General features: G+C 70.0%; 37 protein-coding genes. 25 read left to right on the forward strand and 12 right to left on the reverse strand.

Annotated features, from left to right (window positions below):
- Nucleotides 1–442 precede the first annotated feature (442 nt).
- Nucleotides 443–1,045: a superoxide dismutase gene (locus tag HMPREF3121_RS07720; protein WP_070521827.1), complete on the reverse strand. Its 603-nt coding sequence runs from the start codon at nucleotides 1,043–1,045 to the stop codon at nucleotides 443–445.
- A gap of 323 nt (nucleotides 1,046–1,368) precedes the next feature.
- On the opposite strand from HMPREF3121_RS07720, the gene msrA reads away from it, so the two are divergent.
- Nucleotides 1,369–1,986, forward strand: a complete 618-nt coding sequence (msrA, locus tag HMPREF3121_RS07725) for a peptide-methionine (S)-S-oxide reductase MsrA (RefSeq protein ID WP_070521830.1) — start codon at nucleotides 1,369–1,371, stop codon at nucleotides 1,984–1,986.
- Between the two features lie 47 nt (nucleotides 1,987–2,033).
- On the opposite strand, the gene HMPREF3121_RS07730 is transcribed toward msrA, so the two are convergent.
- The 3 genes from HMPREF3121_RS07730 to HMPREF3121_RS07735 form a co-directional block, all read right to left on the reverse strand.
- On the reverse strand, nucleotides 2,034–2,237 hold the full coding sequence (locus tag HMPREF3121_RS07730; protein ID WP_070521833.1) for an antitoxin: 204 nt from the start codon (nucleotides 2,235–2,237) through the stop codon (nucleotides 2,034–2,036).
- 188 nt (nucleotides 2,238–2,425) lie between these two features.
- The gene (locus HMPREF3121_RS12220; protein ID WP_083291475.1) at nucleotides 2,426–2,596 is read right to left on the reverse strand and encodes an antitoxin; all 171 of its coding nucleotides are present in this window, start codon (nucleotides 2,594–2,596) and stop codon (nucleotides 2,426–2,428) included.
- 160 nt (nucleotides 2,597–2,756) lie between these two features.
- Entirely contained in the window at nucleotides 2,757–4,589 is a 1,833-nt protein-coding gene (locus tag HMPREF3121_RS07735) for an alpha/beta-hydrolase family protein (protein WP_224370765.1), read from the reverse strand.
- A 257-nt stretch (nucleotides 4,590–4,846) separates the two neighbouring features.
- Between HMPREF3121_RS07735 and HMPREF3121_RS07740 the strand changes: the two genes are divergently transcribed.
- Entirely contained in the window at nucleotides 4,847–5,815 is a 969-nt protein-coding gene (locus HMPREF3121_RS07740) for an L-lactate dehydrogenase (RefSeq protein ID WP_070521836.1), read from the forward strand.
- A 76-nt stretch (nucleotides 5,816–5,891) separates the two neighbouring features.
- Here the strand turns inward: HMPREF3121_RS07740 and HMPREF3121_RS12900 are convergent, their stop codons facing one another.
- Entirely contained in the window at nucleotides 5,892–6,668 is a 777-nt protein-coding gene (locus HMPREF3121_RS12900) for a 2'-5' RNA ligase family protein (RefSeq protein ID WP_070521838.1), read from the reverse strand.
- A gap of 209 nt (nucleotides 6,669–6,877) precedes the next feature.
- Between HMPREF3121_RS12900 and HMPREF3121_RS07750 the strand changes: the two genes are divergently transcribed.
- From HMPREF3121_RS07750 to HMPREF3121_RS07765, 4 genes are read left to right on the forward strand one after another with little or no spacing between them, the layout of a single operon-like run.
- Entirely contained in the window at nucleotides 6,878–8,872 is a 1,995-nt protein-coding gene (locus tag HMPREF3121_RS07750) for a pyruvate kinase (RefSeq protein ID WP_070521841.1), read from the forward strand.
- Nucleotides 8,869–9,972 (forward strand): hypothetical protein, encoded by a 1,104-nt coding sequence (locus HMPREF3121_RS07755; protein WP_070521844.1) that lies wholly within the window; start codon nucleotides 8,869–8,871, stop codon nucleotides 9,970–9,972. The genes HMPREF3121_RS07750 and HMPREF3121_RS07755 overlap by 4 nt, the downstream gene beginning before the upstream one ends.
- Nucleotides 9,972–11,003 (forward strand): glycerophosphodiester phosphodiesterase, encoded by a 1,032-nt coding sequence (locus tag HMPREF3121_RS07760; RefSeq protein ID WP_070521847.1) that lies wholly within the window; start codon nucleotides 9,972–9,974, stop codon nucleotides 11,001–11,003. The genes HMPREF3121_RS07755 and HMPREF3121_RS07760 overlap by 1 nt, the downstream gene beginning before the upstream one ends.
- 49 nt (nucleotides 11,004–11,052) lie before the next feature.
- Nucleotides 11,053–11,982 carry a DUF5926 family protein gene (locus tag HMPREF3121_RS07765; protein ID WP_070521850.1) on the forward strand — a complete coding sequence of 310 codons (930 nt, stop codon included), beginning with the start codon at nucleotides 11,053–11,055 and terminating at the stop codon, nucleotides 11,980–11,982.
- Between the two features lie 41 nt (nucleotides 11,983–12,023).
- Here the strand turns inward: HMPREF3121_RS07765 and HMPREF3121_RS12630 are convergent, their stop codons facing one another.
- Nucleotides 12,024–13,502, reverse strand: a complete 1,479-nt coding sequence (locus HMPREF3121_RS12630; RefSeq protein ID WP_168161388.1) for an LCP family protein — start codon at nucleotides 13,500–13,502, stop codon at nucleotides 12,024–12,026.
- Between the two features lie 68 nt (nucleotides 13,503–13,570).
- On the opposite strand from HMPREF3121_RS12630, the gene HMPREF3121_RS07775 reads away from it, so the two are divergent.
- The 3 genes from HMPREF3121_RS07775 to HMPREF3121_RS07785 all read left to right on the forward strand — a co-directional run bounded on the left by HMPREF3121_RS07775 (nucleotide 13,571) and on the right by HMPREF3121_RS07785 (nucleotide 16,806).
- A complete protein-coding gene (locus HMPREF3121_RS07775) occupies nucleotides 13,571–14,398 on the forward strand; it encodes a fructosamine kinase family protein (RefSeq protein WP_070521853.1) in 828 nt (275 codons plus the stop codon).
- A gap of 36 nt (nucleotides 14,399–14,434) precedes the next feature.
- On the forward strand, nucleotides 14,435–15,895 hold the full coding sequence (locus tag HMPREF3121_RS07780; protein WP_070521856.1) for a hypothetical protein: 1,461 nt from the start codon (nucleotides 14,435–14,437) through the stop codon (nucleotides 15,893–15,895).
- 320 nt (nucleotides 15,896–16,215) lie between these two features.
- The gene (locus HMPREF3121_RS07785; RefSeq protein ID WP_070521859.1) at nucleotides 16,216–16,806 is read left to right on the forward strand and encodes a M23 family metallopeptidase; all 591 of its coding nucleotides are present in this window, start codon (nucleotides 16,216–16,218) and stop codon (nucleotides 16,804–16,806) included.
- A gap of 65 nt (nucleotides 16,807–16,871) precedes the next feature.
- Here HMPREF3121_RS07785 and HMPREF3121_RS07790 read toward each other — a convergent pair whose 3' ends face one another.
- Together HMPREF3121_RS07790 and HMPREF3121_RS07795 are read right to left on the reverse strand one after the other, a co-directional pair.
- The gene (locus HMPREF3121_RS07790) at nucleotides 16,872–17,669 is read right to left on the reverse strand and encodes a CPBP family intramembrane glutamic endopeptidase (RefSeq protein ID WP_070521862.1); all 798 of its coding nucleotides are present in this window, start codon (nucleotides 17,667–17,669) and stop codon (nucleotides 16,872–16,874) included.
- Nucleotides 17,666–19,117 (reverse strand): amidase family protein, encoded by a 1,452-nt coding sequence (locus tag HMPREF3121_RS07795; protein ID WP_070521865.1) that lies wholly within the window; start codon nucleotides 19,115–19,117, stop codon nucleotides 17,666–17,668. The genes HMPREF3121_RS07790 and HMPREF3121_RS07795 overlap by 4 nt, the downstream gene beginning before the upstream one ends.
- Nucleotides 19,118–19,154: 37 nt before the next feature.
- Here HMPREF3121_RS07795 and pheA point away from each other — a divergent pair, with 37 nt between their 5' ends.
- Complete coding sequence (pheA, locus tag HMPREF3121_RS07800) at nucleotides 19,155–20,090, forward strand: prephenate dehydratase (protein WP_070521913.1); 936 nt, start codon at nucleotides 19,155–19,157, stop codon at nucleotides 20,088–20,090.
- Entirely contained in the window at nucleotides 20,087–20,863 is a 777-nt protein-coding gene (locus tag HMPREF3121_RS07805; RefSeq protein ID WP_141743038.1) for a histidine phosphatase family protein, read from the forward strand. Before pheA ends, HMPREF3121_RS07805 begins: the two co-directional genes overlap by 4 nt.
- 26 nt (nucleotides 20,864–20,889) lie before the next feature.
- Here HMPREF3121_RS07805 and HMPREF3121_RS07810 read toward each other — a convergent pair whose 3' ends face one another.
- The gene (locus HMPREF3121_RS07810; protein WP_070521868.1) at nucleotides 20,890–21,234 is read right to left on the reverse strand and encodes a metallopeptidase family protein; all 345 of its coding nucleotides are present in this window, start codon (nucleotides 21,232–21,234) and stop codon (nucleotides 20,890–20,892) included.
- 83 nt (nucleotides 21,235–21,317) lie between these two features.
- Entirely contained in the window at nucleotides 21,318–22,400 is a 1,083-nt protein-coding gene (locus HMPREF3121_RS07815; protein ID WP_070521871.1) for a septum formation family protein, read from the reverse strand.
- Nucleotides 22,401–22,589: 189 nt separating this feature from the next.
- Here HMPREF3121_RS07815 and HMPREF3121_RS07820 point away from each other — a divergent pair, with 189 nt between their 5' ends.
- The 4 genes from HMPREF3121_RS07820 to HMPREF3121_RS07835 all read left to right on the forward strand — a co-directional run bounded on the left by HMPREF3121_RS07820 (nucleotide 22,590) and on the right by HMPREF3121_RS07835 (nucleotide 26,453).
- Nucleotides 22,590–23,216, forward strand: a complete 627-nt coding sequence (locus tag HMPREF3121_RS07820) for a LysE family translocator (protein WP_246816106.1) — start codon at nucleotides 22,590–22,592, stop codon at nucleotides 23,214–23,216.
- A 126-nt stretch (nucleotides 23,217–23,342) separates the two neighbouring features.
- Nucleotides 23,343–24,620, forward strand: a complete 1,278-nt coding sequence (serS, locus tag HMPREF3121_RS07825) for a serine--tRNA ligase (protein WP_070521876.1) — start codon at nucleotides 23,343–23,345, stop codon at nucleotides 24,618–24,620.
- A 3-nt stretch (nucleotides 24,621–24,623) separates the two neighbouring features.
- The gene (locus HMPREF3121_RS07830; protein WP_070521879.1) at nucleotides 24,624–25,547 is read left to right on the forward strand and encodes a lysophospholipid acyltransferase family protein; all 924 of its coding nucleotides are present in this window, start codon (nucleotides 24,624–24,626) and stop codon (nucleotides 25,545–25,547) included.
- A gap of 84 nt (nucleotides 25,548–25,631) precedes the next feature.
- Nucleotides 25,632–26,453, forward strand: coding sequence for a Cof-type HAD-IIB family hydrolase (locus tag HMPREF3121_RS07835; protein WP_070521919.1), 822 nt, complete (start codon nucleotides 25,632–25,634; stop codon nucleotides 26,451–26,453).
- Nucleotides 26,454–26,546: 93 nt separating this feature from the next.
- On the opposite strand, the gene HMPREF3121_RS07840 is transcribed toward HMPREF3121_RS07835, so the two are convergent.
- Nucleotides 26,547–28,814, reverse strand: a complete 2,268-nt coding sequence (locus tag HMPREF3121_RS07840) for an N-acetylmuramoyl-L-alanine amidase (RefSeq protein ID WP_246816107.1) — start codon at nucleotides 28,812–28,814, stop codon at nucleotides 26,547–26,549.
- Nucleotides 28,815–29,181: 367 nt separating this feature from the next.
- Here HMPREF3121_RS07840 and glf point away from each other — a divergent pair, with 367 nt between their 5' ends.
- Entirely contained in the window at nucleotides 29,182–30,384 is a 1,203-nt protein-coding gene (glf, locus tag HMPREF3121_RS07845) for a UDP-galactopyranose mutase (protein WP_070521885.1), read from the forward strand.
- A gap of 135 nt (nucleotides 30,385–30,519) precedes the next feature.
- Here glf and HMPREF3121_RS07850 read toward each other — a convergent pair whose 3' ends face one another.
- Complete coding sequence (locus HMPREF3121_RS07850) at nucleotides 30,520–32,523, reverse strand: N-acetylmuramoyl-L-alanine amidase (protein ID WP_070521888.1); 2,004 nt, start codon at nucleotides 32,521–32,523, stop codon at nucleotides 30,520–30,522.
- Between the two features lie 354 nt (nucleotides 32,524–32,877).
- On the opposite strand from HMPREF3121_RS07850, the gene HMPREF3121_RS07855 reads away from it, so the two are divergent.
- From HMPREF3121_RS07855 to HMPREF3121_RS07895, 9 genes are all read left to right on the forward strand, one after another.
- A complete protein-coding gene (locus HMPREF3121_RS07855; protein WP_070521890.1) occupies nucleotides 32,878–34,884 on the forward strand; it encodes a glycosyltransferase in 2,007 nt (668 codons plus the stop codon).
- 61 nt (nucleotides 34,885–34,945) lie between these two features.
- Nucleotides 34,946–35,527: a phosphatase PAP2 family protein gene (locus tag HMPREF3121_RS07860; RefSeq protein WP_224370741.1), complete on the forward strand. Its 582-nt coding sequence runs from the start codon at nucleotides 34,946–34,948 to the stop codon at nucleotides 35,525–35,527.
- An 89-nt stretch (nucleotides 35,528–35,616) separates the two neighbouring features.
- Nucleotides 35,617–36,585, forward strand: a complete 969-nt coding sequence (locus HMPREF3121_RS07865; RefSeq protein WP_070521925.1) for a decaprenyl-phosphate phosphoribosyltransferase — start codon at nucleotides 35,617–35,619, stop codon at nucleotides 36,583–36,585.
- 382 nt (nucleotides 36,586–36,967) lie between these two features.
- Entirely contained in the window at nucleotides 36,968–38,002 is a 1,035-nt protein-coding gene (locus HMPREF3121_RS07870) for an alpha/beta hydrolase (protein WP_070521893.1), read from the forward strand.
- A 518-nt stretch (nucleotides 38,003–38,520) separates the two neighbouring features.
- Nucleotides 38,521–40,590, forward strand: coding sequence for an alpha/beta hydrolase-fold protein (locus tag HMPREF3121_RS07875; protein WP_070521896.1), 2,070 nt, complete (start codon nucleotides 38,521–38,523; stop codon nucleotides 40,588–40,590).
- Nucleotides 40,587–41,150 (forward strand): DUF732 domain-containing protein, encoded by a 564-nt coding sequence (locus HMPREF3121_RS07880; RefSeq protein ID WP_083291482.1) that lies wholly within the window; start codon nucleotides 40,587–40,589, stop codon nucleotides 41,148–41,150. Before HMPREF3121_RS07875 ends, HMPREF3121_RS07880 begins: the two co-directional genes overlap by 4 nt.
- A 5-nt stretch (nucleotides 41,151–41,155) precedes the next feature.
- Nucleotides 41,156–42,076 carry a cutinase family protein gene (locus HMPREF3121_RS07885; protein ID WP_070521899.1) on the forward strand — a complete coding sequence of 307 codons (921 nt, stop codon included), beginning with the start codon at nucleotides 41,156–41,158 and terminating at the stop codon, nucleotides 42,074–42,076.
- A gap of 480 nt (nucleotides 42,077–42,556) precedes the next feature.
- On the forward strand, nucleotides 42,557–44,392 hold the full coding sequence (locus HMPREF3121_RS07890; RefSeq protein ID WP_070521902.1) for a FadD32-like long-chain-fatty-acid--AMP ligase: 1,836 nt from the start codon (nucleotides 42,557–42,559) through the stop codon (nucleotides 44,390–44,392).
- A 33-nt stretch (nucleotides 44,393–44,425) separates the two neighbouring features.
- Nucleotides 44,426–47,859: type I polyketide synthase (locus HMPREF3121_RS07895; protein ID WP_070521905.1), on the forward strand; the 3,434-nt coding region annotated here is incomplete at its 3' end.

The raw sequence follows: 47,859 nt of genomic DNA on the forward strand, positions 1-47,859 counted from the left end.
GTGTGGGGCGCCCGGGTGGGGGTGCGTCGGCTCTCGTCTGCCCGTGACGACGTGAAACCAGCGCCTGTGGAGGGGCGAATTCGACAAATGCAGCCTCACGTCGAGTGAACGGTGGTAAAAGCCCAGGAAGGGAAATCCCGTGGCTGCATTTGTCGGATAACTCCCGCAGTGAGGGGTGTTACGGCGATGGGGGTGCGGCGTGGCGGAGGAGAGTCGGCGGGGCGGGGGTTGGGTTCGGCGGGGCGGCGGGGAGCCTGACCGCGGAAACACGAAACCCGCCCCGCCGACCGCAACGAGCGGACGGAGGGACGGGCTGCATCACCAGACGACCGACTTCTGCAGCCGACCGCCGGGGAGTACGAAGAGGCCGACCCGCGACGCGATGAACGTCGTCAAGCAACCTCCCGCCCAAGCCCGGAAAACCCCGGGCCCGGCGTGAAACTTAGGCCGAAGCCTTGGCGAAACGCTCCGCGACGTCATCCCAGTTGAAGACGTTCCAGACGGCCTTGACGTAGTCCGCCTTCACGTTCTTGTACTGCAGGTAGAAGGCGTGCTCCCACATGTCGAGCATCAGCAGCGGGGTCAGGTTCGCGGAGATGTTGCCCTGCTGGTCGGTCAGCTGCTCGACGACGAGGCGGCCGGCGACGTGGTCGTAACCCAGCACGGCCCAGCCGGAGCCCTGCAGGCCCAGCGCGGCGGCGGAGAAGTGATCCTTGAACTTCTCGAAGGAACCGAAGTCGCGGTTGATGGCCTCGGCGAGGTCACCGGTCGGCTCGCCGCCACCGTTCGGGGAAACGTTCTTCCAGAAGATGGAGTGGTTGGTGTGGCCACCCAGGTTGAACGCGAGGTCCTTGGAAAGCGCGGTGACGACGCCGGCGATGGAGCCGTCGTTGCGCGCGGCCTCCAGCTTCTCCAGGGCGGCGTTGGCGCCGTTGACGTAGTTCTGGTGGTGCTTGCTGTGGTGCAGCTCCATGATCTCGGCGGCGATGTGCGGCTCGAGGGCGTCGTAGGCGTAGTCCAGTTCCGGCAGCTCGTAAACGGCCATGGGTGAGTCCTCCTTGGAAAGTCGATTTAGCTTGTGACACCCGATGGTACCCATCCCGCCGAATTACGCAAGGAAAGTTATGCGTAATTCGCCGTGGGCGATAGGCGAACCATGTGATTCGGGCTTCGCGGCCGGGGCTGGCCGCCCGCGAGTGGCCCACGTCACCGGGCGCTCGTAAGCGACGGTACCCGCGTTCGCGGATTCGGGTCGGCCCGACCGTTCGAACATCCCCGTCGAGCGGCCATTTTCGGGCGTGCGCCACGTCGAACATCCCCGTCGCACGGCCCTTCCCGACGCGCGGGCCACCGAGTATCCTCGCGCCCATGACTGCATTCACGCCGACCGGCATCCTCGACGACGGCGGCCACGTCGTCGGCGAGCACCTGGTTTTGGGCACCCCGTACGGCGGGCCGTGGCCGGATGGGCATCAGGCGATGGTGGTGGCGGCCGGCTGTTTCTGGGGCGTCGAAAAGCTGCTGTGGAACGCGCCGGGCGTGTGGACGACCCTGCCGGGCTACGCGGGCGGGGCGACGATGCGGCCGTCGTACCGCGAGGTGTGCGGCGCGCGGACGGGGCACACGGAGTCGGTGCTGGCGGTGTTCGACCCGGAGCGGACGAGTTTCGCGCAGCTGCTGCGGCTGGTCCTGGAAAATCACGACCCCACCCAGGGCGACCGCCAGGGCAACGACATCGGCCCGCAGTACCGGTCGGCGGTGTTCCCGCTGAACGAGGAGCAGGCGCGCATCACGGCCGACACCCTCGAGGCCTACGCGCCGCGGCTGGCGCGGGCCGGGTTCGGGCCGATCACCACGGAGGTGACGCCGCTGGATCAGACGCCGACGGGCCGTTTTTGGGTCGCCGAGCCCTTCCATCGCGGCTATTTGGAGGCGAATCCCAACGGGTACTGCCCGGTCCATGCCACGGGCGTGACCTGCGGCTGAGCGGGCCCGGGGTTGCTCGTGCTTGACGACGGCCCGTCGTAACGCACTTACTTCGCGGGCTCGTCCCGCGGCGGGGTGGCGGAGGCGTCATCGCCGAGGCGCTTGGCGGCCTCATCCTGCACGCGGTCGATCTTGTCGGCGTACTTGCCGCCGGTGCGCTTGTCGATCTCGTCGCCGACCTTCTCGATGCCCTCGCGAATCTTGTCGGGGTTGTCGTCGATGAACTTCTTGGCCTTGTCGATGAGGCTCATGGTGGGTACCTTTCGTGGTCGTGCGCGGCCCGGGATCGCGGCGCCGTCGCGGATGCCCACATTGTCTCATGTACGCGACTTGTCTCTTGTATGCGGCGACGCCCGTCGCCCGGCCAATCGCCGGGAAACGGGCGTCTTTTCTGATGTGCGGCGTCGACCGCCGCCGGGCGTTCGGCCCGGAAGTTTTGCTACTCGTCGCCGCCGAGGTGCTTGCGGGCGGCGTCCTGGGCCTTGTCCACCTGCTCGGAGTGCTTGCCGCCGGTGCGCTCGTCGACGATGTCGCCGGCCTTGTCGATGCCCTGGTTCACCTTGTCCGGGTTGTCGTCGGCGAACTGCTTGGCCTTGTCGAAGATTCCCATGTGTCGCTTCCTTTCGTGGTCGTGGTGACCGCACGAGCTCGCAGGCCCGTCCAGCCCTCTGGACGTGAACCACGTTACGTACGCGGTAGCGTCAGCGCAGCCGTCGTAACCGGATTGTTGCCGAGGCGTGTCCTGCCCGTCGGGTCCCGTGATCCGGCCGTCACGCCTTCGGCGGGAGATTGCGCCGACCCCACTTCGCGATCCTCTTGAATCGCACGCCGCCCGCTCCCGCGCGGTCGTCGTCAAGCTCGAGGCCCAGGATCGCCGCCCACGCCGGCAACGCCTCCGCCTCATACCGGTGCCCGTGCCCGTCGCCCACGTCGACGCTGACCAGGCCATCGATGAGCACCTGCAGGAACGTCACCACCGGGAACCACCGCACCGCCGACAACACGTCCCGGCCCAGGCGCTCCCGCAGCCAATCCGGCCGCCGCCACGCCAGCGGATAATCCCACCACACGATCGGGTCCGACGCGTGCTGCAGATACGCCACCCGCGGATGCTCCCACTCGCCCAGCGGTTCGCCGCCGAACGTCTCCCACAGTTCCTGCGGGCGCGTGGCGAAGCGGATGTGCCGCCCGCCGTCGATGACCGGCGCAATCTCCGGCGAACCCGCGTCGCGCGTGTGGGTGAGCTCCTTCCACATCGGCGTGAACTGCGGCGTCCCCGTCCACAGGGCGCCGTCCACCGACGCGAGCATGTCCTCTGCGTCGTCGAACGCCCCGTTGCCGCCGAAACCGCCGAGCGACTCGCCCGCGATGAGCAGCTTCGGCCGGTCCCCCTCCGGCAGGCGCTCCCACTCCTCGCGGATGCGGCGGAACATCGCCCGACCGGCGGCCGGCGGCGTCTCGTGGTCGGCCAGCCACGCCACCGGCGACGGCAGATCCGAATACTGCAGCCCGATCTGCGCGCAGTTGCCGCCGGTGAAGAACTCCACCGCCATCAGGCTCCACGGCGGAATCCAGCCGGTGCCGGTGGTCACGTGCACCACCACGTGATCCCGTCGGAACGCCCCCGTGCGGTGCATCTCGCGGATGATGAGCTCCGTCTGCGACTTCAGCGACCGCCCGCGCACCTTGCCCGCGTAGATGCGGATCGGTTCCGTCACCTCGTGCGGCGCGCGTTTGGTCACCGCCGCGATGTCGCGTGCGCGCGGCCCGTCCGACACCATCGCCCGGCCCTGCGCGCCCAGCGCGTGCCACGGTTCCAGCGACCACGGGCTGCCCGAGCGTTCCGGTTCCCACGGTTGCGCGCGGCCCGGCAGCACCCGCATGTTCACGCGGTGCGCGTTGCGGTAGACGCGCTCGATGGTCCGGCGCACGACGAGCTTGTCGACGGCCAGCCCCAGGCCTCCGCCGACGACGATGCCGGCGGTCACGGGCGCGACGCCGCGGGGAACCCACGGGCGGATGACCCGGCGGAGCTGGTCGAAGGCGAACTCGGCGGCGAACGTCAGGCCTTGGGTGGTCAGGTACGCCGCCGACGCCAGGACGGTGCCGCCGAATTGCGCGCGGGCCGACGACAGCGCGTCCATGCCCACCAGGCCGCCGATGGACCGCTGGTGTTGGATGGACCGCCACCACACCGCGGCCGTCACCGCGGTCATCGAGCCGTGCCAGGCCAGTGCGATGGCCCTCTCCGTGCCGACCGACGGCGCGAACCGGCCGAGCTGGGTCCGGCGGATCCGCGCGTCGGCCAGGCGGTACCCGTAGCCGACGGCGACGCCCACGACGTGGCCGGCGAGCTGCGCGCCGAAGGACACCATCGCCGTCGATCCCCAGGGGCGGGGCATGAGCGACGGGCTGAACGCCGCCCACGACGCGATCTCCGCGCCAACGAGGCCGGGATTCGACGGGATGCCCAGCCATGGACGTGCGCTTCGGCGGATGGGCAACCCCGCACTCGCCGCGCGGGCGGTTTCGCGGGCGGCCGCCTCGCGCATGCGCGCCTCGCGGAGCCGCGTCACCGGCTTGAGGGCGCGAAGGAAATCCATGCTCTTCATATTGTCAGACGGAACAATGAATTTCCGTCGGCTCGGGGGCGAATCGGCCGTCGCGGTCGCCGAGCGGGACCGTCGTGCAGCGGTTACCGTGCGTGTGTCCGGGGTCACCGGCCACGCCCCTGGTGAAACCGGTGCCCGAACGGGCATAATCGGACTTAGGTACACAACCGTTGGGGCGAGAACGGACTTTTCGTCGCAGTGCAACCGCTGCCGCACAGCCAGCCGACGCGCCCCGGAAGGACGAAACCATGAAGGTCTCCGCCGGAAACAAGGTCGTGCTCATCGGTGCCGGCGACGTCGGAGTCGCATACGCCTACGCACTGGTCAACCAGGGCATCGTCGACCACCTCGCCATCATCGACATCGACGAACGCAAGACCGAGGGCAACGTCATGGACCTCAACCACGGCGTCGTCTGGGCCCCCTCCCGCACCAAGGTCACCCGCGGCACCTACGCCGACTGCGAGGACGCCGCCCTCGTCGTCTTGTGCGCCGGCGCGGCGCAGAAGCCGGGCGAAACCCGCCTGCAGCTGGTGGACAAGAACATGCGCATCTTCAAGTCCATCGTCGACGAGGTGATGGCCAGCGGGTTCGACGGCATCTTCCTCGTCGCCACCAACCCGGTCGACATCCTCAGCTACGCCACCTGGAAGTTCTCCGGCCTGCCCGCCCACCGCGTCATCGGTTCGGGCACCGTGCTCGACACCGCCCGCTTCCGCTACATGCTCGGCGAGTACTTCGACGTGTCGCCCATGAGCGTCCACGCGTACATCGTCGGCGAGCACGGCGACTCCGAACTGCCGGTCCTGTCGTCGGCGAACATCGCCGGCGTCGGGCTGCGCAGCAAGCTGGAGAGGAATCCCGAGCTTCACGACGAACTCGAGGAGATCTTCATCCGCACCCGCGACGCGGCCTACGAGATCATCGACGCGAAGGGCTCGACCTCGTACGGCATCGGCATGGGTCTGGCGCGCATCACTCGCGCGATCTTCCAGAACCAGGAAGTCGCCCTCCCCGTGTCGGCGCTGCTGCGCGGCGAGTACGGGCACGAGGACATGTACATCGGTACGCCCGCGATCGTGAACCGCAAGGGCATCCGCCGCGTCGTCGAACTCGAGCTCGACGATTACGAGGCCGAGCAGTTCGACAAGTCCGTCGCCACCCTCCGCGAGATCCAGGACCCGTTCTGGGAGAACGGCGAGTACGTCCCGCAGTAGCGGGCATGCCCCGCAGCGGGGTGCGCCTCGGAGTGCGGGTGGGCCGGGATGAAGGGGCGCACCCGCGAGACGGAGATCAGCGGCCGGGGACGAAGGGGATGGTCGCGACCGTCTCGTGCAACGGTCCGCCGGAACGGCCCTCGCCGAGACGTGAGCTGACCAGCTCGATCTCCGTGGCCGACCACGTCGGGCCCGCGTACACGCTCAGGGCGTGGACGACGTCGTGAAGCAACGTCGCGCCATCATGCCGTGCGGGGCGGGCGAGGTCGCGACCCGCACGGTCGCCGAACCGGCCGCGACGGCGATCCCCGGCCCACGCGCTCCGTCGGTGAGACCGGCGGTCATCGCGACGCCCGCCCTGCTCGCGGGCACGCAGACGCGCCACGGTGAGGTGGGCGCGACGACGTTCCGTTTGGTCGTCGGCCCGCGAGCCGCGGGAACCGGAGCGACGGGAACCGGAGCCGCCCGAAAGAACGGCGGACGGATCATCGGGGTCGGGATCGTCGTCGGCGGCGAAGGGATCGTGGGCGCAGGCGGCCATCAGGTGACGCAACGGCGCGACGTCGCCGCCGACGCCGATCCACAGCGTCCGCCCCGAGAAGCTGCCCGCCCCGCGCAGATGCAGGTCCAGTTCGGGCGGGGTCGGCGTGGTCGCCACGGCGGCGGCGATGTGCTCGGCCAGTTCGTCGACCGAACCGTCCGGACGTTCGCCGTAGAACGCCACGGTGAGATGCCACTGGTCGGGATCGGTCCACCTCAGCAGCGGGCCATTGTCGTCTCGAATCGGGCGCAGCGCCGTGACGAGGTGCTCCCGGACCTCCTCCGGCGGACGAATCGACGCGAACAATCTCATGCCGTCACCGTAGCCGCAGTGAGCGGAAGGTGAATTCTCGGTGAAACCTTGAAAGAAACGCCGTTTGAGGTGTCGCTTTCCCGGCGGCGCGGTCATGATTGACGCATACCGATCCGCCAGGCGAATTCCCGCGTCCGCTGATCGGTCGTCGCATCGGGGGTTCGGCGCCCCGCCGACGGCCGCGGAGGTGGGGGAGGAGAACCAGACCCATGCACCACGATGTCCGGCCCTTGATCGAGCAGCTCGACGATCTGATCGGGCAGCTCGACCGCGTCAGCGCCGACGCGGCGGACACGTTGGCGGGCGTGCACCCGGAGCACCGCGCCGGCGCCGAGAACCTGCTGCAGTACGCGCACCTGCGCACCATCGACATCCGGGAGCTGCAGAACGGGTTGCACGACCTCGGCGTGACCAGCCTGACCACCGCCGAGTCCGGCGTGTACGGGCGCCTGGTCATCGCGCGGGCGGTGCTGCGGGCGCTGATCGGCGAGGAGCTGGACACCGACGTCGACGCGATCATCGCGCGCGACGACTCCGCCGACGTCGCGCTCGACGCCAACTCGGATCGCCTGTTCGGCATCGAGCGCGAGGGCGTGCCGGCCCGGATCATGGTGACCCTGCCGTCGGAGGCCGCGGACGACGCCGAGCTGGTGCTCGGTTTCGCCGAGGCCGGGATGGACGTCGCCCGCATCAACTGCGCGCACGACGGCCCGGAGGCGTGGCGGAAGATGATCGCCAACGTCAACGACGCCGCGCAGAAGGTCGGCCGGGACATCGAGGTGTCCATGGATTTGGCGGGCCCGAAGATCCGCACCGGCGCCGTCGCCGATGGCCCGAAGGTCGGTCGCGCCCGAACCACCCGTGATGATGCGGGGACGGTGCTCACCCCGGCGAAGCTGTGGCTGACGCCGCGCGTGGTCGACCTCGGCGGTCCCGGTGGTCCGGAGGATCCGGACGAGTCGCGCGACGGCGCGGTGGCGTCGCTGCCCGCCCCGGTGCCCGCCGGTCTGCCCGGCCGTCCGGCCCTGCCGCTGACCGTCGACGCCGGATGGCTGGCGAACCTGGAGGTCGGCAGCGAAATCACCCTGCACGACAACCGCTCGGCCAAGCGCCATTTCACCGTCACCCACGTTGAGGACGGCGGCGTGCTCGCCGAGGGCAACCGCAACGCCTACATCGCCGACGGCACCCTGCTGCGCCACGACTACGAGAAGACCCGCGCCACGGGCGTGCCGCCGGTGACCCGCAAGCTGCGGTTCGAGGTGGGCGACGAGATGATCATCACCTCCGAGACCGTCGAGTCGGTGCCGCGGCAGGAAAGCGGCGAGGTGCCGCGCCTGTCGTGCACCCTGCCCGAAGCCGTCGCCGCGCTGCAGGTCGGCCAGCCCGTGCTTTTCGACGACGGCGCCATCGCCGCCGAGGTCGTCTCCGTGGGCGCCGCCGATGGGTCGGCCGACGTGGAGTCGGCGGATGCCGGGGACGTGGACGTCGTCAAGCACCACGAAGCCCGCCTGAAGGTCACCCGGGCCAAGCCGGGCGGCCAGAACCTGGCCGGCCACAAGGGCATCAACCTGCCCACCACCGACCTGCCGGTGCCCGCGCTGACCGAGGAAGACGCCGAGAATCTGCGCTTCGTAGCGGAAAACGCCAACGTGGCGGCGGTGAGCTTCATCCGCACGCCCGAGGACGTCGCACACGTCCTCGAGGAGCTGGAGACCATCGCCGCCGAGTACGAGGCCGCGGGCAACGCCGAGCTGGCCGAACGCTCCCGCAACCTGGGCATCGTGCTGAAGATCGAGACCATCCCGGCCTTCGAGAACCTCCCCGAAATCCTCGTCGCCGGCATGCGCCACGCCAACATGGGCATCATGATCGCCCGGGGCGACCTCGCCGTGGAACTCGGCTTCCAGCGCATGGGCGAAGTGCCCGGCCAGATCCTCGCGCTCGCGCAGGCCGCCCGCGTGCCCACCATCCTGGGCACCCAGGTCCTCGAATCGCTGGCCAAGTCCGGCCTGCCCGCCCGCGCCGAAATCACCGATGCCGCGTTCGCGCTGCGCGCCGAGTGCGTCATGCTGAACAAGGGCCCGCACATCACCGAAGCCATCGTCATCCTGGACGATTTGGCCAAGAAGATGGGCCGCTCGCAGCGCAAGAACCGCATCATGCTGCGCCGCATCCGCTCCTGGGACGGTGAAACGCGATGACCGGCGCAGTGAAGGGACCGGGCCCGGACCAGCGGGGCCCGGCAGCGCCGGGGCCGGGCAACCCGGGTCTGCACCGCAACGGCGAATGGGCAGGCGATTGGGGCGTGCCGCGCACCCCTCCGCCGCCGCCTGCGTTCGGCCGCGGGTCCGTGACCGGTCACATCAACCACGACGTGCCGGGCGGCTACGGGCAGGGGCCGCGACCCATCAGCGGTTCGATTCACCCGCGCGGTCCGGTGCCGGGGCCCGTGCCGGCGCCGATCCCGATGAGCGGCTTCACCCCGTACCAGGTGCCGCCGAAGCCCGAGCCGCAGGAGGTCGCGCGCCGTCGTGCGGCGGCCGCCCGGGCGTGGGCGGTGGCAACGGCCGGGCTGTTCGGTCTCGGGACGTTCGCCACGTGGGGCAGCTATCAGTCGCCGGCCGGCAGCGCGGTGCCGTCGCTGCTGCTCGGGCCGGTGTCGTCGTTGTTGTTCGTCGCCGCCGTCGTGGCCGCCGGCGTGCTCGGCGCGTACGGCATCGCGACGTTGCGTGCGTTGGCGGAGCGGGCGCGGCAGTGGCGGCCGCCGCTGGCGCGCAGCCCGAAGACCATCACCGCCATGCACCTGTGGCCCGGGCGCAACATCACCGGCCCGGTGGTCATTCTCGCGGAGACGGGCGTGCGCGGGCCCGGCAAGTGGGCGTGGTTCGTCTCCTGCGTGTTGTGGCCGTTGACGCTGGTGTCGGCGTTTCTGAGCACCACGGCGCTGGACGTGTTCCGCAGCGGCGTGCTGGCCACCATCGCGGCCATCGCGTCGGCGGCGGCGGTCGGGGCGTTGGCGCGGGCGTTGGCCCCGCCGGATCCGCGGCGCCTGGTGCCCGGCGCAGATGATGCGCTGGCCGCGGCGCTTGACGACGACGCCGACGCGGACGACGAAGACGTCGACCCGGAGGTGGCCGCCGAGCGCGCCGAGCGGCGGGCCCGGGCTCGCGCGGCGGCGGAGCCGTTCTGGTCGCGCGGCCTGATCACCGCGCAACGTTCGCGCACCCCGAAGACCATCACCCCGCCCATCGACGACGCGATCACGTCCCTGTACCGGGATGTGCACGAGGAGAAGCCCTGATGGAGATCATCGCCCACCGCGGAGCCTCCGGCGCCCACCCCGAACACACCATCGGCGCCTATGAGGCGGCCGTCGCCGAAGGGGCCGACGGCGTCGAGTGCGACATCCGCCTCACCGCCGACGGTCACCTGATCTGCATGCACGACCGCACCCTGAACCGCACCACCGACGGTTCCGGCGCGGTCGGCGCGACGACGCTGGAGCAGATCCGCCGTCTCAACGCCGGCACGTGGGAGAAGCCGCAGCCGGTGCTGGAGTTCGACACGTTCCTCGAGTTCGCCGTTGCCAACCCGGAGATCGGACTGTTCATCGAGACCAAGCACCCCGTGTCCACCGGCCTGCGCACCGAGCGCGTGCTGCGGGAGCGTCTCCGCCACTTCGGCCTGGACCGCGACCCGCGGACCAGGATCATCAGCTTCGCGGCCCGGTCCATCAACGCCGTCGGCGAGATGCTGCCGGACCTGGAGCGCATCCAGCTGGTGAAGGCCCCGGGCGCCCGCACCGCCATGCAGCGCTACCTCGGCGGCCCCACCGCGATGGGCGTGGACATGTACGGCGCCCGCCGCGACCCGATGGGCATGATGTCGTGGAACCTGCCGCTGTACTGCTGGCTGGCCAAGACCGACGTCGACGTCACCTACGCCAAGGCGCGGGGCATCGACTGGCTGGCCACCGACTGGCCCGCCCGCGCCCGCAAGGCACTGGATTCCATGCCGCGCGTCGGCGGTTTCGACGCCGCCACCACCGCCGCGATGACCTCCGGCATGGGCGAACGCGAGGCCCGCGCCGCCCGGGCGGAACGCGCCCACCGGGCCGCCGACCTCATCGCCGCCCAGGACACCGCCACCGCCGAAGCGCAGGGCACCCCGCTCAGCGATTTCGGGGCGGACGACTCGTCGCCGGAGGTGCTGCTCGCCCAGCGCGACACCGGCCTGCGCCCCGAGGACGCCGTCGACTTCGACCGCGATTCCCTGCGGCCGGAGGACGTCACGCGGACCGTCGCAAAGCCGGGGACCGGAACCTCCCACTGACCCGGGCCCGCACCACCGCCCCGGCCGCCGCTGCAAGTATGTTGGGGCCGTGGGAAAAAAGTCTCGTAAGAACCGTGCCGCATCCGACGTCAACGTGCCCGAGGGGATGAGCCGCCGCCAGGCCAAGCTCGCCGCCCGTGCCGCCGAACGCGAACGCCTCGCCGGAAACCCCCGGCCGTTCGCCGGATTCGACGCCGAAGCCGATCTCGTCGCCCTGCGCGAGTTCGCCCCGTCGGCCACCGTGCCCGCCGAGGTCGCCGGCGCCAAGCGCCCGATCCACCTGTGCACCGTGCTTCCGGGCGGCATCGCCGCGCTGACCCGGGCCACCTCCGAGGGCGGCGCCGCCTACGTGGCCATGCAGACCCAGTCGCGTTCCAACGACGCCGCCGCCGACCTGGCCCGCGCCCTCGAATGGGCCCGCAACGCCGACGACGGGCAGCAGTTCGACAGCGCCGTCGACGGCACCGACGGCGGTGCGCTCGGCGACATCCTCACCGGCGTCACGCTCGACGAGCTCGAGGTGCACCAGGACTTCGAATGGTGGATCCCCGCCGGCGTCGAACGCACCCAGCTGGTGCAGCAGAACCTCGCCGTCGCCAACGACTCGATCATGCCGTCGCACCGCCTCGACCTCGACGTCCCCGGCGCCGTGTGGTGGATCGACCCGGGCGAGCGCGCGCACATCCGCTGGATTCGCCGCGAGGACGAGCGGCAGTTGCTCGACGCCCTGGCCCGCGTCCACGCCGCCGACCGGTTGAGCATGGGCGAGGGCACCAAGTTCGCCGGCGTGTTCCGCACCGACGGCGTCCTCGTGCCGGTCTGGGACCTGGACAACACCGTCGCCCACGACTCGTGGGGCGAGGTCATCGCCGACGCCGCCGCGCGGATCGAGAAGGCGCTGGCCTCCGACGCGCCGCTGACCGCCGACGAGCGGAAGTCCCGCGACACCATCGTGTCGCGTCAGGTCACCATCCGGTAGGCCACGTCGGGCCACGTCCGGCCGAACCGCTCCGCCCCCGCCTACTTCAATTCGTCGAAGAAGGCGGGGGCCGCCGCGTCATCCCACAGCAGGACGTTGCCGGCGTGCCCGGTGTCCATGGTCCCGGCGGTGGGGACGGTCTCGGATTCGGTGCCCAGCGCCATCCGCAGCATCAGCCATCCGAGGTGCCAGACGTGGTCGCCGGAGTCGACGGTGAGGGCCTTGGCGCCCGTGGAGCCGAGGCGATACCAGCGCCAGGGGTTGAGCCACACGGCGGGGGAGGAGACGCGGTCGACCATCGCACCCATGAATTCGCGCTGACGGGCGACGCGGTCGAGGTCGCCTTGGGCGGTGGCGCGGGTGCGGACGTAGCCGAGGCCGGTGGCGCCGTCGAATTTCTGGCAGCCGGCGTCGATGTCGAGGCCGGCGAGGGGGTCTTGGATGGCCTCGGTGGGGCACATTTCGATGCCGCCCATGGCGTCGACGATGGAGGCGAATCCGCCGAAGCCGATTTCGGCGTAGTGGTCGATGCGGATGCCGGTGTTGTGCTCGATGGTTTCGGCGAGGAGTCGGGCGCCGCCGAAGGAGTAGGCGGCGTTGATCTTGTTTTGCCCGTACCCGGGGATGTCGACGTAGGAGTCGCGGGGCAGCGACACCAGGCGGCCCTTTCCGACGAGGGGGAAGTGGGCGATCATGATGGTGTCGGTGCGTTGGCCGAAGTCGCCGGCGCCGGTGGCGAGGTTGGCGGCGTCTTCGTCGGTGAGTCCGTCGCGGGAGTCGGAGCCGACGATGAGCCAGTTGCTGGCCATGGTTCGTCCGGGGCGGTCTCCGTCGGGGAATGCGTCGACGCGGTTGAGGTTGAAGTCGACCCACATTGCGCCGGCGCCGGCGACGAGGAGCAGCACCAGCAGGAACGATTTGATGGTGAAGCCGAGGTTGCGGGGCCTGCGGTTGCGGGGGCGGCGGTCGGGTCGGCGTCCGTCGTCCAGTGCTTTGCGACGTCCACGTCCACGCCTTCGGGCTGCGTCGTCGCGGCCGTCGTAATCGTCGAGCCGGCGCGTGCGATCGCCGCGGGGCCGGTCGGGGTGGTCGGCGTAGCCGCGGTCGGGGTCGTAGCCGCGGGGCGGGAAGCGGGGATCGTCCTGGCCCCGGTAGAGGGGGCGGTCGCCGCGGAGATCGTCGGGCCGCTGGAACACCCGGGTGTCGGAGGAGCGGGGACGGCGTGGCGGCGCATCGGAAGGGGCGGGGCGCCGGCGGGGTTCGGCGTGACGGCCCTCGCCGGGGCGCAGGCCCCGTTCGCGCAGGCGGCGCAGCTCCTCGACGTCGGCCCGGGTCAGGTATCCCTCGGGAGTGCGCGGACGCCCGGAGAAGCGTTGCCCCCGGTCATCGGCCGGGGAAGCATCGCGGCGCGGCTGCGCCGACCGCCGGTAAATGGGACGGCCGTACCTGTCGCGCAGGGGCTTGCCGTCGCGGCCGCGCACGATCTCGCGGTCGTCGCGGGGCTGATCGCTTCCATCCATGGCTAAAGACAATAGGGCAGGTCGGGGATGGGGGATAACGGGCGCCGGGACGCGATTATCCTGTACCCATGTTCGCGAAACGCTCCGAAACCGGGTGGGAACGCCCGGCCGCGAAAGCCGCAGACGCCACCCACGTCAAGGCCCGCCCCGGTGCGCCCGCCGGGTTCTTCGCCCTCGAAGCCGCCGGCCTGCGATGGCTGAAGGAGCCCGAAGCCGACGGCGGAGCGCGGGTCGTCGACGTCGTCGAGGTGGGCCGCAACAAGCTGGTTCTGCGCAAAATCTCGGCGGGGCGGGCGTCGGCGCGCAAGGCGCGGGAGTTCGGCGAAGCCCTCGCCCGCACGCACGACGCCGGAGCCCCCGCATTCGGCGCGCCGCCCGAGGGGTGGGAACGCGACGGCTGGTTCGGGCCGCTCGACGACCCCCGGACCATGCGACTGACGCCGCGCACGCGATTCGGGCAATTCTGGGCCCACGACCGCATCGCCCCCGCCGTCGCCGAACTCGCCCGGCGCCCCGGCTGTTACGCGCCGTCGGAACTGGCCGTGTTCGAGCGGCTCATCGAGAAGCTGCTCGACGGCGAGTTCGACGACGACGAAGCCCCCGCCCGCGTTCACGGCGACCTGTGGTGGGGCAACCTGATGTGGGATGACGCCGGGGCGATCCTCATCGACCCCGCCGCGCACGGAGGACACCGCGAGGAGGACCTGGCGATGCTCGGGATGTTCGGGACGCCGCACCTCGACGACATCATCGCCGGCTACGAGTCGGTTCACCCGCTGCCGGGCCGCGAGGAACGGGCGCCGCTGCACCGCCTCTATGCGGTGCTCATGCATGCGGTGCTTTTCGGCGGCGGGTACGCGGGGCAGGCGCTGAACATCGCGAAACGGTACGCGTAGCCCGGCGCAGGCCCGCGGCGCACGTACCGTTGGGGCATGCACGCCCACGATGACGTCATCTATCTCGTTGCGCCGACGGGCCACCCGAATTTCGGCGACGAGTACATCGCCGCGGCCTGGCTGCGCACCCTGGCGCGGCGTCGCCCGCGGTCGCGCGTCGTGCTGGATTGCCCTGATCCGGGGATGGTCGGGGTGCTGCATGCGGGGCTGCACCCGCGGCTGACCGTGACGGACACGCTGTTCCGCCTGGCCGAGGCCGCCCGCCACGGCATTCCGGAGGGCGACCGGCATTGGGCGGATGCGGCGCGCCGGGCGGAGGAGGCGGCGGTCGACCATCGCGTCCTCGGCACCGTCGCACCGCACCTGGAGGCCGGGCTGGGTCTGCTGCGCTCGGCGTCGACGATTCACGCCCTCGGCGGCGGCTGGGTCAACGACATCTGGCCCGACAAGTCGGTGGTCCTCGCCGCGGCGTCGGCCGTCGCGGAGCAATCGCGGGCCGCCCGCGGGGGTCGGGGCGCGGTGCGGCTGCTGGCCACGGGCATGGGGTTGGCGCCGGCGGGGCTTTACGACGAGTCGATGCACCGCATCTGGCCCCGCTTCGACCTCATCGACGTGCGCGACGAGGCGTCGGAATCCATCGCGCGGGCCGCGGTCGGCGGTGATGGTGCGGAGGCTTCGGGGGCCGCCACCCGCATTACGTACTCGGGCGATGACGCGTGGGTGGTGCTCGCCTCCGGCGACCTGGAGGACAACGGCCTCGGTGCGGGGGAGGGCACGCCGGGCCGGGCGCGGCCGATCGTGTTGTGCCTGCAGGGTGATCTGCTCGCGGGCCGTGACGCCGAGGGCGGGACCGACGAGTCCCGTGAGTCCCACGAGTCCGGCGATAACTCCGTGGCCGAGGCCCCTGTCACCGAGGACTCCGCGGCCGCCCTCGCCGACGCCGTGATCGATGTGTTGCGCGGTTGGGAGGTCGACGGGCGCCCGGTGTCCGGTCGCGATATCGCGGTGGTCGAGGCGATTCCGCACGTCGATGTGCGGGTGTGGCACCGGATCGAGCATCGTGCCCCGGATCTGGCCGAGGGGGCGCACGTGGTGCGTTTCGCGGAGTTGTGGGATCGGGGCCTGCCGGCGCGGCCGGGCCAGCGGTGGTTGACCACGCGTTTTCATCCGCATCTCATTGCGGCGGCGCGCGGCGCGTCGGGTGTGGCGCTGGACGTGCACGTGCACGGCTACTACTCCGTCAAGCATGGGTCGGTGGTGGCGGCTGGCAGCCGGTGGCCGGTGGTTTCGCTTGACGACGTCGCGGTCGCCGAGCCCGGCCCGGGGATCTCGGACGCGGCGGTGGAGAGCAACCGGGTGGCGAAGGCCGCGACGGTCGAGGTGGCGTATCCGGTTCATCCGGTCGTCGAAGGGTTGACCAAGGCCGCGGTGACGGTGCGTCGTGCGGGCAGGGCGTTGCAGGAGCGGATTCGAGGCGCAATCGACGACCACTCCTGAGGCGCATGTGACGCATGTGAAACATGAGGTCAGGGGCCATTTGCGGGTTTTGCGTACCGTTACCGGGCCGTGATGAAGCGGCGTTTAGTGAGCGGCATTCACCCGGGGGGATGTGATCTTTTCGTTATCTGACGGCGTTTTCGCACGTGCCGGTTGGTTTCTGCGGCGGGCACATTTCGGCGGGGGTGGTCGAATTTTCACGGTTCCGCGCAGAAGGTGGACATGTCCCCGGCTCGACCCTACGGTGATCACGACTTGATAACGGGGCGGTTACGAACCGTCCTTCACGACATGCTCCTCAACGATCAGAAAGTCAACTCATGGGTTACACCGGACGTCACCGCAAGGTCAGCTCCCTGAAGATCGCCAAGCGCAACATCGCGATGATCGCCGCCTTCGCGGGCATCGCCACCGCCGGCAGCGTTCCCGCCGCGGGCGCCGCCCCGATGCCCGGCGTCGGCTCGATCGTGCAGGACGTCGTCGACGGCGCCTTCAACACCGACATGGCCCCGGCCGCCGTGGCCAACACCGTCGTGCGCCCCGCGGCCGGCGAGCTGACGTCCGGCTACGGCCCGCGCTGGGGTCGCATGCACAACGGCATCGACATCGCCAACGCCGTCGGCACCCCGATCTACGCCGTCATGTCCGGCACCGTGATCGATTCCGGACCGGCCTCCGGCTTCGGCAACTGGATCCGCATCCGCCACAACGACGGCTCCGTGTCCGTCTACGGTCACATGGAAACCCTGAGCGTCAGCGTCGGCCAGACCGTTGGCGCCGGTGAGTACATCGCGGGCATGGGCAACCGCGGCCACTCCACCGGCTCGCACCTGCACTTCGAGATTCACCCCGACGGCAGCACCCCGGTCGACCCGGAGCCGTGGTTCGCCGAGCACGGCATCTACTTCTAGGGTCCGACTACTTCTGGAGCCCGACTACTTCCGGGGCCCGGTCGGCCGCCATCGGGATACGGGAGTCAGACCAGCGACTCCAGCCACGGCGCCACCAGCGGGTATCCGGTAAACGCCACGGCGTCGATGAGGAAATGCGCGATGACCAGCGGCCACACGCGTCCGGTGCGCAGGAACCACGCGGCGAAGACGACGCCCATCACGACGTTGCCGACCCCCGCGCCCACGCCCTGATACAGGTGGTACGCCCCGCGCAGCAGGGCCGACGCCGCGATGATCGATGCGACGGTTCTGCGCGTCAGGCGGGCGTCGTCATGCAAATCCCCGCCCCACAACTGCCGCAACCGCACCACCAGCCAGCCGACGACGACGAACTCTTCTGCGACCGCATTCGCCGCGGCCCAACCCAGCAGCGGCACGACGGTGACGGCGGTGACGCCCATCGCCGCCGGATCGATCGGCCTGCCGAATCCCGCCGCGACGCCGAGGACGTACAACGCCAGCCCGGGGATGCCGATCAGCGCCGCCAGGCCCGCGCCCCACGCCCAATCACCGGCGCGCATGCGGCCGGGCATGGACCGGATGCCGTCGGCGCGCAGCAGGTACCACGCCAGACCGCCCCACGCGAGCAGTCCGACGATGCGGACCAGATGCAGCGCGCCGTTGAACCACGGGTCATCCGCCAGCGCATCGTTGAGCGACACCGGCTGATCCCGCAGCGAACCCCCGACCAGGGCGCCGATGAGCCGCACGATCGCGCTGAGGGCCGAAGTGCCGAACGTCACGGCCAGCACGACCAGGATCTCCGCTTTGAGCCGGCGCGGCGTTGGCGTGCGGTTGCCGCGTGACGACGCCTCCGTCATCGCGCCACGCCGTTGTCCCGGCGGCGCCCGGAGAGCCCCCGGCGTCGGTCGGCCAGGTCGCGTTCGATGGAGTGAAGATCGGCCAGCGGGTCCACCAGGTCGGCGGCCAGACGCAGCAGCGTGGCCGCGTCGCAGTGCACCGCCCCGAGGTGAACCGACGCCCCGGAGCCGCCGAAGGGCACCGACAGCCCCGCCCAGCCGGTGAGGTTCCACAGCGACAGCCACGGAGTCCACTCGGTCTGCGCCAGGAAGTTGTCCTGCGGCTCCATCGCGGCGAAATGCCCGATCGGCGGCGGATCGAACGCGAGCGTCGGAGTGACCACCGCATCGACGTCCCATCGGTTACGGATCGCCGCGCCCAATCCCAACCGCGTGCGGTGGTGTCCGGCGGCGACGTCATCGGAGACGATCGAGCCGCGCTCGCGGATCCACCGGACCATCGACGAGAAATCGTCGTCCGGCAACCGCGACGCGAAATACGTCATGACCTCTGTGAACGTATGGAAAACATCCGGGCCCTCCGGCGGATACGGCGCGGGGACCTCCACGACCTCGTGCCCGGCGTCGGACAGGCGGTCCGCGGCGGCCAGCGCGGCATCGCGCCAATGCCGCGCCACGGCGACCTCGGCATGGAACGGCGCCACCGTCACCCCGATGCGCAGGTGGCCGGTGCGCGGTCCGGCCACCCGTCCAGCGTCGTCGCGAGTCGGCGACTGCGACGGGGAGGGCAGGTTGGCCAGGAGGGCGGCGTCGTCAAGCGAACGCGTCAGAAAACCGGCCGTGGCCAAACGCCCCCCGAGGATGTCGTGCGCTGGCTTCAAACCCACCAGCCCGCACGAGGCCGCCGGAACGCGAATGGAACCGCCGCCGTCGGATCCCAACGCCGCCGCCACCGCACCCGACGCCACCGCCACGGCGGAACCACCCGACGACCCGCCCGGCGTGCGCCCGGGACGCAGCGGATTGTCCGGCGCGGGCAGGTCCGTCGGCTCGGTGTAGGCCGTCGCACCCATCTCCGACGTCGCCGTCGTGGCGGGAATCGTCGCACCGCGGGCCAGCAGGCGAACCACCGGATCCGCCGTGTGCTCCGCGGTCCGCGCCAACCGGGACGACCCGAGGGTGCAGGTCACCCCGCTGATCGGGTACAGATCCTTGACGGCGACGGGCAGACCGGTCAGGCGGCGGGCGTCGTCGCGCGAACCCGGCCCGGACGCGCGCTGCGCGGAAGGGTCGCGCAGCCGCCGGTCCACCGCAGCCGCCGTTACCTCCGCCAGATTCGACGTCAACGTGGCCACGCCCGTGTCCTCCGGGCGGCCCACCAGGGCGTCGACCGCCCGCGACGCCAATTCGGTCGCCGACTCCTCGCCCGCCGTCACCGCCGCGACGATGCTCCCGGCGCTGCGGGCGGCACCGCGGCCGGCGTTGGTGACGGGGGGTTCGACGATCATGGGGCGAAAGTCTATCCGCACACTTAGGCTGGTGGGCATGACCACCGTGACCTACCTGGGCCCCGCCGGAACCTTCACCGAGGCGGCCCTGCTGGCGATGGCCCGCCGCGGCGAAATCGACCCCGCCGGCGAGAGCGCCGTCGACACCGTGCCCGTCGACAGCCCCGGCGCCGCGCTGGCCGCCGTGCGCAGGGGCGACGCCGACTTCGCCTGCGTGGCCATCGAAAACAGCGTCGACGGTGCCGTGACCCCCACGTTCGACGCCCTGGCGCTGGGCCCGGAGCTGCAGATCTACCGCGAAACCGAAATCGGCGTGGAGTTCTCCATTCTCGTCCGCCCCGGCACGGATCCGGCGTCGGTGAAAAGCTTCGCCACCCACCCCGTCGCCTACCCGCAGGTCAAGCAGTGGGTCGACGCGAATCTGCCCGGCGTGGAGGTGCACTCGGCATCCTCGAACGCAGCGGCCGCCCACCTCGTCGCCGACGGCGTCCACGACGCCTGCGCCGCGCCCGCCCGGGCCGGGGAGCTGCTGGGCCTGGCGGCCATCGCCGAGGGCGTCGCCGACGTCCGCGGCGCCCGCACCCGATTCGTGCTTGTCGGGCGCCCCGGCGTGCCCACCCCGCGCACCGGCGTCGACCGCACCAGCGTCTGCTTCACCCTGCGCAACGAGCCCGGCTCGCTCATGCGCGCGATGAACGAATTCGCCGTGCGCGACATCAACCTCACCCGCATCGAATCCCGGCCGACGCGAGAATTGATGGGCACCTACCGGTTCCACATCGACGTCGCCGGGCACATCGACGATCCGGCGGTGGCATCGGCCCTGGCGGCGCTGCACCTGCGGGCCGCCGACCTGCGCTTCCTCGGTTCGTGGCCCGCCGCGCAGGGAACCTCGAGCATCGACGTCGGACCGCCGGACGTCGCCGACGCGCTGGCCTGGGTGGCCGAACTGAAGGAAGGGAAGCGACGATGACCACGTTCGACGGCAACTTCGCCGCAGGAGAGGACCACTCGCTCGACGAGTCGGTGGGGCGGGCGCACCGCGGCCGGGACCGGCTGATCCTCATCCGCCACGGTCAGACCCACGCCAACATCGCCCGGATCCTGGACACCGCGCTGCCGGGCGCCCCGCTGACCGACCAGGGCATCATCCAGTCGCGGCGCCTGGGCCGGGTGCTGCTGCCGTCGTGGGACCGGCTGACGGAGATCGTCACCTCCCATGCGCTGCGCGCCCGCCAGACCGGCGCAGGAGCGGTGGCCGGGCTGCATCACCTGGCGGGCCCGGGCGTGCGCCTGCGCCACGAGGCCGGGTTGCACGAGGTCCAGGCCGGAGAGATCGAGGGCCGCAGCGACTTCGACGCCCACCGCCGCTTCATGGAGGTCTTCCACGCCTGGCTCCACGGCGACGCCGCCGCGAAGATCCCCGACGGAGAATCCGCCGACGACGTCCTCTCCCGCTACCTGCCGGTGCTGCGGAAACTGGTCGCCGAAGGCCACGATTCCGCCGACGCCGCCGGTTCGGCCGACGCCGGCCGCAACATCGCCGTGGTGAGCCACGGTGCGGCGATCCGCCTGATCGCGCAGCATTTGTCGGGCATCGACGGCCAGTTCGTCTTCGACAACCCCCTGCCCAACGCCGCGCGCGTGGAACTGGTGCGCGACGTCGACGCCGGCGACGGCGACGAGGTCGGCTCCTGGACGCTGGCCCGCTGGGGCGAATTGCACCACGAACCCGAGGAGCAGTAGGCCGCGCCGCTTTCCCCCGGCGCCGCCTACCCGTAGCCGAGCCGGTCGAGGTCGTCTTCGTCCATGCCGAAAAAGTGCCCCACCTCGTGGAGGACCGTGATGCGGATCTGCTCCACCAGCATCGACTCCGAGGCGCAATAGTCGAGCAGCGCCTCACGGTAGATGTGGATGCAATCCGGCGGCCCCCAATGGTTCGCCTGGCGCTCCGTCAGGGGCACTCCCTCGTACAGGCCCAAAAGATCCGGCGTCTCGGGGTTGCGGGCCGCGACGAGGATGACCACGTTGCCCATCAGATCCAGGAACTGGTCGGGGATGAGGTCGATGGCCTCGTCGACGAGCTCGTCGAAACGCTCTTCGGAAACGTCGATCACGGTGTCACCTCTTCTGCGATCCATCGGCCGACCGGGGCACGCGCGGATCGTCGTCAAGCACGACCGGCCCGCCCCGCACCGGCCTAGTATCCCGTTGCCCCGGACCCGTCCACGGTGCCCGTCGGCGCACCCGCACCCGGCGCGGTCTGCTGCGGCGGATCGCCCTCCTCGCGCAGCGGATTGCGCGGCGGCGGGTCGACCTTCGGCTCCCCGTTGATGGTGAACTCGCCCTTCGCCGACCCCGCCAACGACGCGAAACCGTCCTGGCCGTTGTCCTTCATCAACCAGCAGTTCACCGAATGCGTGCCGGCCTCGTAGGCCTCGGGGGCGATGCTCATCCAAAACGGAAGCAACGTCGACTGGTACAGGGCCTCCTCGCCGCCCAGGTACTCCTCGGCGGCGGCAACGCAGGCCTCGTTGAGGTGCTCGTTCTGCTCCTCGATGGTGGGAGTGCGGTCGGGGAAAGTGTCGCGCAGGTCGAACACGCCGACGGCCTCGAGCAGATGCGGCTCCGCACAGTCGACGGGCAGCAGACCGCCGGAATCGTCGAGGGCGACGCATTCGCCGACGTCGACGACGTTGGCCTGATCGGCCTCCTTGACCCGGCCCGAAACCTGGGTGGGCGAACCGTCCGGCGCGGTGGGCTGCAGGCCGCACAGCATGGTGCGGTCGCCCTCGGCCCACGACGTGCTGGGCGGCAGGATCGGGGCGGGCACGAATCGGCCCGACGGGTCGAGCTTGCCGTCCATGTACGCGACGACGGGATCCTGGCAGACCCAGTCGCGCAGCTGCAGGAGGGCGTCCTGGTCGGGTTCGGGGGCGTCGTCGCCGAAATCGCCGATCCACGCTTCGACGTTGCGCAGGTCGACGCGGTCGGCCACTTCGAAGCGGTGCTCCTGCTTGCAGTCGACGACGACGAAGTTGCTCACCGTGCCGTCGTCGGCGATGTCCCAGGTGAGGCAGTCGCCGACGTTGGCGTTGGTGAACGCCGCCGCGTCGACGTCCTCGACCGTGGTGTCGCTTTTCACGCCGGTCGACTCCGGCTCGGGGGCGTCGAAGGGGCTCTGCCACCAGGCGGTCAGTCCGGCGCCGACGAGCATCGCCACGGAGGTGACCCGCAGGCCCCACCCGTCGCGCATGCCGTTTTTGATACGTCGCTCAGCCATCCCCTTCATTGTGCATCACTCGGGTACCCGGGCAGGCACCGCTATGCTCTCCGCCATGCTCGTTTCGCCCCTGATTTCCCGTCCGTCCCCCACTTTCGGGGTGTCGTGGGCCCCCGGCCGCGGTTGCCGTGCGGTCGCCGGCGTCGCCGCGGGACGGCGCGCGCGATGAACTGGGCTGCGTTGACGGCGATGCTGGGACTCCATATCGCGGGCATGACGTCGCCGGGGCCGGATATTTTCCTGATCCTGCGGATGGCCACGCGGTCGTGCAAGCATGCGTTGGCGGCGGTGGCGGGCGTCGTCACGGGGGCGACGATGTGGGTGACGCTGACGGTGGTGGGCGTGGCCGCGGTGCTGGCGTCGCAGCCGGCGTTGATGGGCGGCATCCAGCTGGTCGGTGGCGCGTACCTGGCGTACATGGGCGTGCGGATGCTCGTCGGGGGCGTCCGCGGCATCCGCGAAGTGCAGGCCGGTGGCGTGGCGGCGGTCGGCGTGGCGCCGTTGGGCAGCCTCGGCGGGGCGTACCGACAGGGACTGCTGACGAATCTGTCCAACCCGAAGATCGTCCTTTTCTTCGCGGCGGTGCTGTCGCAGTTCATGCCGGTCGGCGCGCCGTGGTGGGTGCAGGTGGTCTACATCGCGGCGCTGGTGATCACGTCGGTGCTGTGGTTCGGGCTGATCGCCGTCACGGTGTCGACGGAGCCGGTGGTGCGCCGCATGGTGTCGGCGGGACCGTGGATCGATCTGGTGGCGGGCGTCGTTTTCGCCGTGATGGGCGTTTCCTTCGTCTGGCAGGGCTTGACGACGCTGACCTGATCGCAGTCGGCCGATGGCTCCCCGGCACGCCCCGGGCACGGGGCCGGAGACGGGGGAGGGGCCGTCGCAAAGCAGCCTTTCCCCGGTTGCCGGTGAACGCCGACCTCCTCCGGGTACCCTGGGCACGTGATCGATCTGAAATTCCTCCGCGACAATCCCGACGTCGTCCGCGAATCGCAGCGCACCCGCGGCGAAGACCCCGCCCTCGTCGACGAGCTGCTCGACGCCGACGCCCGCCGCCGCGACGCCATCGCCAACGCCGACGCGCTGCGCGCCGAGCACAAGGGATTCGGCAAGAAGATCGGCGCCGCCTCCAAGGAAGAGCGCCCCGCCCTGCTGGAGGAGGCCAAGGCGTTCTCCGGCCGCGTCAAGGACGCCGAAAACGAGCAGCGCGAAGCCGAGGCCGCCGTCCACGAGCTGCAGATGAAGCTCGGCAACATCGTCGCCGGCGCCCCGGCGGGCGGCGAAGACGACTACATCGTCCTCGAGCACGTCGGCGAGGTCCCCGAGTTCGACTTCGAGCCGAAGGACCACCTCGACCTCGGCGAATCGCTCGGACTGATCGACATGGAGCGCGGCGCGAAGGTGTCCGGCTCCCGCTTCTACTTCCTCACCGGCGCCGGCGCGATGCTGCAGCTCGGCCTGCTCAACCTGGCGGCCCAGAAGGCCACCGAGCACGGCTTCCAGCTGATGATCCCGCCCGTGCTCGTCCGCCCCGAAACCATGGCCGGCACCGGCTTCCTCGGCGCGCACGCCGACGAGGTCTACCGCCTCGAAGAGGACGACCTTTACCTGGTTGGCACCTCCGAGGTCGCCCTCGCCGGTTACCACGCCGACGAGATCATCGACCTGTCCGACGGCCCCATCCGCTACGCCGGTTGGTCGTCCTGCTTCCGTCGCGAAGCCGGGTCCTACGGCAAGGACACCCGCGGGATCCTCCGAGTCCACCAGTTCGACAAGGTGGAGATGTTCTCCTACTGCAAGCCGGAGGACGCCGAGGCCGAGCACCGGAAGCTGCTGGAGATGGAGCGCGACATGCTCGCCGCCGTCGAGGTGCCGTACCGCATCATCGACGTCGCCGGCGGCGACCTCGGCTCGTCGGCCGCCCGCAAGTTCGACACCGAGGCGTGGGTGCCGACGCAGAACACCTACCGCGAGCTGACGTCGACGTCGAACTGCACCACCTTCCAGGCCCGACGCCTGAAGACCCGCTACCGCGACGACAACGGCGGCACCCAGTTCTGCGCCACCCTCAACGGCACGCTGGCCACCACCCGCTGGCTCGTGGCCATCCTGGAGAACAACCAGCGCGCCGACGGGTCCGTCGTCGTGCCCGAGGCGCTGCGCCCGTTCGTCGGCCGCGACGTCCTCGAGCCGGTGGCCAACCCGAAGAAGAAGGGCTGACGAATGGCGTTCGACGCGTCCAACTACACGAAGATCCGGGGGTTCGCCGTCCCGAAGTCCTTTCGCCCGGCCCCGCTGACCGATGAGGCGAAGGAGGTGCTCTACGGGCGGATCACCCTGCCCGTCGCCATCGCCTACATGCGCTTCCAGGGCCTGGACATCACCGTCGACGGCGCGGAGCACATGCCCGTCGACGGCGGCGCGATGGTCGCGGTGAATCACACCGGGTACTTCGACTTCGTCTACGCGGGGATCCCGGCGTTCCTCAACGGCCGCCGCCTGATCCGCTTCATGGCGAAGAAGGAGATCTTCGACAACAAGTACGCCGGCCCCCTGATGCGCGCGATGAAGCACATCGAGGTCGATCGTCTCGCCGGTCGCGGCGCCTACGAGGAGGCGGTGCGCCGACTGCGCGCCGGTGCCCTGGTGGGCATTTTCCCGGAGGCCACGATCTCGCGGTCCTTCGAAATCAAGGGGTTCAAGACCGGTGCCGCACGCCTGGCGGACGAGGCCGAGGTGCCTTTGGTCCCGGTGACGATCTTCGGTTCGCAGCGGGTGTGGACCAAGGGTCACAAGAAGAACCTCGGCCGCGTCAACGTTCCCATCTGGATTCGCGTCGGCGAGCCGATCCGCACCACCGGCGATGCCGCCGCGGACACCGCGAGGCTTCACGACGCCATGGTCGAGCAGTTGGCCGCCCTGCGGGCCGATTACATCGAGCGGTACGGGGACGAGCCCGGCGCCTACTGGTTGCCCGCCTCGCTCGGCGGTTCCGCGCCGACGCTGGAGGAGGCCGACGAGATGGACGAGAAGGAGCGGTTGGAGCGCATCGCCAAGCGCGACGCGAAACTCGCCCGGGAGGGCAAGCGGCCCGGCGGCGACGGCGACGCGGGCGACGGCACCGCCCCCGAACCCCGGGAGCGCTGACCCGACGTGACCACCGAGGTTCCCCGTGGCTCCGACGCGGCCGCCGCTGCAGGGGGAGAGGGGCGGTCGTACGGCACGGGGGAGCTGCCGCCGTTGCTGGTCGCCTCCGACATCGACGGCACCCTGCTCGATTCACGGGATCGCGTGTCGCCGCGCCTGAAGCGGGCCATCGGCCGCATGATCCGCCGCGGCGTGCCGCTGACGCTGGCCACCGGGCGACCGGCCCGTTGGCTGCAGCCCGTGCTGGAACAACTGCCGGTGCGGCCCGTGTGCGTCTGCGGCAACGGGGCGGTGCTGTACGACTCCGGGCGCGACGTCGTGCTCGCCGACCACAGCCTTGCGCCGGAGGTGCAGGCCGAGGTGGTCGCCATCGCGCGATCCGCGATGGCCGACATCGGGCCCGTCGGCGTCGCCGTCGAACGCGCCGGGCGTTCCGCCCTCGACCCATCGGACGAATTGTTCGTGGTCGGGCCCGCCTACGCCCACGCGTGGGAGTCGACCGAGCATGGCATTTGCGGGGAAACCGAGATGATGTCCGAGCCCGCCACGAAAATGCTGCTCAGCAACCCGGGGATGGCCAGTGCAGAGCTGCATTCCATCATCGCGCCGCATATTCCCGCCGACCTGGCGCACGTCACCTACTCCATGCCCGAGGGGCTCATCGAGGTGTCGGCGCCGGGCGTGACCAAACGCGCCGGGCTGGAGGAACTCGCCGGGCTCGTCGGCGCGGGCGCTTCCGACGTGGTGTGCTTCGGCGACATGCCCAACGACATCGAAATGATCCGTTGGGCCGGCCTGGGCGTCGCCATGGGCAACGCGGTGGCCGAGGTGCAACGGGCCGCCGACGAGGTCACCGCCACAAACGACGACGACGGCGTCGCGCGGGTGCTCGAGCGCTGGTTCTAGTCGCCGGCGTCGAAAAGCACTGAAGCGCCCGCCATGTGGCGGGCGCGGAAGCCGGGTGCGTACGCCATGCGGCGCCCGCGGCCCGGCCGTGGCCTACTTCAGGTCGACCGAGACCTTGCCGGTTGCCGGGTCGAAGGTGATCGTTCCGCCCTGGAACTCGGCCTTCTCGACGCCGTCCTCGATCGTCTGCGTCGACGTCGGGGCGCCCAGGTCTCCGACCTCGAAGCCCTGCTTGGCCCAGGCGTCGGCGATCTCGCCCCACAGCGCCACCGAGCCGGTGGTGTGCGAATCGGTGATGATGCCGTTTTCGAACTTCACGTAGCGAAGCGTGTCGGCGCGGCCCTGCGGATTCGCGACCGTCGCACCGTTCTGGACGCCGGACTGCGCCGGGCCCAGGACATCGCCGAACTGCTCGACGACGCTGGCCCACTCCGCGGCGAGGTCGTTCTTCTCGTCGATTTCCAGGATCTTCTCCACCAGAACCGGAATGTCGTCGATGGACGGGCCCTCCTCGACGGACTTTCCGACGGCCGCGAAAATGGCGTCGGACGTCTCGCCCAGGCCCGGCGTGCCCAGGACACCGAACGCCGCGGCCAGGATGGAGCGGGCGCCCGAAATGACGGTCAGGGCGTCGTCTTCCGACACGGAGCCGGAGTCGTCGGTGCCCGTGCCCGTGCCGCTGCCGCCCGACGAGCCCGAGCCTTCGGTGCCCGTACCGGTGCCGGTGCCGTTTCCGCCGATCGTTCCGTCGTCGGTGGTGCCACCGCCGGTGTTGCCCGCGCCAGTGCCCGTACCGGTGCCGGTGCCGTTTCCGCCGGTGGTGCCGCCGCCAGTGTTGCCGGTGCCCTCGCCCGTGCCGGGTCGGTTGCCCTCGGTCGTTCCGTCGTCGGTGTTGCCGGTGCCGGTGTCCGTACCGGCGATGGTGATGTCGGTGCCGCCGCTGGGCGCCTCGTTGACGATGTTGCCCCTGTTCAGGGACTTGTACTTCTTGTCCGCGATGGAGCGGATGTTGTCCATCTGCGCGTAGCCGGCGTTGCCCGGGCACGTCGTGTTGCCGACGTCGCGGTGGGCGAAGATGTTCGGCAGCTTCACCTGGGTGCCGTACGGGTACTTGGCGTAGTGCGAACCCGCGGAGGTCAGCGTCGTGGTGCCCTTCGGGTCCACGCCGGCGACCTTGTGGCGCCAGCCGAGCATGTTGCCCACGGAGTTGATCATCGCCTGGGTCGGCTGGACGGACGAGTAGTCGCCCAGCATCGAAATGCCCCAGGTGTTCTTGTTGAAGCCGCCCGCATGGGCGCCCTGGACGTTCTTGTCCAGGCCGCCGTAACGGCCCTCGTAGATGTTGCCGTACTTGTCGACCAGCGCGTTGTAGCCCACGTCGCACCAGCCCAGCGTCTGGGCGTGGTAGTGGTACACGCCGCGGACGATGCCGGCGGCCTGCGCCTCGCTGTAGTTGTTCGAGCCGGCGGTGTGGTGGACCGTCGTCGCCTTCATCGAATCGTCGTAGGTTGCGTTGCGGCAGCGGCTGTTCTCGTTCGCGCCCCAGCCCGCGCGGGTGATCACGCGCGGCATGCCGGTCAGGTTCTTCGCGTCGACGATCGGGTCGATGCCGTCGCCCTCCTGGACGTTGCCGTCGATGAAGACCGCCTCGACGTCGTCGAGCGGCACCTCGTCGTTGACGGCTTCGATGTCGCGCCAGGCCGGCAGGTCGTTGACGGTGATGCCGTTGGCGCCGTCGGATGAGCCGGTGGCCGCGTCGGTCGCTGCGGCGCCCCGGTCTTCGGAGCTGCCGGTCACGTCGCCGGTGTCGGCATCGCCGCCGCCGGAGCTGCCCGCGCCGAGGTAGTCCTCGAGACGGCTGCGCTCCTCGTCGGTGAGGTCGGAGGAGCCCTCGATGTCGTCGACGGTCACGCCGGAGCCGGGGCCGAAGACGTTGAGGCCGTGGGTGGAGATCTGCACGGCGGTGGTCGGCTCGACGAAGACGAGCTCGGTGCCGTTGAGACCGTTGCCCTGGCCCTCGGCGGGGTAGTGCGGTTCGGCGCTGTACCACTCCGACCACGTGCCGTCGGGACGCAGTGCGCGGAAGTAGCTGGCCACGTCCGCCGAGCCGGTCCAGGTCAGCGCGAACATGGAGAATTCCTCGTCGCGGCGCAGTTCCTTGACGACGCCGCGGTTGGGGTGCAGCTCGTCGGCGACGGACTGGGTGGCGATGGCCGCGTCTTCCACGAGCACGGACGAGCCCGTGGACAGGGCGACCTTGTCGACGAGGACGTCGACCGGCCCGCGGCCGTTGTCCTCGATGAGTTCGATGGCCGCGGTGCCGCCGAGGGCGACCAGCGGCGCGGCGATGAGCGCGGACACGACGCTGAAGATCAGCGGCTTCCGCGCACCTGAGTGGGCGCTGATTCGTCGTCGGTTCAACAAGGTGTGACTCCAGAGTTCGGGTGCAGATGTTCCGCCGGGCCCGTTGCGATGGCCGGTTGCCGCAGGTCATGAGGATTTCGGGCATGCGCAACCTGTGACGGATGTGCAATCAGTTGCAAATGTTACCAATGTTACGGATGTTGTCCATAGTTGTTGATGCGTCAGGGGGTCGACGTCCGGCGGTCTCGCGCGGCCCGTCACGCCCGGTTCGTACGGCCCGTCGCGCCCGCCGTGGCGCACCGCGCCCCGCCTTGCCCGGCCCGTCGCCGCGATCCCGACCGCCGCACCCGTTAGGCTGACGGCCGTGAACACTGACACCACGTATGACCTGTTCGTCGTCGGCTCGGGCTTCTTCGGGCTGACCGTCGCTGAGCGCATGGCTGAGCAGTTGGGCAAGCGCGTGCTCGTCGTCGAGCGGCGCAACCACATCGGCGGCAACGCCTACTCGGAGGCCGAGCCCGAAACGGGCATCGAGGTGCACAAGTACGGCGCGCACCTGTTCCACACGTCCAACAAGCGCGTGTGGGACTACGTCAACCGCTTCACGGACTTCACCGGCTACCAGCACCGCGTCTTCGCCATGCACGACGGCACGGCCTACCAGTTCCCCATGGGTCTGGGCCTGATCACGCAGTTCTTCGGCAAGTACTACAGCCCCGACGACGCCCGCGCGCTGATCCGGGAGCAGGCCTCGGAAATCGACGCCGACAAGGCCGAGAACATGGAGGAGAAGGCGATCTCGCTGATCGGCCGCCCCCTGTACGAGGCGTTCGTCCGCGACTACACCGCCAAGCAGTGGCAGACCGACCCGAAGAACCTGCCGGCGTCGAACATCACCCGCCTGCCGGTGCGCTACACCTTCAACAACCGGTACTTCAACGACACCTACGAGGGTCTGCCGGTAGAGGGCTACACCGCGTGGCTGGAGAACATGGCCGACCATGAGCTCATCGACGTCGTCACCGACACCGACTGGTTCGACGTCCGCGACGAGCTGCGCGCCGCCAGCCCCGACGCCCCGGTCGTCTACACCGGACCGCTGGACCGCTACTTCGACTACTCCGAGGGCCACCTGGGCTGGCGCACCCTCGACTTCGAGACGGAGGTCCTGCCCACCGGCGACTTCCAGGGCACCCCGGTGATGAATTACAACGACGCGGACGTGCCGTACACCCGCATCCATGAGTTCCGCCACTTCCACCCGGAGCGCGACTCGTACCCGTCGGACAAGACGGTGATCATGAAGGAGTACTCCCGTTTCGCCGAGGGCGACGACGAGCCGTACTACCCCATCAACACCCCGGACGACCGCGAGATGCTGGGCAAGTACCGCGAGCGCGCCGCCGCCGAAGCCCGCGACAACAAGGTGCTCTTCGGTGGCCGCCTGGGCACCTACCAGTACCTGGACATGCACATGGCCATCGCGTCGGCGCTGACGATGGTGGACAACAAGCTGGTCCCGTACTTCACCGAGGGCGTGGCGCTCGAGCAGGAGCGCGGCCACTAGGCCTGGTTTCCCCGCGCTCGGCGTGCCTGCGGGCACGGGGCTTCGGCCCCGGCTCGTGCCGAACGAAAAGGAGCTTTACGACGTCCCGGCCTCCACGCCGAGCCGTCGTAAAGCTCCTTCATCGTCTCCCGTCGGCTACGCCAGGGCGACGTTGACGGCACGGGTGATGCCGTCGCGGGTGACGCTGCCGCCCTGGAAATCGGCGCGGTCGGCGCCCCAGTTCGGGGCCTGCGTGGTCGTCGGCGCGCCGAGACGGCCGATCTCGAAGCCCTGCTTCGCCCACGCCTCGGCGATCTCCTCCCAGATCGCGTGGACGCCGGTGGCGTTGGAGGCGACGATGATGCCGCGCTCGAACTTCACGTAGCGCACCGGGTCGGCGACGCCGGTGTCGTTCGGCACCGTCGCGCCCTGCTGCACGCCCGTCAGCGGCTGGCCGAGGACGTCGCCGTACTCGTCGGTGACCGCCCGCCACTCCACGGCGAACTCGTCGTCGCCGTCGATCGTCGTCGTCGGCTCGACCTGCACGGGGATGTCCGCCAGCGCCGGGCCCTGATCGGCGTTGCGGCCGACCGCGCCGAGCACCGACTCGGCGTCGTTGCCCAGGCCGGGCGCGCCGGCCAGGCCCAGCGACGCCGCGAGGATGCTGCGGCCGCCGGAGAAGGTGTCCACCTGCTCGCCCTCGGCCATCGCCTGCAGGGCCGGAATGGCCGCGGCGGCCTCAGGCGGCAGGTCCAGACCGTCGATGAGCGATCCGAGGCTGGAGTTGTCGCCGCCGATGGTGTCGCCGCCGTTGGGCAGGTCGGCGCGGATGTCGGTGGCCCCCTCGGGGCGCTCGTTGGCGATGACGCCGCCCGACAGGCCGTCGAACTTCGCCTGCGCGATCTGGCGGATGCGGTCCATCTGCGCGTAGCCGGAGTTGCCCGGGCAGGTGGTGTAGGCGACCTCGCGGTGGGCGAAGATGTTGTTCAGCGTCACCTGCTGGCCCCGCGACCAGTTGGAGGTCGAGTGGCCGCCGGCGGTGAAGGTGGTCTTGCCGATCGGCTTGACGCCGCCGACCTTCATGCGCCAGCCGATCATGGTGCCGACGGAGTTGATCATGGCGGTGGTCGGATGGACGGTGGAGTAGTCGCCCATCATCGAGATGCCGAACGTGCCGGAGTTGAAGCCGCCGGCGTGGGCGCCCTGCACGTTCTTGGTCAGCCCGCCGTAGCGGCCCTCGTAGATGTTGCCGTACTTGTCGACCAGCGCGTTGTAGCCGATGTCGGTCCAGCCGCGGGTGACGGTGTGGTACTTGTGAATGCCCCGCACGATGCCGGGGGCCTCGGCCTGCGAGTAGTTGTTCGCGCCGGCGGTGTGGTGGACGCAGGTTCCGCGGAATTCGTCGTCGTAGACGACGGAGGGGCGCTTGGAGTCGTCGGCGCCCCAGCCGGCGCGGGTGATCACGCGCGGCATGCCGGTGACGTCGGAGTCGTCGGCGATGGGGTCGATGCCGTCGGGGGTGACGCCGCCGTCGATGAACACGCCCTGCACGTCGTGCAGTGCAACGGGGCCGAGAAGGTCGGCCAGGCCGGTGAAGTCGCCGGCGCCGGCGCGCTTGACGACGTCGATGAGGTCGTCGAGGTTCTCCCCGAACACGTTGAGCCCGATGGTGGACACCTGTACGGCGGTGGTGCGGCCGACGTACACCGGTTCGGTGCCCAGCAGGCCGTTGCCCTCGTTGCCGGGGGCGTTCTGCGCGTCGGCGGCGTACCACTCGGACCAGGTGCCGTCCGGACGTTCGGCGCGGAAGAAGGCGGTCACCTCGGGGGCGTCGCGCCAGGTCAGGGCGAACATGGAGAATTCGCGGTCGTGGCGCAGTTCCTTGACCAGGCCACGGTTGGGGTGCAGGGCCTCGATCAGGCCCCGGGTGGCCAGGGCGGCGTCGTCGACGACGACGGCGGCGGCGTCGGACAGTGCTTGGGTGGCCAGGTGCACGTCGACGGGGCCGGGGGCCGGGGTCTCCAGCAGGCGCAGGCCGGAGCCCGCGACGTCGGAATTCGCGATGGCCACGGTGGACGCGGCGGCGGTGGTCGCCGCCAGTCCCGCCAGGAAGGGGCGACGGCCGATCGCGGTGGAATTGATGCGACTACGAGTCGGCAAGAGAGCACTCCAAACTGAGAAAAATGAGACGAAACGGCATTGGTGGGGCGAATGTTACTCGTGTGGCTGTTGATTGTCAGCTCGCCGCGTCACGTTTCCGTGAAAGGTTTCGTCGATCGATTGCGGCTGTCCGTGAAAGGCGCGGTGAAACGCCGTTTCTCGTCTCCCGGCCGGCCCGGGGGTGTCCGGCGGCGGGTGGTGCGGCGGAGGGGCGAGCCAGGCCCCCGATGTGGACATGACCGCCATCACCGCGCCCCGCGGCCCGTCAATGCCGACGGCCACCGGCGCCGCCGTTACTATTCGGGGTAAGTGACCGACCAGTTACGAGTCGACCCGAAAGCCGTGATGCCCCCCATGAGCACAGACGTCCAGACCGGAAGCCTCGCCGTCGAAAGACTGCAGCGGATTCTGCTTCCCAAGCCGGGCGAGCCGCGTGATGTGCGGTCCCTGTACCTCGTCGAACCGGAAACGAACGCCGCCCGCGTCGTCGCGGCGTCGCGGACCGAAGCCTCCGTCACCGCCGGCGACGAAGTCAGCTTCGAGACCTACTTCAACGCCTTCCCCGCCAGCTATTGGCGCCGCTGGACGTCGTTGCAGGAGGTCATCCTGCGCATCGAACTGTCGGGCGTCGCCCGCGTCGACGTGTACCGCTCCAAGATCGACGGCAGCCGCATCGCCGTGACCGGCCGACTCGCCGGCGACCCCGCGAACCCGGGGGAGCGGTCGATCGTGGAAATCCCCGTCTCCCTCGCCCCCTTCGAGGACGGCGGCTGGATCTGGTTCGACCTGACCTGCGAAACCGACGTCACGGTGCACTCCGCCGCGTGGTGGTCGCCCATCGCCGCGCCGGACCAGACTTACCCCGACGGATCCGCGCACCCGGCGCCCGAAGCCCGCGTGACCGTGGGCATCCCCACCTTCAACCGCCCCGAAGACGCCGTCGCCGCACTGGAGGCGCTGTCCTCCGACCCCGAGGTCGACGGCATCATCGACGCGGTGCTCATGCCCGACCAGGGCACCCGCCACCCCGCCGACGAGCCCGGCTTTCCGGCCGTCGCCCGGCACTTCGGTGACCGCCTGCGCATGTTCCCGCAGGGCAACCTGGGCGGCTCGGGCGGCTACTCGCGCATCATGTACGAGGCCCTCGGCGGCCCCGACTCCGATCCGGAGCGCGCCACCGACAGCCCGTTCATCCTTTACATGGACGACGACATCGCCATCGAGCCCGATTCGATCCTGCGCGCCGTCGCCGTCGGGCGCTTCGCCAAGTCCCCGATGCTCGTCGGCGGGCAGATGCTCAACCTGCAGGAACGCAGTCACCTGCATTCCATGGGCGAAATCGTCGGCCGCCACGACTTCATGTGGACCTCGGCCCCGCACGTCCACTACGACCACGACTTCCACGCCCATCCGCTGCGCGACCGCGGCGAGCACGGCGTCAACGCCACCGGCGAGACCATCGACTCCAAGGACCTGCATCGCCGCATCGACGTCGATTACAACGGCTGGTGGATGTGCCTGATCCCGCGCGTCGTCGCGCAGGAGATCGGCCAGCCGCTGCCCCTGTTCATCAAGTGGGACGACGCCGAGTACGGCCTGCGCGCGGGCAGGCACGGCTACCCGACCGCCACCTGGCCCGGCATCGCCATCTGGCACATGGCCTGGTCCGACAAGGACGACGCCATCGACTGGCAGGCCTACTTCCACCTGCGCAACCGACTCATCGTCGCCGCGCTCGAACACGACGGGTCGGTCGACGGCATCGTGCGGTCGATGCAGAAGGCCACCGCCAAGCATCTGCTGTGCCTCGAGTACTCCACCGTCGCCATCCAGAACGAGGCGATGAAGGACTTCCTCGCCGGCCCCGAGCGGCTGTTCGACATCTTGGAGACCTCCCTGCCGCGGATCAACGCCCTGCGCAAGGACTTCCCCGACGCCCGGGTGCTGCCCACCGCCGGCGACCTGCCCCGGCCCAGCGGCATCCCGGGAGTGCCGGTCAAGGACATCGGCGGCCGCCTCGCTCCGCTGAAAAAGTCCGTGTGGCTTGCCAAGGGTCTGCTGCACAGCCTGCGCCCGCACGATCCGGTGCACCACGAGACCCCGCAGGCGAATCTGTCGCCCCTCGAGGCGCGCTGGTTCTCCCTCTCCCGCGTCGACGGCGCGACCGTGACCACGGCCGACGGCCGCGGCGTGGTGTTCCGCCAGCGCGACCGGGACAAGGCGAAGAAGCTGCTCGGTGAATCGCGTGCGCTGCAGAAGCAGGTCGCCGAGCGCTTCGACGAGATGCGCCGCCGCTACCGTGACGCGCACCCCGAGTTGACCAGCCGCGAGAGGTGGGCCGATGTCTTCGAACAGCAGTAGCGTCCGCCATCCGGGTGCGCACCGGGGTAACGGTGCCGTCAGGACGGCCGATGCAGTGGGCGTGGACGCAGACGACACCGTGATCATCCCGCCCGTCACCGGTGAAGTGGCTTTGTTGAAGTCCATCCAGGACACCATCACCGACGTGCCCGGCGTGCTGCCGGCGGCGAAAGCCATGAGCTTCTTCGGCGAGCACGCCGCCGGCTGGATGGGGCTGGCCGCCCTCGGCGCGGCCGTCGACGCCGAGCGTCGCCGGGGCTGGGCCGTCGTGGGCGTCTCCGCGTTCACGTCGCACGCCGCGTCGGTGGTCATCAAGCGCATCGTGCGCCGCAAGCGGCCCCACCACCCGGGCGTCCGGGTCGGCGTGGGAACCCCGTCGAAGCTGAGCTTCCCGTCGTCCCACGCCACCTCGACCACCGCCGCACTCGTCGCAATGTCGCGCATGGGCTTCGGCCCCGCGCCACTGGCGGGGGTGCCCGCGATCATGCTGTCGCGGCTGGTGCTCGGAGTGCACTATCCGACGGACGTTCTCGCCGGGGCGGCCCTCGGCTGGACGACGGCGACAATCACGGACAAAATCCTCGGGGACCCCGGCGACGGGGACCGGGCGGCGACCGCCGCAGACGGAAGGACAGCCAAGTGACCGACGACCGCGTGAACAATCCCGATCCGGCGGCGGCCGACGCCGAACGGGCCGCCGGCGGTGCCGTGCGCGATGACCGCCGCGACGGCCTGAATCTGGGTTCCGAGCCGCACACCTACGGCATCGACGAGCCCTCGCACCCGCAGGGCCAACCGCCGAAGAACCTGCTCGACGGCATGTACAAGGCGCTGCGCCCCAAGCAGTGGGTGAAGAACGTCCTGGTCATCGCCGCACCCGCCGCAGCCGGCGCCGAGGCGCTGACCGACACCCGCACGCTCATCGACGTGCTCATCGCCTTCGTCGTGTTCTGCCTGGCGGCGTCGTCGATCTACCTGATCAACGACGCCCGCGACGTCGAGGCCGACCGAGCCCACCCGACCAAGCGCTTCCGCCCCATCGCCGCGGGCGTTTTGCCGGTGACCATGGCCTACGTCATGGCGGTGGTCCTCATCGTCGCCGCCGTCGGCCTGTCCTTCACGGCGTCGTCCGGCCCGGGTCTGGCCATCGTGGTCTCCACGTACATCGCGCTGCAGCTGGGCTACTGCTTCGGCTGGAAGCACCAGCCGGTGATCGACATCGCCCTGGTCAGCTCCGGATTCATGCTGCGCGCGATGGCCGGCGGCGTGGCGGCGTCGATCGTACTGTCCCAGTGGTTCCTGCTCGTCGCGGCGTTCGGCTCACTGTTCATGGCCGCCGGCAAGCGCTACGCCGAACTGCTGCTGGCCCAGCGGTCGCAGAAGAAGATCCGCAAGTCCCTCGAGGGCTACACCGCCACGTACCTGCGCTTCGTGTGGACCCTGTCCGCCACCGCCGTCGTGCTGGCGTACTCCCTGTGGGGCTTCGAGATGGGCAACCGCGCCGGCGGCACCGCCGCCGTTTGGTACCAGATCTCCATGGTCCCGTTCACCGTCGCGATCCTGCGCTACGCCGCCGACGTCGACCGCGGCACCGCCGGCAGCCCCGACGAGATCGCCCTGCACGACCGGGCGCTGCAGGCGCTGGCGCTGCTGTGGATCATCTCCATCGGAATCGCTGTGTACGCCGTGCCCATGCTGTAGAGCATCCGACGCCGACGGACATCCGGCGCCGACGGTGGCCGTGACCTTCGTCTCGCAGACGGTGGTCGCGGCCACTTTTTCATGCCGTCGCACCGGTGGTCGGCGATACGCTCCTGTGCTCGTCGTCAAGCATGAACACGGGAAACGTTGCCCCGCGAACCAATCCGGGACACCCGCCGGGGGGACGCGGCATGAAAGACCCCTGATAACGGTTTGAGAAATGGTCGCGGAACGGTAACGTTATCGGCCACGTGCCCGATGAACCCATCGGAAAGTGCGCCCCACCCCGAATTTCCCGGTATCCCCGCAGGCTCGACCCGACGCGGACCACCGGATTGCTTCGCGGTGCGGCGGGCAGACTGAAACGTCAACGAGGAGAAACATGAGCTTCACCGCAATTGCTCGTGGGTGGAAGGCCAAGATCGTCGCCGCGATGGTCGCCGTGGCCACCATCTTCGGCATGATGCAGTTCGCCGCCCCGGAAGAGGCCAACGCCCACCGCGGATGGCTGCGCCCCGGCTGCGAATGGGACACCTACAAATACTGGGTGCAGTACTGCAGGGTGTACTCCGAAGCCATGGGCAAGGACATCACCGTCCACGTCCGCCCGGGCATCCACCCCAACAGCCCCGGCCTGTACCTCCTCGACGGCCTGCGCGCCCGCGACGACTGGTCCGAGTACGTCTGGACCGCCAACGCGCCGCGCCTGTTCGAACACGACAACCTCACCCTGGCCATCCCGGTCGGCGGCGAAGCGTCGTTCTACACCGACTGGAACCGCCCGGCCGTCAACTCCAAGGGCGAGATCCGCAACTACAAGTGGGAGACCTTCCTGACCCAGGAACTGCCGGTCTACCTCGAGCAGCACTTCCAGACCCGCCGCGACAACAACGCCGTCGCCGGTCTGTCCATGGGCGGTTCCGCCGCGATGTCGCTGGCGTACAACCACCGCGACCAGTTCAAGCAGGTGTCCGTCTTCTCCGGCTACTTCCAGGTCTCCAACCCGGTGATGTCCACGGCCATCGCCGGCTCGCAGATCGACCAGGGTTACGAGCCGACCGCGATGTGGGGCCCTCCGGGCGTCCCGACCCCGGGCCACGTCCGCAACGATCCGTCCATGAACCTGCACAAGATGCGCGGTCTGCCGATGTTCATCGCCTCGGCCAACGGGTACCCGTCGCACTGGAGCTCGCCGGAAGCGCTTCTGGGGGCACCGTCCGAACTGCCGCAGATCGGCATGGGCATCGCCCTGGAGGGGCTGTCCCGCGCCTCGACCGTGGCGTTCGAGGGGGAGGCCCGCGCCTTCGGCCTGGATCCGATCATGCACTACAGCCCGGATGGCATCCACGCCTGGTCGCTGTGGGAGCAGGACCTGGCCAAGGCCCGCCCGCACATCAAGGCGGCCCTGGGGGTTTAGTCTCCCGCCGGCAGTCGTCGCGCCGCTCCTCGTGTGCGACAGCGGGCCGGGAGAGAAGAGCGCATCGAAGCCCGCTCCGACCATGTGTCGGGGCGGGTTTTCGCGTGTCCGGGGGTGCGTGACGACGTCCGTCGAACGTGCTGCCCGTCGGGAGGCCACGAGTGTGCGGCATGGGGGCTGCCGTGCACACTCGTCGAATGTGCTGCCTGTCGGGGGCGGCGCCTGACGGCCACGTGGAGTTTTGCCGCCCCAAACCCTAAAGTTGAACTTAAGCCTGAGCTTTAGGGCGCGTCGCGCAGGAATGCGACCCGCGCCCGGGTAAGAATCAAGGTCGAAGCGGAGGCCGCGACGCGACCGCCCGCCGGGAGAGGGGAACTCCCGGACGGCGAACGCCGAACGGCCGCCACGGCGACGCGCGGTGACGGCCGCGCACGGCACCCGCCCGACGCGCGCACCCGCGCACCAACGGCGGACACGACCTCAGACGACACGTTTACTTGTAAGGGGAAGCCCTCATCATGCGAGATACCGCACACTCCCCCCGGGGCCGCTGGACCCGGGTGCTCGCCGCCCTCACGGCGATCCCGCTGGCCATGACGCTCACCGGAGCGCCGGCCACGGCGTCCCCCGCGGAGCCCGCGGCCGACGACACCGGCACCTCCGCCCCCGCGACGAGCACGTCGACGCCCGCCGACGACACCGCACCCGCCGACCCCGCCGCCGGGGAAGAAGACGCGACGTCGTCAAGCACCGCCGACGACGAGACCGCCCAGCCGCTGCAGTCCTCCCTGTGGACCCCCGTGCCCGGAGCCAACGGCCAGCCGTCGCCCATCCGCGAAACCGAACAGAACCTGCCGAACCTGCCCGGCGACGTCTCGGTGGAAAAGGTGCAGTGGCTCACCGAACGCCGCGTCATGCTGCACATCAACTCCGCCGCCATGCCCGGCGAACCCGTCAAGGTCGACCTGCTGCTGCCCCGCGACTGGAACCGCGACCCCGACCGCACCTTCCCGACCATCTGGCACCTCGACGGCATGCGCGCCCGCGACGACTGGAACGGCTGGACCCTCGAAACCAACATCGAGCGCTACTACGCCGACAAGAACGTCATCGTGGCCATGCCCATCGGCGGCGAATCGTCCTTCTACACCGACTGGAACGAGCCCGACAACGGCAAGAACTACCAGTGGGAAACCTTCCTGATCGACGAACTCGTCCCCGTCCTGCGCGAAGGCTGGCGCGCCAACGACGACCGCGCCGTCGTCGGCCTGTCCATGGGCGGCACCGCCGCGTTCAACCTCGCCTCCCACCACCCCGAGCTGTTCCGCTTCGCCGGCAGCTTCTCCGGCTACCTGGACACCGCCTCGCGAGGCATGCCCGCCGCCATCGGCCAGGCCATGCGCGAAGCCGGCGGCTACGACGCCACCAAGATGTGGGGGCCGGTCGACTCGCCGCGCTGGAAGGAAAACGACCCGAAGTCCAACGTCGACAAGCTCAAGGGCATCTCGCTCTACGCCTCCGCCGGCAGCGGCAACACCGGCGAATGGGACGAACCGTCCGCGGAGTTCCCCGGCCTGCCCGCCAACACCGCCGGCTTCGGCCTGGAAGTCATCTCCCGCATGACCACCGAGACGTTCGCCCAGCGCGCCCGCGCCGCCAACGTCCCCGTCACGCTGAAGATCCGCGACTCCGGCACCCACTCCTGGCCGTACTGGCAGTTCGAGATGAACCAGGCCTGGCCGCAGCTCGCCGACGCCCTGCAGCTTTCCGACGACGACCGCGGCGCCAACTGCGTCATCGGCGGAGACATCGCCGAGCGCATCAAGGGCTTCGACAACCTGGGCACCTGCCTGTCGCCCGAATACGAAACCGCCGACGGGGGCCGCGCGCAGGACCTGACCAACGGTCGCGCCTACTGGCACCCGCGCACCGGTGCCCAGTTCGTGTGGGGCCGAATCGGCGCCCGCTACCACGAGGTCGGTGGACCGTCGTCGCCGCTGGGCTACCCCACGACCAGCGAAATGTCCACGCCCGACGGCGACGGCCGCTTCGTCCACTTCGAGCACGGCTCCATCTACTGGACCCAGGAAACCGGCGCGCACCTGGTCATGGGCGACTTCATGAACCTCTGGGGCGACGAAGGCTGGGAGAAGGGCCGCCTCGGCTACCCGACGTCCGACCGCCGCGACATCCCCGGCGGCGTCGTCCAGGACTTCCAGGGCGGGCAGATCGTCAAGTCGGCCAACGGCGCACCGCAGATCGTGCTCGGCGCTATCGGCGCCGCCTACCGCGCCGGCGGCGGCCCCGAGGGCGCGATGGGCTTCCCCGTGAGCGGCGAAATGGATCTGGGCGACGGCAAGTTCCAGCGCTTCGAACACGGCGCCATCTACTGGTCCCCGGAATCCGGTGCGCACGGCGTCCCCGCCGGCGACATCTCCGACCATTGGGGCTCCACCGGCTGGGAGAACGGTCCGTTCGGCTACCCGGTCGGCCCGCAGAAGCAAATCCCGGCCGGCGGCCTGGAGCAGGAGTTCCAGGGCGGCTGGATCCGGCAGATCAACGGCAACATCGAGGAGGCTGCGCGATGAGCGCCGTCACGCCCCGCAAGACCGGCGCGCCGCGCGGCACCGGTAAGCCGGGCCGGGCGCGCGCGGCGGTGCTCGCCCTCATCGGCGCCGGTGCCCTGACCCTCGCGGCGTGCGGCGGTTCGACCGTCGAATCGTCCGAGGTCACCGACACCACCTCCGCCGACGCCACGACGTCGGAGACCAGCTCCGCGTCCAGCTCGGCGACGAGCACCTCCGAATCGTCGACGACCACGACCCGCGCGAGGGGCGAGCGCGAGATCACCGAGCCCGGCGCCACCCGCGCCAGCTCCGCCCCCGACGGCCGCATGCCGCTGTCCCGCGACGACGAGGACTTCCTCGACGCGCTCATCGACGACGGCATCGACGTCGAGGGCACGGAGGACCAGCTCATCGCAGCCGGCCACGTCCACTGCAGCGCCCAATCCGAGACCGGCGGCGACGCCGACGCGGCGGTCGTCGAGGCCGTCGCCGGCCAGATCGTGGCGCAGGACCGCACCGACGACGACGAAGCCGCCGTGGCGGAGTCGATTGCGAAAGCGGCTGAATCGGCGTATTGCTAACGGGCATGCGCAAAACGCTCACCCTGCTCGCCGTCATCGTCCTCGTCGTCGCCATCGTCGCCGGCGTGGGGCAGTGGCTGCGTCAGTCGCAGGTGGGCGAGCCCGGCATGCCGGACCCGTCCCCGCAGGCCCAACAGCCCGAGTGGTGCCCGGCGGTGGAGGTCGTCGCCGCGCCCGGCACGTGGGAATCGCGGGCCGACGACGACCCGATCCACCCGACGGCGAACCCGAATTCGCTGATCCTCAAGGCCTCGGCGCCGTTGCAGGAGTCGTACTCGCCCGACGACGTGAAGGTGTGGACCGTGCCGTACACCGCCCAGTTCCGGAACGTCCAGGCCCAGCATGAGATGAGTTACGACGATTCGCAGGCCGAGGGGCGCGCCCGCATCCACGAGGAGATGGCCGCCACCCACGCCGACTGTCCGCTGACCGATTTCGTGCTCATGGGCTTTTCCCAGGGCGCGGTGATCATGGGGGACATGGCGGCGCTGATCGGCAACGGCAATGGTCCGGTTCCGGCCGAGCGGGTGTTGGGGGTCGCCTTGCTTGCCGACGGCCGTCGTGAAGCAGGAAAGGGCGTCGTCCCCGGAAACCCCGTGGCGGGCGTCGGTGCGGAGGTCGCGCTCGCGCCGGTGAATCTGCTGGTGCAGCCGATCGTGCCGGGTGCGACGATGCGCGGCGGGCGAGAGGGCTTCGGCGAGCTCAACGACCGGGTGCAGGACATTTGCGCGCCCGGCGACACCGTGTGCGACGCGCCGCCCGGCATCGGCGACGCGGTGGCGCGGGCGCAGGAGCTCGTCGCCGCCAACGGCGTGCATGCGACGTATGCCGAGAATCCGGACGTCATCCCGGGTACCACCGCCGTCGCGTGGACGGAGAATTGGGCCCGCGGCCTCATCGACGGTGCCCTCGCCGCGAACGGGTAGTCCGCTGGGGCGGTCGGTGCGGGTAAAACTTGATCCGCATTTAGTCGGCGGATTTGTTGCAGATTCGGACGAAACTTTCCCGATTTGACGGCTGAAATGCAACAAATCAGCCGACTCATTGCAGATCAAAACACGTTATGACATTCGCCGAGTGGGGTGTGGCGCATGTGGTGGGCGGGGAGGGGGCGTGACGGGCGTCGGGGCCGTCACCGGGCACCAGGTGGGCGTCGTCAAGCAAGCTTCACTCGCGTACCGTTGAGCCTCAGTAGTCACACCCGCTTACATCCGTAACGTGACTTATGGCACGCCGGACGCCTACGATTTTCATCGGCGAAAGTAAATTGCGCTAGCGTGACCCCCGCCGACGGTCCCGATCGTCGACCGGCGGCGCGCCGCCATCCCGAAAAATAACGGGTCGGTAACGTAAAGACCCTCCGGCCCGACAAACCACCGCAGACGAAGAAACACCAGAGGAGCACCATGGACCTGAGCATGCTGATGGGCCAGTTCATCGACGCCGAAGGCAACTTCGCCTTCCCCGACGACATGTCCGTGCCGAACCTGTCCGAAATGATGTGGCAGATCAACACGATGAAGGGCGAACTCGACCTTCAGCAGGTCACCTTCCATGACTACTCCAACTCCCGCGACGGCGAGCTGGTCACCTACACGCGCGCCGAGGTCAACCGCCGCATCAAGGCCGTCGCCGCCCGCCTCCAGCAGGTCGGCGAACCCGGCGACCGCGTCGCGCTGCTCATGGGCAACAGCCCCGAGTACCTCTTCGGCTTCCTCGCCGCCCAGTACGCCGCCCAGGTGGCCGTGCCGCTGTACGACCCCACCGAGCCCGGCCACGGCGACCATCTCGTCGCGGTCCTCGAAGCCGCCCAGCCGAAGGTCGTGCTGACCAACAAGCGCTCGGCCGCCGCGGTTCGCTCCATCTTCGCCGACAAGCCGGCCGCCGAGCGCCCCCGCGTGCTCACGGTCGACGCGCTGCCGGATTCGCTGGCCGACAACTACGTCTCGCCGGCCGAGGACGCCAAGTACGCGCCGCAGCTGGAGAAGGACGCCGTGCTGCTGTTCACCTCGGGCTCGTCGCGCACCCCGGAGGGCGTCCGCATCGCCGGACGGTCGATCCTGTCGAACGTCTTCCAGGTGCTGTCGGCGGCGCACCTGCAGCTGCCGCTGCGCCTGGTTACGTGGCTGCCGCTGCACCACAACATGGGCATCGTGCTCGGCGCGTTCGTCACGGCGTTGGGCCTGCCGTTCGATCTGATGACCCCGCGCGACTTCATCCAGCACCCGAAGCGCTGGATCGACCAGCTGAACAAGCGTGGCGACGACGACGTGAACGTGTACACGGTCGTGCCGAATTTCGCGCTGGAGCTGGCCAACCGTTTCGCGGTGCCGGAGGAGGGCGGGACCCTGGACCTGTCCAACGTCGACGGCCTCATCGTCGGTTCGGAGCCGGTGACGGAGAAGGCGACGCGCGAGTTCCGCGCCAACTTCGAGAAGTTCGGCCTGCCGTCCAACGCCATCCGCCCGGGCTACGGCCTGACCGAGGCGACGCTGCTGGTCGCGGTTCCGCAGGGGCCCGAGCGTCCGCGCGTGACCTGGGTCGACCGTGATTCGCTTAACGACGGCCGCCCGGAGCGCGTCGAGCCGGATACCCCGGATGCGGTGCCGTTGATGTCGAATGGTTCGGTGGCCAAGCCGCAGAACCTCATCGTCGTCGATCCGGAGACGCGCACCGAGCTGCCGGATGGCGTGGTCGGCGAGATGTGGGTCCACGGCGACAACATTCCGCTGGGCTACCTCACCGACCTGGAGCAGTCGGCGAAGGTGTTCGGCAACGAGCTCGCCGCCCGCCGCGACGTCGATTCCCGCGCGGAGGGGGTGGCCGACGACGCCAAGTGGATGGCCACCGGCGACCTGGGCGTCTTCCTCGACGACGAGATCCACATCACCGGCCGCATCAAGGACCTCATCGTCATCGCCGGCCGCAATCACTACCCGCAGGACATCGAGGTCACGGTCACCCAGGCGTCCGACCACGTGCGTCCGGCCGTCGTCGCGGCTTTCTCGGTGGAGGGCGACGACGTCGAGAAGCTGGTGATCGTCGCCGAGCGCGACTTCCGCCGCGAGGAGTCCGGCGACGCCGAGGCGATCGACGCCATCCGCGCCGCCGTGACCAAGGCGCACGGCATTCAGCCGGACGACGTCCGCGTCGTCGGCATCGATGAACTTCCGCGTTCGTCTGCCGGTAAGATCGCGCGACGAGTGGCCCGCGCCGCCTACCTCGCCGGCGGTTTCGACTAACCCGCGAATTATTTGTTAAGGACACAGCCCACGATGGATGACAACAAGGGACGATCCGGCATGACGGTCGCCCAGATGCGCGATTGGTTGCGCGACTGGGTGATCACCACCACCGGTCTGACACCGGAGGAAGTCACGCCGGAACGGCCGATGGAGGAGTTCGGCCTGTCCTCCCGCGACATCGTCATCCTGTCGGGTGAGTTGGAGAGCCTGCTGGACGTGCGGCTCGATGCGACGATCGCCTACGAGTACCCGACGATCGACAAACTCGCGGTGCGGCTGATCGAGGGCGACGTCGACAACCCGGATGATTCGGCGTACGACGCGCTGCAGACGGGCGAGGAGGCCGCGCGGTCGCGCCGGCTTCGCGACGAGAAGCTCACCGACATGGACATCGCCGTGGTCGGCATGGCCGCCCGGTATCCGGGTGCCCGGAACATCGGCGAAATGTGGGATCTGCTGGTCTCGGGCCGCGCCGGCACCGGTGATCTGCCGGAGGGCCGGTGGTCCGAGTTCGACGGTGATGCGGACATCGCCGCGGAGATCGCCGAGTGCGACACCCGCGGCGGGTACCTCGACGACGTCGTGGGCTTCGACAACGAGTTCTTCGGGCTGTCGCCGCTCGAGGTGGAGAACATGGACCCGCAGCAGCGGATCCTGTTGGAGCTGACGTGGGAGGCGTTGGAGAACGCGCATCTGCCGGCGTCGGAGTTGCGCGGCGAGGCCGTGGGCGTGTTCATGGGTGCGACGACGAACGACTACGCCATGCTCATGGCGGCCGATCCGTCGGCGGCGCACCCGTACGCGATGACCGGCACGTCGCCGTCGATTCTGTCCAACCGAATTTCCTACGCGTTCGACTTCCGCGGGCCATCGATCACCATGGATACGGCGTGCTCGTCGTCGTTGGTGTCCATCCATCAGGCGGTGCGGGCGTTGCGCGATGGCGATGCCGATGCGGCGGTGGCCGGTGGCGTGAACCTGCTGGTGTCGCCGCATGCGACGTTGTCGTTTGGCCGGTTGGGGGTGTTCTCGAAGACGGGTGCGATCCACGCGTTTTCCGACGACGCCAGCGGCATGATCCGCGCCGAGGGCGCCGGCGTCGTGGTGCTCAAGCGACTGGAGGACGCCGAGGCCGACGGCGACGACGTCCTGGCCGTGATCAAGGGCACCGCCGTCACCTCCGACGGCCGTTCCAACGGGCTGACCGCGCCGAACCCGGATGCGCAGGTCGACGTGCTGCGCCGCGCCTACGCCGATGCCGGCATCCGTCCGCAGGACGCCGATTACATCGAGGCCCACGGCACCGGCACCATCCTCGGCGACCCGATCGAGGCCTCTGCGCTGGGCACGGTGCTCGGCCGCGGCCGTGACGCCGCCAATCCGACGCTGCTGGGCAGCGCGAAGACGAACTTCGGCCACACCGAGGCCGCCGCGGGCGTCGCCGGCGTGATCAAGGTCGTGCTGGCCATGCGCAACGACGTCCTGCCGCCGTCGCTGCATTACGCGGGCCCCAACCCGTACATCGATTTCGAGGGCGGCCGCCTGGAGGTCGTGGAGGATCCCCGCGAGTGGCCCGAGTACTCCGGCCGCAAGGTCGCCGGCGTCTCCGGGTTCGGTTTCGGCGGCACCAACGCCCACATCGTGCTGACGTCCCCGCCGGCGGCGCCGCCGCAGGAGGAGGCGACCGCGCCGATCGACGCCGCGGCCGCCCGCGAGGCCGGGATGCCCGCGTTGCTGCCGGTGTCGGGGCTGCTGCCGTCGCGCCGCCGGATGGCCGCCGAGGACCTCGCATCCTGGTTGGAGGCCAACCCGAAGGTGGATCTGGGCGACGTCGCGCGAACTCTGGCGTCGCGGTCGCGGGGTAGGTCCAAGGCCGTCGTGCCCGCCACCGACGTCGCCTCGGCGATCGAGGGCATGCGCCGCGTCGCCGAGGGCAAGTCGGGTCCGGGCATCGTCTCGGCCGACGCTCCGCTGGCGCAGGGGCCGGTGTGGATCTTCTCGGGCTTCGGCTCGCAGCACCGCCTGATGGGCAAGGAGCTGCTGGCCCTGTCGCCGGTGTTCGCCGAGACCATGGCCAAGTGCGACGAGATCATCGTCGATTCGGTCGGTTGGTCCCTGCTGGAGCTCATCGCCGACGACGAGCGCACCTACGACCTCGAGGCCGCGCAGATCGGCATCACCGCCATTCAGGTCGCCCAGACCGACATGATGCGCGCGCTGGGCGCAGAGCCCGCTGCCGTCGTGGGGATGTCCATGGGCGAGATCGCCGCGGCCTACGCCGCCGGCGGCCTGACCCTGGAGGAGACGATGCGCATCGCGTGCGCCCGCTCCCATCTGATGGGCGAGGGCGAGTCGATGCTCGCGGAGGACGAGCAGGGCGGCATGGCGATGGTCGAGCTGTCCGTCGACGAGCTCGACGAGCTGCTGGCCGCGCATCCGGAGTTCGCCGGCGTCGAGCCGGCGGTCTACGCCGCGCCGACCATGACCACCGTCGGCGGCCCGAAGCCGGCCATCGCCGCGCTGGTGGAGCACCTCACCGGCGAGGGCAAGATGGCCCGCCCGCTGGCCGTGAAGGGCGCGGGGCACACGTCCGCGCTCGACCCGCTGCTGGGCGAGCTGTGGTCGGAGTGCTCGGACGTCGAGCCGACCCCGCTGTCGGTGCCGTTGTTCAGCTCCGTCGACCGGGGCGTGACGTATCAGCCGGGCGACGTCGTCCACGACGCCGATTACTTCGTGCGCTGCACCCGCCACTCCGTGTGGTTCGCCGATGCGGTGTCCCGCGCTTGCGCGGCCGGTTACAGCACGTTCGTCGAGTTCGCCCCGAACCCGGTGGCGCTCATGCCGACGATGGCCACGGCGTTCGCCGCCGGACTGCCGGATGCGCAGCTGGTGCACCTGGCCAAGCGCAAGGAGCCCGCGGGCGAGTCGCTCGCCGCGGCGTGCGCGACGCTGTACGCCCACGGCCACGACATCGACCTGTCGGCGTTGGCCGGCCCGGGTGCGTACGCGGATCTGCCGGGCATGCGTTGGCGCCACCAGCGTTTCTGGACGTCCGCGCGCCCGATGTCCGGTGGCCGCGGCAAGCTGCCGGGATCGCGCACGACCCTGCCCGGCGGCGATGTCGCCTACGCGGGTGACGCGGCCATCGCGCCGTCGATTCACGCGATCATCGATGCGGCCATCGCCGACGCCGTGCCCGGTGCGACGATCCTGGCCGTCGAGGAGGCCGGCGCGCTGCCGGCGTCCGGTGAGCTGACGACGATCGTCTCTCGCCACCCCGGCGGCGCAGTGATTTCGGTGTACACGGTCGACGGCGACGCCACGGAGCTGCTGGCCAAGGCCGGCGTCGCGTCCGTTCCCGCCGGGTCGGGTGCCGGTGCAGCCACCGGCTCCTCCGCCGATTCCGCCGCAGGCGCCCCGGCCGGCACCGTCGGCGCCGAGTCGACCGCCGCGGGCGCGCCCGC

It is taken from the genome of Corynebacterium sp. HMSC11E11 (genome assembly GCF_001807025.1).
Lineage (GTDB): Bacteria > Actinomycetota > Actinomycetes > Mycobacteriales > Mycobacteriaceae > Corynebacterium > Corynebacterium freneyi.

Bases quoted from the DNA above. Each gene is read 5' to 3' on its own strand.
- HMPREF3121_RS07830 (WP_070521879.1), top strand. From the start codon at position 24,624: ATGGCGTTCGACGCGTCCAACTACACGAAGATCCGGGGGTTCGCCGTC.
- HMPREF3121_RS07795 (WP_070521865.1), bottom strand. From the start codon at position 19,117: ATGATCGTCGAACCCCCCGTCACCAACGCCGGCCGCGGTGCCGCCCGC.
- HMPREF3121_RS07735 (WP_224370765.1), bottom strand. From the start codon at position 4,589: ATGGATTTCCTTCGCGCCCTCAAGCCGGTGACGCGGCTCCGCGAGGCG.
- HMPREF3121_RS07815 (WP_070521871.1), bottom strand. From the start codon at position 22,400: ATGGCTGAGCGACGTATCAAAAACGGCATGCGCGACGGGTGGGGCCTG.
- HMPREF3121_RS07820 (WP_246816106.1), top strand. From the start codon at position 22,590: ATGCTGGGACTCCATATCGCGGGCATGACGTCGCCGGGGCCGGATATT.
- HMPREF3121_RS07805 (WP_141743038.1), top strand. From the start codon at position 20,087: ATGACCACGTTCGACGGCAACTTCGCCGCAGGAGAGGACCACTCGCTC.
- HMPREF3121_RS07740 (WP_070521836.1), top strand. From the start codon at position 4,847: ATGAAGGTCTCCGCCGGAAACAAGGTCGTGCTCATCGGTGCCGGCGAC.
- HMPREF3121_RS12630 (WP_168161388.1), bottom strand. From the start codon at position 13,502: ATGGATGGAAGCGATCAGCCCCGCGACGACCGCGAGATCGTGCGCGGC.
- pheA (WP_070521913.1), top strand. From the start codon at position 19,155: ATGACCACCGTGACCTACCTGGGCCCCGCCGGAACCTTCACCGAGGCG.
- HMPREF3121_RS07775 (WP_070521853.1), top strand. From the start codon at position 13,571: ATGTTCGCGAAACGCTCCGAAACCGGGTGGGAACGCCCGGCCGCGAAA.
- HMPREF3121_RS07785 (WP_070521859.1), top strand. From the start codon at position 16,216: ATGGGTTACACCGGACGTCACCGCAAGGTCAGCTCCCTGAAGATCGCC.
- HMPREF3121_RS07790 (WP_070521862.1), bottom strand. From the start codon at position 17,669: ATGACGGAGGCGTCGTCACGCGGCAACCGCACGCCAACGCCGCGCCGG.
- HMPREF3121_RS12900 (WP_070521838.1), bottom strand. From the start codon at position 6,668: ATGAGATTGTTCGCGTCGATTCGTCCGCCGGAGGAGGTCCGGGAGCAC.
- HMPREF3121_RS07885 (WP_070521899.1), top strand. From the start codon at position 41,156: ATGCGCAAAACGCTCACCCTGCTCGCCGTCATCGTCCTCGTCGTCGCC.
- msrA (WP_070521830.1), top strand. From the start codon at position 1,369: ATGACTGCATTCACGCCGACCGGCATCCTCGACGACGGCGGCCACGTC.
- HMPREF3121_RS07875 (WP_070521896.1), top strand. From the start codon at position 38,521: ATGCGAGATACCGCACACTCCCCCCGGGGCCGCTGGACCCGGGTGCTC.
- HMPREF3121_RS07780 (WP_070521856.1), top strand. From the start codon at position 14,435: ATGCACGCCCACGATGACGTCATCTATCTCGTTGCGCCGACGGGCCAC.
- HMPREF3121_RS07720 (WP_070521827.1), bottom strand. From the start codon at position 1,045: ATGGCCGTTTACGAGCTGCCGGAACTGGACTACGCCTACGACGCCCTC.
- HMPREF3121_RS12220 (WP_083291475.1), bottom strand. From the start codon at position 2,596: ATGGGAATCTTCGACAAGGCCAAGCAGTTCGCCGACGACAACCCGGAC.
- HMPREF3121_RS07880 (WP_083291482.1), top strand. From the start codon at position 40,587: ATGAGCGCCGTCACGCCCCGCAAGACCGGCGCGCCGCGCGGCACCGGT.
- HMPREF3121_RS07730 (WP_070521833.1), bottom strand. From the start codon at position 2,237: ATGAGCCTCATCGACAAGGCCAAGAAGTTCATCGACGACAACCCCGAC.
- HMPREF3121_RS07855 (WP_070521890.1), top strand. From the start codon at position 32,878: ATGAGCACAGACGTCCAGACCGGAAGCCTCGCCGTCGAAAGACTGCAG.
- HMPREF3121_RS07750 (WP_070521841.1), top strand. From the start codon at position 6,878: ATGCACCACGATGTCCGGCCCTTGATCGAGCAGCTCGACGATCTGATC.
- HMPREF3121_RS07760 (WP_070521847.1), top strand. From the start codon at position 9,972: ATGGAGATCATCGCCCACCGCGGAGCCTCCGGCGCCCACCCCGAACAC.
- HMPREF3121_RS07870 (WP_070521893.1), top strand. From the start codon at position 36,968: ATGAGCTTCACCGCAATTGCTCGTGGGTGGAAGGCCAAGATCGTCGCC.
- HMPREF3121_RS07890 (WP_070521902.1), top strand. From the start codon at position 42,557: ATGGACCTGAGCATGCTGATGGGCCAGTTCATCGACGCCGAAGGCAAC.
- HMPREF3121_RS07755 (WP_070521844.1), top strand. From the start codon at position 8,869: ATGACCGGCGCAGTGAAGGGACCGGGCCCGGACCAGCGGGGCCCGGCA.